Source organism: Kitasatospora sp. NPDC093102, from assembly GCF_040683915.1.
In the GTDB taxonomy this organism is placed as follows: domain Bacteria; phylum Actinomycetota; class Actinomycetes; order Streptomycetales; family Streptomycetaceae; genus Kitasatospora.
In genome coordinates, this window is sequence record NZ_JBFBFA010000026.1 from 1 (window position 1) to 57671 (window position 57671).

Annotated in this window: 28 protein-coding genes (1 of these 28 running past the window's edge); 20 read left to right on the forward strand and 8 right to left on the reverse strand. The window is 73.0% G+C overall.

Annotated features, from left to right (window positions below):
- Nucleotides 1-260 (reverse strand): hypothetical protein (locus AB0O11_RS26605; protein WP_363391828.1); only part of this gene is annotated, 260 nt, incomplete at its 3' end.
- A gap of 10 nt (nucleotides 261-270) precedes the next feature.
- Between AB0O11_RS26605 and AB0O11_RS26610 the strand changes: the two genes are divergently transcribed.
- Nucleotides 271-15081: a hypothetical protein gene (locus AB0O11_RS26610; protein ID WP_363391830.1), complete on the forward strand. Its 14811-nt coding sequence runs from the start codon at nucleotides 271-273 to the stop codon at nucleotides 15079-15081.
- 79 nt (nucleotides 15082-15160) lie between these two features.
- Here AB0O11_RS26610 and AB0O11_RS26615 read toward each other — a convergent pair whose 3' ends face one another.
- Nucleotides 15161-15439 (reverse strand): hypothetical protein, encoded by a 279-nt coding sequence (locus AB0O11_RS26615; RefSeq protein ID WP_363391832.1) that lies wholly within the window; start codon nucleotides 15437-15439, stop codon nucleotides 15161-15163.
- Nucleotides 15436-15840: an ATP-binding protein gene (locus AB0O11_RS26620; protein ID WP_363391834.1), complete on the reverse strand. Its 405-nt coding sequence runs from the start codon at nucleotides 15838-15840 to the stop codon at nucleotides 15436-15438. Before AB0O11_RS26620 ends, AB0O11_RS26615 begins: the two co-directional genes overlap by 4 nt.
- A 259-nt stretch (nucleotides 15841-16099) precedes the next feature.
- Here AB0O11_RS26620 and AB0O11_RS26625 point away from each other — a divergent pair, with 259 nt between their 5' ends.
- Complete coding sequence (locus AB0O11_RS26625; protein ID WP_363391835.1) at nucleotides 16100-16957, forward strand: helix-turn-helix transcriptional regulator; 858 nt, start codon at nucleotides 16100-16102, stop codon at nucleotides 16955-16957.
- Entirely contained in the window at nucleotides 16957-17175 is a 219-nt protein-coding gene (locus tag AB0O11_RS26630; protein ID WP_363391931.1) for a DUF397 domain-containing protein, read from the forward strand. Before AB0O11_RS26625 ends, AB0O11_RS26630 begins: the two co-directional genes overlap by 1 nt.
- Nucleotides 17176-17255: 80 nt before the next feature.
- Here AB0O11_RS26630 and AB0O11_RS26635 read toward each other — a convergent pair whose 3' ends face one another.
- Entirely contained in the window at nucleotides 17256-19133 is a 1878-nt protein-coding gene (locus AB0O11_RS26635) for a MinD/ParA family protein (RefSeq protein WP_363391837.1), read from the reverse strand.
- Between the two features lie 287 nt (nucleotides 19134-19420).
- On the opposite strand from AB0O11_RS26635, the gene AB0O11_RS26640 reads away from it, so the two are divergent.
- The 5 genes from AB0O11_RS26640 to AB0O11_RS26660 all read left to right on the forward strand — a co-directional run bounded on the left by AB0O11_RS26640 (nucleotide 19421) and on the right by AB0O11_RS26660 (nucleotide 37822).
- The gene (locus AB0O11_RS26640; RefSeq protein ID WP_363391839.1) at nucleotides 19421-19993 is read left to right on the forward strand and encodes a CAP domain-containing protein; all 573 of its coding nucleotides are present in this window, start codon (nucleotides 19421-19423) and stop codon (nucleotides 19991-19993) included.
- A gap of 151 nt (nucleotides 19994-20144) precedes the next feature.
- Nucleotides 20145-22097, forward strand: coding sequence for a hypothetical protein (locus AB0O11_RS26645; protein WP_363391841.1), 1953 nt, complete (start codon nucleotides 20145-20147; stop codon nucleotides 22095-22097).
- Between the two features lie 389 nt (nucleotides 22098-22486).
- A complete protein-coding gene (locus tag AB0O11_RS26650) occupies nucleotides 22487-23131 on the forward strand; it encodes an AbiV family abortive infection protein (RefSeq protein WP_363391843.1) in 645 nt (214 codons plus the stop codon).
- A gap of 463 nt (nucleotides 23132-23594) precedes the next feature.
- The gene (locus AB0O11_RS26655) at nucleotides 23595-37289 is read left to right on the forward strand and encodes a hypothetical protein (protein WP_363391845.1); all 13695 of its coding nucleotides are present in this window, start codon (nucleotides 23595-23597) and stop codon (nucleotides 37287-37289) included.
- Nucleotides 37286-37822, forward strand: a complete 537-nt coding sequence (locus AB0O11_RS26660; RefSeq protein ID WP_363391846.1) for a hypothetical protein — start codon at nucleotides 37286-37288, stop codon at nucleotides 37820-37822. The genes AB0O11_RS26655 and AB0O11_RS26660 overlap by 4 nt, the downstream gene beginning before the upstream one ends.
- 67 nt (nucleotides 37823-37889) lie before the next feature.
- On the opposite strand, the gene AB0O11_RS26665 is transcribed toward AB0O11_RS26660, so the two are convergent.
- On the reverse strand, nucleotides 37890-38099 hold the full coding sequence (locus AB0O11_RS26665; RefSeq protein WP_363391848.1) for a hypothetical protein: 210 nt from the start codon (nucleotides 38097-38099) through the stop codon (nucleotides 37890-37892).
- Entirely contained in the window at nucleotides 38096-39079 is a 984-nt protein-coding gene (locus AB0O11_RS26670; RefSeq protein ID WP_363391849.1) for a helix-turn-helix domain-containing protein, read from the reverse strand. Before AB0O11_RS26670 ends, AB0O11_RS26665 begins: the two co-directional genes overlap by 4 nt.
- A gap of 223 nt (nucleotides 39080-39302) precedes the next feature.
- Between AB0O11_RS26670 and AB0O11_RS26675 the strand changes: the two genes are divergently transcribed.
- From AB0O11_RS26675 to AB0O11_RS26730, 12 genes are all read left to right on the forward strand, one after another.
- Nucleotides 39303-39773, forward strand: a complete 471-nt coding sequence (locus AB0O11_RS26675; protein ID WP_363391851.1) for a hypothetical protein — start codon at nucleotides 39303-39305, stop codon at nucleotides 39771-39773.
- Nucleotides 39774-39913: 140 nt separating this feature from the next.
- Nucleotides 39914-41992 carry a hypothetical protein gene (locus AB0O11_RS26680; RefSeq protein ID WP_363391853.1) on the forward strand — a complete coding sequence of 693 codons (2079 nt, stop codon included), beginning with the start codon at nucleotides 39914-39916 and terminating at the stop codon, nucleotides 41990-41992.
- 150 nt (nucleotides 41993-42142) lie between these two features.
- Nucleotides 42143-43000, forward strand: coding sequence for a GDSL-type esterase/lipase family protein (locus tag AB0O11_RS26685; protein WP_363391855.1), 858 nt, complete (start codon nucleotides 42143-42145; stop codon nucleotides 42998-43000).
- A 137-nt stretch (nucleotides 43001-43137) separates the two neighbouring features.
- Nucleotides 43138-43707 carry a WhiB family transcriptional regulator gene (locus AB0O11_RS26690; protein ID WP_363391857.1) on the forward strand — a complete coding sequence of 190 codons (570 nt, stop codon included), beginning with the start codon at nucleotides 43138-43140 and terminating at the stop codon, nucleotides 43705-43707.
- A gap of 149 nt (nucleotides 43708-43856) precedes the next feature.
- A complete protein-coding gene (locus AB0O11_RS26695) occupies nucleotides 43857-47339 on the forward strand; it encodes a hypothetical protein (protein ID WP_363391859.1) in 3483 nt (1160 codons plus the stop codon).
- Between the two features lie 73 nt (nucleotides 47340-47412).
- The gene (locus AB0O11_RS26700; protein ID WP_363391861.1) at nucleotides 47413-47562 is read left to right on the forward strand and encodes a hypothetical protein; all 150 of its coding nucleotides are present in this window, start codon (nucleotides 47413-47415) and stop codon (nucleotides 47560-47562) included.
- A gap of 65 nt (nucleotides 47563-47627) precedes the next feature.
- Complete coding sequence (locus AB0O11_RS26705; protein ID WP_363391863.1) at nucleotides 47628-47816, forward strand: hypothetical protein; 189 nt, start codon at nucleotides 47628-47630, stop codon at nucleotides 47814-47816.
- Complete coding sequence (locus AB0O11_RS26710; RefSeq protein WP_363391865.1) at nucleotides 47816-48016, forward strand: hypothetical protein; 201 nt, start codon at nucleotides 47816-47818, stop codon at nucleotides 48014-48016. The genes AB0O11_RS26705 and AB0O11_RS26710 overlap by 1 nt, the downstream gene beginning before the upstream one ends.
- A 242-nt stretch (nucleotides 48017-48258) precedes the next feature.
- On the forward strand, nucleotides 48259-48798 hold the full coding sequence (locus AB0O11_RS26715) for a hypothetical protein (protein ID WP_363391867.1): 540 nt from the start codon (nucleotides 48259-48261) through the stop codon (nucleotides 48796-48798).
- The gene (locus AB0O11_RS26720; protein WP_363391869.1) at nucleotides 48795-50972 is read left to right on the forward strand and encodes an NHLP family bacteriocin export ABC transporter peptidase/permease/ATPase subunit; all 2178 of its coding nucleotides are present in this window, start codon (nucleotides 48795-48797) and stop codon (nucleotides 50970-50972) included. The genes AB0O11_RS26715 and AB0O11_RS26720 overlap by 4 nt, the downstream gene beginning before the upstream one ends.
- Complete coding sequence (locus tag AB0O11_RS26725) at nucleotides 50969-53968, forward strand: NHLP bacteriocin export ABC transporter permease/ATPase subunit (protein WP_363391871.1); 3000 nt, start codon at nucleotides 50969-50971, stop codon at nucleotides 53966-53968. The genes AB0O11_RS26720 and AB0O11_RS26725 overlap by 4 nt, the downstream gene beginning before the upstream one ends.
- A gap of 167 nt (nucleotides 53969-54135) precedes the next feature.
- Nucleotides 54136-55308 carry a nitric oxide synthase oxygenase gene (locus AB0O11_RS26730; RefSeq protein ID WP_363391872.1) on the forward strand — a complete coding sequence of 391 codons (1173 nt, stop codon included), beginning with the start codon at nucleotides 54136-54138 and terminating at the stop codon, nucleotides 55306-55308.
- A gap of 94 nt (nucleotides 55309-55402) precedes the next feature.
- On the opposite strand, the gene AB0O11_RS26735 is transcribed toward AB0O11_RS26730, so the two are convergent.
- Together AB0O11_RS26735 and AB0O11_RS26740 are read right to left on the reverse strand one after the other, a co-directional pair.
- On the reverse strand, nucleotides 55403-56611 hold the full coding sequence (locus AB0O11_RS26735; RefSeq protein WP_363391874.1) for a cytochrome P450: 1209 nt from the start codon (nucleotides 56609-56611) through the stop codon (nucleotides 55403-55405).
- Between the two features lie 54 nt (nucleotides 56612-56665).
- Nucleotides 56666-57671 carry the 3' portion of a hypothetical protein gene (locus AB0O11_RS26740; RefSeq protein ID WP_363391876.1) on the reverse strand. It continues 326 nt past the right edge of the window, so only the last 1006 of its 1332 coding nucleotides appear in the window; its start codon lies beyond the right edge, outside the window; it ends in the stop codon at nucleotides 56666-56668.

Below are 57671 nucleotides of genomic sequence, written 5' to 3' on the forward strand. Positions count from 1 at the left end.
GAACTGGACGAGGCGAGCCTCGTCGAGTCCGAGGGCGGGTCGGCCGGGACGGGCCCGAGGTTGCCCCGCTCCTGGCAGACCGCGACGGGTGAGGAGCTGGCCGACACCAAGGCCAGGGACCACGGACGGAAGTTCAGGAAGGCGGAGAAGAGCGCGGAGAAGGCGAGGACGGAGTCTACTGAGGCCCGGGCGGCCCTTATCACCGCGACGATGAAGTCCAGGCCGGACGATCCCAGGGGCGGGCTCCTGAACCGGCTCAACCAGCTCCTGGTGCAGGCCAATCGGGATTTCCCGGAGCTGGGCAAGCAGGACGTCGTGACGATCGGCAAGCAGAAGAGCGCCGCTCCGGTTCGTCCGGACAAGTCCGCCGTGCGCCTCGGCGGGACGTCCGAGGTCCCCGGCCGCGCCCATGGCGAGCGGCGGTTGGAGGAGTTCGCCGCCGTGGCCACGGCGCGGGAGTTCAACCCCGTGCGGAGCGACGGTGAGTCGGGAGCCGCCCGGACGCCCGAGGACTTCGTCCAGGCCGCGCAGCAGCTGGAGCCGGTCTTCCGCGAGGACCTCACCGCGGATCACGTGGAGGCCTACCTGGACCTGCTGGAGCTCACCGTGGCCGGTGACCTCGGGGAACTGCACGGCACCCTGGGTGATGGGCCTCAGACCGGCCCGAAGGAGTTGATCAGCCGTCAATTGATCAAACATCAACTGCTCGTCCGGGAGCTCGGTCCCGACCGCGCGCCCAGTCGCGAGGCCCTGCACGCGGTGGGCCTCATCGACACCTGGCTCCGCGACCTCGGCCCCCGCGACGAGGCGGGCCGTCCGCTCGGGCCGCGGATCACCGAGGCCGACGGCCGGCAGTGGTTCCGCGATCGCCGGCTGCGGCTCGACGTGCTGCTGCGCCGGGTGACCACGGCGCTCGCCCGGCCCGGCGACCACCGGGACCAGGCGCTGTCCGAACTGCGCCGCTGGGTCGAGGGCGTCGATGTCACGCACCAGCGGGTGGAACGCCTGGAGCGGGACGTCGCCGCACCGCCGGCGACGGCCGTCCGGCCGCAGGAGCCGGCCGGGCGGTGGGCCCACCTGTACGACGACGAGCCGGCCGTCACCTCGGACGCCGAGACGGAGCCCGAGGTGGTCACCCTGCCCCGGCAGACGACCGCGCCCGACACCCCGAAGGTCTTCGACCTCACCGAGGAACACGAGCCGCCGGCCGATGCCTGGCAGGACCTGCGCCGGCCCGTCCCGGCCCCGGAGACGGCGCCGATGCGGCTGGTGACCGAGTACGAGGTGACCACGTCGGACGGCCCGCGCGAGCCCGGGGACGCCCCGTTCTCGCGGTGGGGCGAGCCGGGGCAGCGGGAGGCCGAGGAGTTCCCCTACACCGTGCCCGACCTGTCGCTCGTCGAGGTGGAGAAGCCTCCGCTGGAGGTGGCCGGTGACGGCAGCCTCGCGATCGCCGAGGGCTGGGGCGCCCGGGAGTTCTACGCCACCGAAGAGGTGGTCCGCCAGGCCAACAAGCAGTTGACGCGCGGCGGTGCCGTCACGCTCCGACTGCACGAAGGGACCTTCGTCAAGTTCGTCCAGGACGACAAGGTCCGCACGCTGTACAAGGTCACGCCCGAGGTACGCGGCGGAGCCAAGACCCTGCCCTACAGCCAGCGTCACCTCATCCAGGAGTCGATCGGCACGAACCTCACCAGTCTCGTGCTGGCCGACGCGCGGCCGACGGAGGACGGGGGCACCCGGCAGGTGCGCCTGGTCGACTCGGTGTTCGAGGTCGCGGACGAGCTGTCCGGCCCCAGCGGGCTCGCGGGGTTCCTGCTCGATCTCCTGGGCGCTCCGGACACCGGGACGGCCTCCCTGGACCGGGCTGCCGAGGTGGCCCGGAGCCAGTTCACGATCAACGAGAAGGAATTCCCGGTGGTCGGAAAGGAGTTCGGCCTCGCGAGCAACCCCGGAAACGGCGAGCAGCACCGGCGGTTGGCCGGCCTCACCCAGCAGATCGGAGTCAACCGGTTCGCGCACGCGGTGACCGGTGAGGCGTACGTGGCCCAGTCCCTGGCCACCCACTTCGAGAACGGGGAGCGCGACTACACGCTCGACTACTCCCGGACGGCCGACCCGGAGCCGCGGACCGTCACGAGCCGAGCCCAGTTCGGCGCCGTCGTGGCGACGAGCCACGACGGCAACAACCAGATCGTGTTCACCAACCTGGTGACCGCGGCGGACGTCCAGAAGCGCAGCCTGCCGACCCTGCGGCGGCTGCTGGACTCCGAGCTGCCGGCGCGGATGACCGAGCGGGAGACCGAGACGCCGGCCCGCGCGTCCGTCCGCAAACTGCTCGACACCCTGCACGACCTCCAGGAGACCAGGAGGCGGTGGGGCCCCGCCGTGCAGGCCCAGGCCGAGACGGGCTTCCCGCTGCCCAAGGAGCTGACCTGGGAGGTGCTGGCGACCACCACCGACGACGTGACGCGCTCCCGTGCCTGGAGGGCCCTCGACGAGTCGATGGCAGGCCATCTGAAGCCGCACCAGCAGGCGGCGCCGGAGCTCCAGGCTCTCGACGCCGCGATCGTCAGGCTCCGCAAGACGGCCATCAACCAGCTGGGTCTCCTCGGCAGCTTCCCCAAGGGCGGGGAGACGTGGTCCCTGCGCCAGGTCGGCCGGGGCGAGGGGGAGACCTACCACGACCGCTACGGGCACGGACTCGGAATGGCCAACCCGCTGACGCTGGTCGCCGCCACCAACCGCCGGCCGGTGGCCTTCGAACTGACCCTGCCGGGCGGCAGACTCGACCAGCCGTCGGCCCTGCGGATCGGCCGGATGGGGATGGCGAAGCTGGAGAACCGGCTGGACATCCTCGCCCGCGCCGCGATCCGGGACGTGAACGACGGCCTTCCGCTGCCCACGCTCACGCTGACCGCCCGACTGCACCCGAAGGAGGACCTGCTCGGCTACCAGCACCGGATGGAACGGCTCGCCACGGAGATCACCGCCATCCTGGACAGGAAGCTGGCCGATCACGCGGACCTGCTCCGCATCGGCAAGCTCACCGCCGAGGACTTCACGATCGAGCACCGGGTGGAGTCACGCCCCTCCGAGCAGTACCAGGGCAACGCGGAGGAGAAGCTCGACGAGTTCGTGGCCGAGCAGGGCAGCGTCGACCGGGACGGCAGCCGCAAGCACAACGCCCAGCAGTGGGTGGACTCCGACTGGTACACCAAGCCCGCCGACCCGGACCACCCGGACTCCGTCATCGGCATCGCCGCCAAGCCGCAGGACGGCCAGGGCTCCGTCCCCGACATGGCGGAGCGGCTCGGCGCGGCCGAGGAGATCGTCCGGTTCGGGGGCGCGCCCGGCGAGCTCCCCTCCGGTGTGTCGGTCGGCGAGTTCCTCCGGGCGAGCCGGGCCATCGAGGTCGCCCACCAGCTCTACGGCGAGTTCGGCGAGAGCCTGCCGATCCGTGCGGCGCTCTACCGCGCGGACGAACTGCTCGGCCGGATCGACCAGGGAGCGGATGCGGCCGGGAACCGCAGCGGCCTGCGCCGCCCGAGCGGGGACGAACATCGCCGGGCGCGGATCATGGGCTCCAGCCGCAGGACCACGGCCGAGTCGGTGGACGCCGAGAACAGCCGTCTCCGGCGCCGGGAGGAGCCGTTGCGTTCGCCCGAGGACCTGGACCGGCTGATCCGGGAGGTACAGGGCCTGGGCAAGGAGGCCGAGGTCGGGCGCGAGGAGCGGCTGCGTCTGGTCGCACTCGTCGAGGACGCGAGGAACCTCTACCCGGAAGGTCAGCTGACGGTGGCCCGGCTCAAGCAGGTCGCCCGGCTCGACGCCGACCGGTCGCTGCCCGCCACCCGGGTGGCGCGCGAGCGCCGGTACGACACGCTGCCGGAAGGGGCCCTCAGGGGGCTCGGCCACCAGGCCGACGCCCTGCTGCACGGGTACCGGATACCGGAGGAGGCGCACGGGCTGTACCGCGACCAGGTGGCGCGGACGATCAACGCGGGCGGGCTCAGGGAGGCGGGCCGGTTCGTGGCCTCCGTGGAGGAGACCCGGCGGAAGGCACTGAGCCAGGTCCAGGTGCTGACGCACGGCACGGTGGCCGGGGAGACCTACGGCGGGCTGCAGACCGGGGCGGAATCACTCATCCGACTGTGGACGGACTACTCGGCCCCGATGGGATCCTCGTCCGCCACCGGGATCGCGGTCGTCGGACCGAAGCTCGGCGGGGAGGCGCTCGTCGTCGCCGGCCGGCTTCCCCGCATCCACGGCACCACCTTCCTGTTCGCCGAGGCCGAGCTGCACGATGGCCTGGTCACCCAGCCCGGGGAGGCGTCCACGAAGAAGTCCTTCACCCCCGCGATGGCCGACGAGCTCCTGGCGGAGGCCGGAATCTCCAAGAACGAGACGGTGTCCCTCGTGGTCACCGCGGGCGAGGCCAAGGACGACCACCTGCGGCAGTGGGCGAGTGAGTTGCACCGGGTGGGTGGCTGGAGGGTCCGTGTGGCGACGGCCGACGGCTCCGTCTTCGAGGCGGGGATCCCTCGGAACGAGCAGCACGGCTTCAGCGTCTGGACGCCGAACGGGGAACACGAAGGCAAGCCGGCGTTCCGGTACGGCGAGCACACGGTGGCCCCGGAGGTCGGGACCGGCCCCGACCAACGGCCCTTCGCGGTCTCGTTCACGGCGCGGGACCACGTGCAGGACGGGCCCGCTCCGGAGCAGATGGTGCGGTACTCCCTGGTCAGGGAGGACGGCACGGTGGTCCCGCACACCAGCGCGGCGCAGCCGCAGGCACCGTGGGGCGAGAACGTCCGGCCCGTCGTCGTGGAACTCGACGGCCGTGGCTCCGTGACGGTGCACAGCGAGCACGGCCGGACCACGGAGCTGACCCATCGGGAGGCGGCGGGCCTCGCCGTCGCCGTGCTCCAGCACCACGGGCACCCCGCCGGTGACCCCATCGTCGTCGTGTCCCGCCAGGGCGGATCCGGGGCGAAGGAGGCGGCGCGCTGGATCAGCGCCGCCCTCAAGCAGCGGCAGGTCTTCACCATCGAGGCGCCGGTCGAAGTGACCTGGCACAACGACGGCGTGTCCCTGGAGGTGCTGCGCCGGGAGAACACCCGCGAACCCCTGTGGCACGAGGTGCTCACCCCGGTCGGGGGAGTGTTCGAATCCTTCCAGCTCGGCAAGACGGGGGCACTCGGCGGAACGGTGGCCGTCCCGCTGAGCGGCGGGCGCGTGGCGTACTGGAACGTCGCCATGCCGGACAACGGTGTGAAGGCCGGGACGATCACCGGCTACCGGAGCAAGGACAGCTCCACGGTGGTCCCGGTCGGCCGGCACTCCTTCAGCGACGACTTCCAACGGACCTCCGGCGGGCTGACGGAGTTCCCGCTCTGGTTGAACGCGTACGCGATCGAGGAAGCCCGGGACGAGATGTACGGCGAACTGCGCGTGGACGGGGAGGTCGACGGCGAACCGGTGTACACGACCCGCCGGATCGGCTGGGAAAAGCCGCCCTACGTCTTCGCCGCGCACGGCCGCGGCGACACCCGCTCGGTGCACATGGAAACGGACTGGGGGACCATGTCCGCTCCGGGCTTCGGTGTGGGCAGCTATCTGAAGCGGACCCCGAGCGTGACCGGACTGCCGAGCAGTCGCGGGGTCTTCCTGCTGATGTGCGAGGCAGGGCTGAGCGACAGGGTCAGGGCTTCGATCGCGGAGGAGATCACCGATGTGATCCAGCGACGGACCCACGCGACGCCGGCGGTGATGCGCGCGTTCCGGAACCGGCTCCGCACCACGACGGCGCCCGACGTCAAGGTGCCGATGCTTTCGGTGCCGGCGGTCGACGGCTTCCGCACCGTCGAGGACGGCTGGCGGGGCTTCAGGTCGAACAACGCCACGAAGGTGAGGATCACCGAATCCGAGCAGCAGAGGACTCGGCCCGGGTCCGGCGAGGACGGCGAAACCGGCTCCGGAGAGGAGGGCAACCCAGGCGGCGGAGGCGTCCCGCCCAAGCGGCCCACCGGCCCGTCCTCCCCGGCGCCCGCGTCCGGCCCGGTCGAGCGGGCCGCAGGCAGCGGGGCGGTCAACCACGGCTCGGCCGCCGGCCGGCACCGGGGCGCCGGGCCGCAGCCCGACGGACCCGGGCCCGCCCGGCCGTCCGGCGGCCCGGTCGCGCTGACCCCGGAAACCCGGACCCCGGAAACCCCGGGGCAGCCGTTCGGCAGCCTCGTCCAGGTGGCCGGGCGCACCCACACGCCGGTGCTGCACGTGCCCTCCTTCGAGCGGCTCGCCACGGCGCCCGCCGACGGCCACTGGCTGTACCCGACTCGGGACGGCTGGGCGTCGGCTCCGCGCCGGGAGGCGCTGCGGCAGTGGCGCTTGCTGCTGGGCACCGACGGCCCCGCGCCGTACCCCGGCCTCCAGCTCCCGACCGCCCGGCCGTCCGACCCGGCGGGGCTCCGGGCCTGGGAGCGCACGGTGAAGGGGCTGCACCGGGAGACCGGGCTCAGTCTGGTCACCGCCCCCGCCGGCAGCCGGGTCGGCTTCGGCCACGACGGGGACCCGGTGCTCGACGGCGGACAGAAGTGGCACGTCGAGACCGAGCACCTGGCCCGGGCCGCGTGGGCGGGCGCCCTCATCGGCACACCGGGCACCGACTCGCGCGGCCGGCTCATGACGGCCGGCCAGCTCGACCTGGTGCACGGCCCGGCCGGTGCCGCGCCGACCGGCGGCGCCGGCTGGACCGAGGCCTGGCAGAGCCTGCCCGCGCTGCCCGGCGTCACCTCCCTGGTGGCGCGCGGCCACCAGGACGGCCTGCTCCAGCTGCCGTTCCGGACCGACACCCCGGTCAACGCCATGGTGGGCCTGGCCGAACCCGAGCGGGTCGACCGGTTCCTCACCGGGCTCGGCCGTCCCTCGGACGAGGCCGTCCGGCTGCTCTTCGCGGACGAGACGAACCTCCCCTCGCCCGAGGAGTACCAGGCCCTCGCCGAGGCCCACCGGAGGCCGGTCCTGGCGGCCGCCCCCGGCTCGGTGTGGGACGCCGACGCGGTCGCGAAGGGGCGGATCGCCGCCGTCTCGGTGGCCGACCGGAGCCGCCCGGGCCGGTGGGCCGTGTACTACCCGTCCGACCACCCGGACCACGGCAGGCCGCTGGAGGTGTCCACCGACGAGCACGGCCAGGTCCTCGGCTGGCCCCCGGTCCCGGCCGGGCAGGCCGTCCACCACGAACCCGTACCGGTCCCGTGGGAGCGGCTGACCGCCGACCGGGCGGGCCGGACGCTCGACCGACTGCGTCACGACTGGGCCGGCCGGGAACTGCCCGAGCTGGCCCGTACCCCCCTGTCCGCGGCCGATCGAGAGGCCGCCGTCCGTGAACTGCGCGGGCAGCTGGCCGAGTCCGTGCCCGCCCTGCTCGACCGGCCCGGAACGGACGAGGTCCTCCGCGGACTGGTCGACCTGCTGCACCGCCACGGCGGCAGCCCGGACGTCCTGGCCGAGTTCGAGCGGCGCCTGCGGGACCAACTCGCCGGCGAGTCGGGCGGGTTCGCCCGCCGCGCGGTGTACGGGTCGGCCGGGGTGGAGCTGTTCACCGCCCAGGTGCGCCGGGGCGCGACCCCGGGTACCGCCGTCATGGAGCTGGTCGCCGACGAACACGGCGCCAACCCCCGGGCGGCGTTCACCGCGATGCTGGACACCGGTGCCGGCGCCCGCTACGAGGTGGCGGCCGGCCCCGACGCGACCGGTACCGGCCAGGGCGGACCCCTGCCCTTCGCGGGCAAGCCGGTCTACCTGGTCAACGGCCACGGCCTGCCCGGCATGGCCCTGCCCGGAGTGCGCGACACCCGGCACGGCACCACCGGCGACCACCGCCAGGCCGCCGTCACCGGCGCGCACCTGGCCGACCTGGTGTGGGAGGACCCGGTGTTCCAGGAACTGCTCACCACGCACGGAGAGAACCTCCAGGTCGGGCTGCTCAACTGCTTCGGCGCCGAGGCACTCGCGTACGAGGCCACCTCCGGCAAGCCCCAGGAGCTGGTCCTGGCCCGGGAGTTCGCCGACCGGCTCGCGTACCACCGCGCGCCGCTGAAGGTGCACGCCAGCCGTCACCCGGTGATCCAGGACGTCGACGGTCTCAAGGTCCACCTGTCCAGCGGGAAGCGGCACCTGGGAACCCCCCAGGACCACTGGGCCGTCCACCAGGGCACCGCACCCCTGGCCGACCGGCGACGCTTCGGCGAGGTCTGGACCCTCCCCGGCCGAGAGGAGCAGCCCATCCTCCAGGTCCCGCCGCTCACCCGGGCCGACGGACTCACCCCCGCCGCGCCCCGACGGCCCGAGGCCCCGCCGGAGGCATGGCGGGTCACCGAGGAAAGGGGCGAACGCCTCAACCCCCAACTGCACGCCATCAAGGCGGAGCTGAAGGCCGCCTACCAGGCCGGCCGGCTGAAGCTGCCCCGCCACGGCTGGCAGCCGTCGATCACCTGGCGCCTGCTCGGCAGGCAGCCGTCCGCCTCCGCCGGTGAGATCCGGCTGCCGGAGAGCTGGCGCCACGGCGACGGCTGGAAGGTCCCGGAGGGCTGGGAGCTGCCCAAGGCGGGGCAGTACCTGAACCCCCGCACCTGGGACGTGATCGAGCAACACGGCTGGTGGGACCAGCCCGCCGCCTGGAGCAAGCAGGGCCCCGGTGACCTGCCGGGCAAGCCCCGCGTGGAGGCGACCCACCTGGCGCCGTACGAACACGGCTGGGTCGCCACCGACGAGGCCGGCGCACTCCAGCGCTGGCGTACCGTCCTCGGCCCGCACTGGGAGGCCGGGCACCGGGAACTGCGTCTGCCGATCGCGGAGCCCGCGCCCGGCAGTGCGCTCGGCGAGCCGCTGCGCCGCACGCTCGCGCTGCTGAAGCGGGAGGGAGGATTCGACACGGTCCTCGGCGAGTCGGACCGCCCGGGTGGCAACGGGGAGCCTGCGTCTCCGAACCGCCCTGCGGCGGTGAAGGGCGGGGGCGTCAGCGTGCGCCACGGCGCGGAGGGCGCGCACGCGCAGCCCGTCGCGGCCGCCGGCAGCGGCGCTGCCAACATGCCTCCGGCCCGGGGCGACGGTGCCCAGGGGTGGCTCGGTGTCAAGGTGCCGTCGGGTCTGGCGCTGGCGGGTCCGGCGGATCCGTTCGGAGCCGTCGACACGGCCGCCCAACTCCCCCGGATCCCCCGGGCGCACTTCCTGTTCGTGGAGTACGCCGCGGACGGCCCGGTCGCGCTGCGCGAGGACCGGACTCCGGGCCGGTTCACGCCCGAGGACGCCGAGACGCTGCTGGCCCGGCACCAGGTCCCGCTCGACGTCCCGGTCTCCGTGGTGGGGACCAGCGGCGCCGCCGACGACCACGCCCTGCGCGACTGGGCCGACCGGTGGCACGAGTCGAGCGGGCGGACCGTCAGGGTCGTCCTCTCGGACCGGACGCTCCACGAGGCGGGGCCGGGCGAGGTGCAGCACCGGCCGGTGGAGTGGACCCGCACCGTGGAGCCGGACGGCGCCCTGGTGTACTCGTTCGGCGAGCACCGGGTGCAGCCGCGCGTGCGGCGCGACGCCATGGGCCGGCCGGTGGGCCTGACCCTGGACCCGACCCGCCGCACGACGGGCCGGGGCCCGGCACCCGATCTCGGCACGGTGGAGCACTCCGTGGTCGCGGAAGACGGCACCCACGTCGGTGTCCGGAACGACGTGGCGCCGTGGGGTGCCGACCGGACGCCGTTCGTCGTGGAGCTGGCCGGGGACGGAGTCGTCAACGTGCAGCGCACGAACGGCACGATCGCCGAGCTGAGCCACCGCGAGGCGGCCGGGCTGGTCAACGCGGTGCTGAAGGACCACGAACTGGACCACACCACCCCGATCGCGGTGGTCTCCCGGGATGGTGATCCGGAGGTCGTGGAGGCCGCCCGCTGGATCGCGGTCGAGAACCGGTGGAACCGGGTCTTCACCGTCCAGGCCGAGGTCGACGTGGCGTGGCACCGGCGCGGCCCCGCGCTCACCACGCACCACCGGCAGCCCGTCGCGGAACGGCAGTGGCACGAGATCCGGACCCGCAACGGAGGCGTCTTCCATGCCGACCACCTGGGGCGCGACGGAGCGGTCGTCGGCTTGCTCTTCACGGGCCCGGACACCGAACGGCAGCGGTGGTACGTTCCTCTGCCACAGCACGGTGTGCGCAGCGAGACCATCACGGGATACGGGCGGAAGTGGTCGAGGAAGGCGGCTCCGATGGGAAGTTCGTCCTACATCGACGGGGATTATCTGCGCTCCAGGGAGGGCCTGACGGAATTCCCGGCGTGGTGGGACCGGCTGAGCCTGGGGACGGGCTACGACCGGCACGGCGGGATGCTGTGGGAGACCCACCGGCGCTCCGGCGATTTCGTGACCGCCCCGGCCGGCTGGAAGGCGACCGACAACCCCTACGTCTTCTCCGCCCATGGGCTGGGCGAACAGCGCAGCGTGATGCTGAAGACGTGGTGGGGCAGGATGTACTTTCCCGGCGACCAGGTCGGGAGGTGGATGGGCAGACGGGCCAGTCTGGTGGCCGAGGACGGGAGGACGCCCATTCTGATGGTGGTCTGCCACGCGGCGATGGGCGATGCCGCGCGGGCCGCGATCGCCCAGCGGGTGGCGGATGAGACCGGGCGGACGGTCCATGCTGCGGTTGACCAGGTCTTCGTGTTCGGCCGCACCCAACTCGACCAGCACCCCGACGTCGACATGCCGACGCTCGGACTTCCTCTGGCGCAGGACGGCAGCCCCCAACGCTTCCTGACCTTCCATCCGCGAACCGACGGGCAGGCTCCCGGCGCACCGGCCGTGGAGGCCGCGCTGAGGCGGGCCGGAGGGAGCGCCGCCGCCAACAACCTGCTGGGACAGGGCATGCCGGATCACGAGCCGCACTGGTCTGCCGAATCGGAGGCCGAGGCCGATGGGGTCGTCGCGATGGACGTCGACGAGTCGACTTCCATGGATTACGTGATGGAGCTGGCTGCGCTCGGATACGTGCCGCTTGAGGCGCCGGCGGGGCTCATCATGGCCGGCCCGACCGAGGACCCGGCCCTGACGTACGCACTGTCCAACCTGCCGAGGGTGCCCGGCAGCCGGTTCCTCTTCGTGGAGGGTGACGGTCAGGGACTCGTGATCAAGGACGTCTACGGGTACGTCGATCGGTTCACGCCGCAGACGGCGGAAAGCCTGCTGGACTTGTACGGGGTGCCTCGGGAGGAGCCCCTGTCGGTCGTGGTGGTCTCCGGATCGGTACCGGATGACGTCCTGGCGCAGTGGGCGGAGGATCTGCACGGCCTCGGAGGACGAACCGTCCGGGTGGTGCTCGACGATTCGACCGTCCACCAAGTCGGGTACGCGGTCGACCAGTTGCCACCGGTCGAGTGGGGGCGGGAAACCGCCGCCGACGGCACCACGGTCTACACCTCGGGCCGGTACCGCGTCCGTCCGTCCGTGGTGGAGGACTCCTCGGGGCATGTGCACGGGCTGGCCCTCGGAGCGACGCATCTGACCGGTCCTGGGCCGGAGCCTGGGCCGCACGCCACGACGACGGTCCGGCACGTCCGTACGGACGGGAGTGGAACCCCGGTGAAATCCGAGACGGAGACGCCGTGGGCCACCGGCCCGCAGCCGTTCCTCGTGGAACTCTCGGGCGAGGACCTGGTCTCCGTGGGTTTGGAGAACGGAGACGTTGCGGAGATGACCCATCGGGAGGCGGCAGGCCTGGTGAAGGCCTACCTGGAGGATCACCCACTCGGCGAAGGCAGGCCCATCGCGGTCTTCTCGAACCACGGCGGCGGTGAGGTGGAGGAGGCCGCGCGCTGGATATCCGCGGGACATCCAAGCCATCCGGTCCATTCCACCGAGGCCAGGACCCAGGCGCACTGGGGCGCGAACGGCCCGGTCCTCCAGACGTCCTACGGGACGGAGGAGTTCCGGCCTCGTTGGCACCAGGTGCTGACGCTGAGTGGCGGGGTGTTCCGCGCCGAGCACCTCGGGGCGCAGGGAGCTGTGGCGACGACGGTCGGGTTGAAGGTCCTTCGGGCCGGGACCGATATCGTCCCGCTGCGCGTGGCCATGCCGCAGAACGGTTTCGTCACCGGGACGGTCACCGGTTACCGGAATCGTCAGTCGACGTCGCTGGTCCCCGTCGGCCGCCACTCGTACGTCCCGGAAGAGCTGGCGCTGGCTGGGAGGAACGAGCTGGTGACCCGGTTCCCGGTCTGGTGGAACCGGCATGCGGTGTACAACCCGATCAGTGGGACCCGAAGCGCCCACCTCTACGGGGACGGAAGCATGCGGACGGACAGTCATCCGCTCAGCTGGTCGGACCCGGACCGTGTGTACGTCTTCACCAGCCATGGGCTGGCCGGCAGGATGATCCTGGAGACCCGCTGGGGGACGGGGTGGTTGACCGGGACGCAGACGGGCGGGTATCTGAAACGGCGGCCCAGTGTCATGGCGGCCGAGTCGAACACCGAACTCGCCATGCTGGTATGCGAGGCGGCGGCACCGGCGAGCGACGGAACCGCCGGTGCACAGAAGGTCGCGGACGAGGCCGGGCTGACGACCCACGCACTGCCGACACCGGTCTACTCGATGGAGCCGTCTACGTTCGACCAGGTGCTGGACATGGAGATTCCGAGCGTGGCCACTTCCGTTGACAGGACGACGGGACAGCTGGACACGTTCCGAGCCTTCCACCCGCAAACGAACGGGCAGGCTCCCGGCGTACCGGCCGTGGACGGCGGGCCGAGGCGGGCCGGAGGGAGCGCCGCCGTCAACAGCCCTCAGGAGGACGACCTGTTCTTCCATCTGCCAACCGGTCTGCTCGATGACGGCTGGCACGGGTTCGCCCCGGTCGAGGGCGAATCGGGTCTGGTCATGCCCGGCCCGACGCAGAGCCCGGAGCTGACCCGGGTGCTGGCCGATCTGCCGCGCATCCGTGGCACCCGGTTCCTGTTCGTGGAGGGCGACGGTTCGAGTCTGGTGGCCGCGGACTCGAACGGAGTGAGCAAGAGCTTCACGCCGCAGGCGGCGGAGAAGTCCTTGCTCGCGATGGGCGTGCCGAAGGACGAGCCGGTGTCGCTGGTGCTGTCGTCGGGCTCGGCTCCCGACGATGCGCTGAAGGCTTGGGCCGACGACCTGCACGCGGAGAGCGGACGCCGCGTCCGCGTGGTGCTCTCGGACATGACCGTCCATCAGTCAGGCATGGAGGCGGAGCAGCTGCCGCCGGCCGAGTGGGGGCGTTCAACGGCCGATGACGGCGGCACGACCTACACCTACGGACGTCATCGGGTACGCCTCAGCGCGCTGAGGGACCTGTCCGGGCAGGATCGGGGGCTGGCACTCGGGCCGGACGTGGCGCGGGTCGAAGGCGTGATGTCGGACAGCAGGTCGAAGGTCCACCACCTCAGGACCCAGGAAGCCGCCGTGAGGGCCGCCGAGTCGACGGAGACGCCGTGGTCGGCTGACGGCGAGCCGTTCTTCGTGGAGCTCTCGGGCGAGGAGACGGTCTCCGTGTCGACGGAGGACGGCAACGTCGAGGAGCTGAGCCATCGGGAAGCGGCCGGTCTGGTGACCGCCTTCCTGCAGGACCACCCGCTGGCCGCAGGCCGTCCGATCGCGGTCTACTCGTCCGGCGGGGGGACCGGAGTCGAGGAGGCCGCACGGTGGATCTCCGCGGCGTTCCCCGGTCATCCGGTCTACGCCACCGAGGCCAGGACCGAGGGACGCTGGCTGGTGAGCGGGCCGTACCTGGAGACCTCCCACGGCTTGAACGAGTTCCGGCCTCGGTGGCATCGGGTGCAGACCCTGGACGGCGGCGTCTTCCGCGCCGAGCACCTCGGTGGACAAGCCGTCGTGGCGAGCAGGGTCGAGATCGGCAGAATCGGGGGTGTCACGACCGAGGTGAAGGTGCCCATGCCTCAGAACGGCTTCGTCACAGGGACGATGACCGGCTTCCGGAGCAAGGGGGCCTCGACGCCGGTCGCGGTGGGCCGCTACTCGCACACTCCCGGGGAGCTCGATCAGCGAGCAACAGCGATGACCGACTTTCCGACCTGGTGGGACCGGCATTTTGTCAAGGAATTGCTGCCGGGATCGGCACCCCGCCACTTCACCGACGAACACGGCCGGGGTCCGGCGACGAGTGTTCCGGCCAGCTGGACCGCGAACGACCGGGTACACCTGTTCGCGGCGCACGGCAAGCCCGGCGAGATCCACCTCAGGACGCGGTGGGGGCGAGCAGCCCTGACCGGGAGGCAGGCCGGCATGTACCTGAAGCGCAGGCCCAGCATCATGGCCGGAGGTCCGGAGACCCAGCTGGGAATGCTGGTCTGTTGCGCGGCGGCGCCCGGGATCAGCGGCTCTTCACTGGCTCAAGACGTTTCTGACGAGTCCCGGCTGACATCCCACGCGTCATCCAAGACCATCTATGTCGGGCCTGAAGCATTTTCGTACAACCAGATCGAGGGCACGGAGATCCCCGGCGTGGGAGTGATGCTCGACGAGACCGGGAAGCCCGCATCGTTCGGCGCCTTCCACCCGACGCCCCGGCCGGAGCAGGTCACGGATCCGCTCCTGCCGACCACCACCGGCCAGGAGGGGACAGGACCGGCACAGGACTCCGCGCCCGCGCCGACAGTGTCGGCGGGCGGGGCCGGGGCCGGGCCTATCGAAGCGGCGCTGACGGAGGGTGTCCTCCCCGGCACGGCAGGTCGGAGTGTGTGGGAGGCACTCGCGCAGTTCGACGTCTTCCGCGGCGTCGGCCCGGACCAACTCTCCGCGGCCGCACCCGGACAGCAGGGGACGCTGGGATCCGGGGATGCGATGGATCGGTTGGACGCACTGGCCAGGAACTGGGGTGTCCGCATCCAGGTTCTGAACCGGATGACGGCCGGAGGCGGGGACCTGTGGATTCCGCGCCGCACCGACGGCGAGCTGGCCGTGTACGGCGAGTCCGGGCCCTTGGTGGTCGTAGCCGCGAGTCGATCGAAGGGTGAGACCAGCTACCTGCCGCTGACGCTCACGAGCTGAGTGAGCCGTAGGTAGAACGAGAGGCGCCCCCTGCCGGACCGGTCCGGCAGGGGGCGCCGTCCGAAGTGAACCTTGTGGGTCACCCGGAGTCCGCGCGACGCACGTAGATCGGGTGGGGGTCGAGCCCGACGAACGCGACCGCCCCCACCGCGCCGAACTCGTACAGCCGGTGGGCGATCTGCCCGGCGGCCCGGGGCCCGAACTGCTCGGCGAGACAGGCGGCCTGGTCGGGGTCGAGCGGGAGCAGGGCGAGGCCGGCGCGGAGGACATCGAGGCCGTCGAAGAGGCTGTCGAAGGTGGTGGGCTTGGTGAAGCCCACGATCTCGACGGTGACGGAGAAGGGGAGCCCGTCGCTCACTGCGCGCCCCCGATCTGCGCCCAGACGATCTTGCCAATGCCACCCTCGCGCGGGCAGCAGCCCCAGCGGGCGGCGAGCTGGGAGACGAGGAAGAGCCCGCGCCCGGTCTCGTCGCACTCGGTGGGCGAGTTGAGCGTCGGCCGCGTGGCGTCGGCGTCGTGCACCTCGATGCGGAGGGAGGAGGAGAGCTCGAAGTGCACGAAGATCAGGCGGTCCAGCGGGACGCTCGCGTGGAGGACGGCGTTGGTGACCAGCTCGCTGAGCACCAACTCGCCGGTGTCGAGGAAGGGTTCGGCATCGGGTCGGCCGGCGAAGCAGTCACGCAGCTGCTGCCGGGCGACGGGGACGGACTTGCGGTGCCGGGGCAGCCAGCACGAGTACTTCTCCAACGGTCCGGGCATGGCAGGGCCTCCTCCGGGTGTGGTGGGAAAGATCGCGATCCGAAGGGCGACAAGCGGCATGGGAATGCCCGGCCCATCAGCGCCAGGATCACGCTGCGTGGTGCAGTGGACTACGGGATGTAGCATGCCCTGTGTCGGCTGCTTGATGCAATGAGACATGAGAACGTACATATGGCTTTTCAGATTCGATGTGACGAACCCACTACCGTCACGTCAGACTGTGGTCCGACGACAGAGCGCGACGAGGGGAGGTCGGAGCGTGGCCGCAACGCCGACGGTCCGCCGACGGATGCTGGGTGCGGAGCTGCGAAAGATCCGGGAGGGGCTCAACCTCAAGGTCGATGACGTGGCAGCTCGGCTCGGCTGGCACCAATCCAAGGTCAGCCGACTTGAGAACGGCCGCCACGGGGTGCGGGCGAACGAGGTCGGGATACTGCTCGATGTCTACGAAGTCGCTGACCCGGAGACGCGGGAGGCACTTGAGATGTTGGCGCGCGAGGGTAGACGTCGGGTGTGGTGGCAGCCCTACTCGGATGTGATCTCCCAGCGTTACGCCTCGTTCATCAGCTTTGAGGCGGAGGCGGTGTCGATCCGGAACTTCGAGTCGTCGCTCATTCCCGGCCTGCTTCAGACGCCCGACTACGCACGTGCCGTCATTCGCGGGCTCAGGCCAGAGGCCGCGCAAGAAGTGATCAACGCCCTCGTCGATGTGCGCCTGGCTCGGCAGAACGCCGCCCTTCGCCGGGAGGAACCGCTGAAGCTCTGGGCGATCGTTGACGAGGCGGCGCTTCGGCGAGTGGTCGGAAGCAAGGCAGTCATGATCAAACAGCTACAGCAGCTTGTCGTCGCGTCCAAGGACCCTCATGTCACCTTGCAGATCGTGCCATTTGAGGCCGGCGTCCATGCCGGAGTGCTGGGCTCCTTCGTCATTTTGGAGTTCCCGGTCCGGGGTGATCTCGACGTGGTGTACACGGAGGCCATGACGAGTAGCCTCTACCTCGAACGGGATGACGACGTTGCAGCCCACGATCTGGCGTTTGACCGGCTGCGGGCGGCGGCGCTTGACGTTGGGCCGTCGCGGCGACTTGTAGCGCAAATCGCAAAGGAACTTGAGTGATGGAGACCGGTCGGGGCGTGGACCTGAGCAACGCTGCGTGGCGCAAGAGCAAGTTCAGTGGCGACCAAGGGAACTGCATCGAAGTCGCCGATGGTTTCGCCGGAGTCGTCCCTGTTCGGGACTCCAAGGACCCCGACGGCCCGGCGCTCGTCTTCCCGGCCGACGCCTGGGCGGCGTTCGTTGCCGCCGTCAAGAGCAGCGAACTCCCGAGCACCTGACCGGGGTTGCGCGAGAAGTCGGGCCAGCCGACTTCTCGCGCAACCGTGTCCCGCCCTCGTTCACGTCGGGCCGTCGTCTGCTACCGGGTGCGGGTGAAGTCCTCGGCGACCATGGCGGCGAGGTCGAAGTAGGCGGCGCGGGTCTTGGGGCGCATCTGGTCGAGGTCGAGTTCGCCGCCGATGGCGAGGTGCTCGTCGAACGGCACGACGACCACGCCGCGGCAGCGGGTCTCGAAGTGGGCGACGATCTGGTCGACCTTCAGCACCTTGCCGACCTGGCGGATGCCGGAGACCACGGTGACGCTGCGCTGGACCAGGTCGCCGAAGCCGTGGGCGATCAGCCAGTCCAGGGTCATGCTCGCGCTGTTGGCGCCGTCGACGCTGGGGGTGGTGACGACGATCAGCTGGTCGGCGAGGTCGAGCACGCCGCGCATGGCGCTGTACAGCAGGCCGGTGCCGGAGTCGGTGAGCACGATCGGGTACTGGCGGCTGAGCAGGTCGATCACCGCGCGATAGTCCTGGTCGTCGAACGAGGTGGAGATCTCCGGGTCGACGTCGTTGGCGAGGATCTCCAGACCGCTGGGCGCCTGGTTGGTGAAGCGCCGGATGTCCATGTAGCTGTCGATGGTCGGCATCGCGGTGACCAGGTCGCGGATGGTCGCGCCGGTGTCGCGCCGCACCCGGCGGCCGAGGGTGCCGGCGTCCGGGTTGGCGTCGATGGCGATCACCTTGTCCTGGCGCTCGGTGGCCAGGGTCGCGCCGAGCGCGGCCGTGGTGGTGGTCTTGCCGACGCCGCCCTTGAGGCTGATCACCGCGATCCGGTAGCAGCTCAGCACCGGGGTGCGGATGACCTTCAGCTTCTCCTGCCGTTCCTGCTCGGCGGCGCGGCCGCCGAAGAGGAGCTGGATGCCGGAGCGGCCGGACTTGCCGCGCGACTTGGACTTGCCCTGCTTGTTGAGCAGACGCTCGGGGGAGAGCTCCAGGGTCGCGGCGTAGCCCAGCGGGGTGGCGCCCGGGGCAGGGCTCCGGGCCGGGGTCGGGGCCGGGGTCGGGGTCGGCGCGGGGCGCGGGGCCTGGGTGGCCGGCGGTTCCTGGATTTGCTCTGCCTGCTGGGGTGCGGCGGCGGGCGCCTCCGGCGCGGGCTCGGCGACCGGTGTCGGCGTCGGTGTCGGCGTTGGTGCCGGCGTCGGCGCCGGGGCCGGTGCCGGTGCCGGGGCGGCGACCGGCTGGGCGCCGGTGGCCGCGGGCCGGGGCGCCGGGGTCTGCCGCGGCTCCGCGGGCGGGGCCGCGGGGACGGGCTGCGCGGGCGACCGGGGTGGGGTCGTGGTGACCTGGGCGGTTCGGGCCGGCGGCACGGCGGCCGCCGGTCGCGGGCGTGCGGCGGCCGGTGCCTGCGGCGCCTCGGCCGTCTCCTCCGGCTGCACGAACGGCCGGATCGGCGAGGCCACCGGGCCCGGCGCGGCCGACGGGCCCGGCGAGGCGGGGGAGAGCGGCGGGAGGGGAGGGAGCCCCGACCCCGGTCCGGCCGGCTTCGCCGCCGGAGGGATCGGCCGGACCGGGGAGACCACCGGGACGGGAGGGGCAGGCGGGGTCTGGGCGCCCATGGGCGGCACGAGCTGCGTCGGCGCCGTCGGGACGGTCGCCACCGGCGCCGGCACTGGCACCGGAGGCGGTGTGGCGCTCGTCGGAACCGCCGCCTCCGCGGACTCGCCCGCCGCCCGCCCGTTCGCCTCGCGAACGTTCGCCGACACCACCTCGCCGGTCCGGTCCGGGCCCGTCGGCAGCCGTTCGGCCGTCCACGCGCCCGCCGGGGCCGGCCCGGCCGGGGACGCCGACGGGGCCGCGGCCCCCGGACCGGCCAGCCACTCGGGCGGCGTGTAGTCCGGGGCGTCGTCCCATTCGCTGTCCGCGTCCAGCTTCTCGATGGTCGCGTAGCCGTTGCCGTGGTCGCCTGTCACCGAATCTTCCTTCCATTGCCCCCAACGGTCCGCGCGTCCGGCGACGACGGGTGTCGTGGTGCCGTCGCCGTTCGCGCGGCGGTGGATCCGGCCCACGGCGGTGCGGCGGGCCGGGTCCACGCACCGGGAGAACGGCCCGTCGGGCGTGAAGCGTTCAGCGGGCCGCGAAGATCGGCGGCCGGATTGAACCGGACCGGGCCCGCGGGCCGTTCAGCCGCGCGGACCGTCCGCCGACCGGCTCGGCGAATCCGTCCATCCGCTCGTCCGTTCAACGACCTGGGGGCCGCATGGCGAAGAAGAAGCAGCGCGGAAACCGCAAACCCGCCCTGCGGACACCGCAGCAGCGCCGGCAGACGACCAGGCGGCCGGACCCGGTGGTGGACCGGGCCGGGGCCGTCGAACCGGAGGAGGAGCCCGCCGTCGTCCACCCGGTGGCGACCCGGGTGATGCCCTCGGTCCGGACGGTGGGCAGCGACGGCTGGCGCACCCGCACGGAGGACGACGTGCTCGCCCTGGTCAACGAGCACCGCCGCCGCGCCGGACTGGGCCCGCTGCGCACCGACGACCGGCTGCGCGCCTCCGCCCGGGCGCACAGCGCGGACATGGCCCGGCGCGGCTACTTCGACCACACCGACCCGGACGGCGGCAACCCGCCGGACCGGATGCGGGCCGCCGGCTACCCGGATCCGGCGGCCGAGAACCTCGCCCGGGGGCAGCGGAGCCCGCACGAGGTGGTCCAGGCGTGGATGAACAGCCCCGGCCACCGCAAGAACATCATGAAGCCCGAGGTCACCACCCTCGGCGTGGGCATCCACCTCGGCGACGGCGGTCCCTGGTGGACCCAGCACTTCGGTTACTGATCTGACCGATCATCACGGCACCTGCACCGAGGGCGAAGTGGCCCACTGAACCGTCATTCGTTAAGCTCCGTTATTTTTTGGGGCGGGACCGCCGTCCCGGCCACCCCGCGCCCCCGCGCGGGGGACACCAGACGTGAACGGAGCTCTCTGGATGGACAGTCACGGAATCGGGCGGGGGCGCCGAACGGCGCTCGCCGTCCTGGGGCGAACCGTCGGCGGAAGCATGGTCGCGGGCGGCGTCGTGCTCGCCTGCCTCGGGCCGGCCGGGCACTCCGCCGCGCACTCCGCCGCTCCGGCCGCGTGGCGCGCTCAGGCGGACCTGCGCCCGGCGGCCGCCAACGGGCCCACGGTGAACGGCGATCCGGCCGACTGGCTGCGCTTCACCGACGGCACCCTGGTGTACGGCCACGACCAGCAGGGCAACACCATTCCCGACTTCTCGTACGCCGGCTACGCCAACGGCGACCGGCCGCTGCCCACGGTCAAGGCCGCGACCACCCTCGGCCCGAACCCGAGCGGGGACGACACCGACCGCATCCAGCAGGCCCTGGACCAGGTCGCGGCCCGCCCGCTCGGCCCCGACGGCTTCCGCGGGGCCGTCGAACTCAAGGCCGGCACGTACCGGATCGGCAAGCCGCTCACCCTCAACGCCTCCGGTGTGGTGCTGCGCGGAGCGGGCAGCGGGGCCGACGGCACCAGGCTGATCGCCGACGGGACGCCGCGCGCCCTCATCACCCTGGGCGGAACCGGAACGCCGAAGCGGACGGGCGGCGCCCACGCCGTCACCGACGACTACGTCCCGGTCGGTGCCACCACCGTCACCCTCGACTCCACCGCCGGGCTGAAGGTCGGCCAGGACATCATCGTCCAGCGCCCACAGGAGCAGAGCTGGATCGCGGCCATCGGCATGGACCACCTGCCCCCGCACCAGGACGGCAGCCCCACCCCGCCGTGGACCCCCAACCAGGGCCTGCTGTTCCAGCGCACCGTCACCGCCATCGACGGCAACCGGGTCAGCTTCGCGATCCCGCTGACCAACGCCCTGGAGAAGCAGTACACCCACGCCACCGTCTGGGCGTACGAGTTCCCGGACCGGATCTCCGACGTCGGCGTGGAAGGGCTGAGCGCCGACGGTACGGCCTTCACCCAGGCCGCCGGGTACGACAAGGGCGGCTTCCTGCAAGCCGGTTTCGCCCGCATCGACGCCGTCCGGGACGGCTGGCTGCGCGACATCACGGCCTCGCGCTTCGGCTGGGGCATGCTCTCGGTGGGCGCGAACGCCTCGCGGATCACCGTGACCCACACCCAGGCGCTGGCGATGGAACAGGCCATCCCGCAGGCGCCGCACATCGCCCAGCCCGGCGCGTACAGCATCGACGGGCAGCAGGTCCTGGTGACGGACTGCAAGGTCGTCGGCAGCAACCTGCACGCCTGGCTGACCGGCGGCCAGGTGCCCGGCCCCAACGTGTTCAGCCGGTGCACCTCCGTCAAGGCCGGTGACCGCCGGCTGGACGCCGGGCCGCACCAGCGCTGGGCCACCGGCACGCTCTACGACGCCCTCACGATGGAGGGCGCCGCCGGTCCCGAGGACGACCTCGCGCTGGTCAACCGCGGCAACACCGCGAGCGGCCAGGGCTGGGCCGGGGCCAACCAGGTCGCCTGGAACGCGAAGGTCGGCTACTACGGGATCGAGAACCCGCCCACCGCCCACAACTGGTCCTTCGGCATGCGCGGCACGGTGGTGGCCGGCGAGGACGGCGGCGAACAGGTGAGCACGGGCCGCGCCGTCACACCGGAGAGCCTCTACGCGGAGCAGCTCGCCGAGCGCGCCCACACGCCCGTCGGGCAACCGCCGAGCCCGACGGGCACGCCCACGCCCCCGGCGACCACGGACACGGCCCCGACGCCGGGATCCACCGCCGCGCCGGGCGCGAGCCCCTCCGGCGCCCCCGCGTCCGGTGCCCCCGTGTCCGCCGCCCCGGACCCGCTGGCCGAGACCGGCGGCAGGACCCTCGGCCCGGCCGCGGCGGCGGGCGCCGGCCTGGTGGCGAGTGGTGCGGCGCTGGTGTACGTCAGCCGGAGCAGGCGCCGGCGGCGCTCCTGACGGGAAATCCGATGCGACATCGGGGCGAGGAATGAACCAACTCCGGTACGGGCCACGTACTCAGGGGTGACGGCACCCCGGACAGAGCAGTCCGGGGCCGGGCGACGGAATGCACGGCCTCGCCCCGCCGTCGGGCTGCCCGAGTCCGCCCCCCAGCTCGGGCAGCACACTCTTCCGTCCACCGGCCCGCCGACTCCCCTCAACGGCGGTGGTGGACGGACCGGGCGCGATCGTCTTCCCGGTCCATCGCGCCCAACCCGGCCCCGGCCGTCCCCACCCTGTCATGGGACGGCCGGGGCCACCGACCTGGTGGTGATCACACACACACCGAACCCGCGGCCCCGAGGCGCAGCAGCGGCAGGGGCCGGAGAGAGCGAGGCGGCGAGCCGATGCAGTCCGACAATTCCGGTTTTGACGCCCAAGCAGTCCGGCGCGCCGCGACCGCGGCGGAGCCGGAGGGCCGGTGCGCGTGGTTCCAGGACCAGGAGAAGCTGACCGTGCTCGCGAAGGCCGGCTACCTCAACGCCTGCGCCCTGCTGGCCGACGCCGACGTCATGCTGTCCTACGGGCGGTGGCCGCGCGGGCACTTCCTCTCGGCCATCGCCCTGGAGGAACTGGCCCGGGCGCAGATGCTCCTGGTCTTCGACCCGGACGACGTGGACCTGGGGCCGGAACCGTTCCAGCCGGAGGCCGTCGGCGAGCCCGGCTCGACGGCGGCGCCCGAGGGCGAGGCGGAGCCGCTCGGCTTCACCGTGCCCTTCGTGGAGGCGCTGATCCGCTGCGCCCCGGCCGAGGTGTCGCTCTCCTCGCTGGACGCGCTGCTGGAGGTCGTCCAGCAGTCCGAAGCCGCCCTGCTCCAGGGCCTGTCGGTGGGCCATGCCGAGGGGGAGCCCGTGCTGCCGGAGGCGATCGGCCGGTTCGAGGCGGTGCGTCTCTTCGACCTGGTGACCGTGGCCTTCGAGGCCACCTCCTGGGTCTGGCGGCGGGACGAGAAGATCTGGGCGCGCGTGCACGGCGAGATCCCGGCGCGCTGAGGGAGTTCTCGCCGCTGCGCGTTCTTCCGGTTACCCGGTTCGAAGCGCCGTAGCCCTGTCGGTCCCCGACAGGGCTACGGCGCTTTCCCGAGTGCGGGAACTGAACCGCGTGATCGGGCGGTTCCGTTTGTCCGTTACCGGAATCGGTTCCTCGCTCCATTCCCATGGCGCGGCCCCTTGTTCTTCCTTGTCCCGTTGGGTGGTTGTGGTCATGCCGGACTTCCTCAGGTCGCTTGCGCGTTTTCTGAATTTCGGTGGTTCGGGCAAGGAGGTTCCGTCGGGGTCGTCGTTCGCCGTGGTGGGGTTGTCGGGGAACGACTGGCCGGCGGTGGCGCCCGGGGATCTGGTGGAGGCGGCTGCGGGTTTGCGGGCGTTGTCGGCGTCGGTGGGTGAGGCGGGGCAGTCGATCGCACGGGATGGGGTGGGGGTCACCGCGCTGGTCGGGGGGGAGACGGCGCGGGTGATGAAGGATTCCGTGGCGGATGCGGGGGCGCGGGTGCGGGATACCCAGGCGACGTTGGAGGAGGGTGCGGGGCAGTTGGAGGCTTCCGCGTTGCAGGCGGATTACGCGCAGTGGTCGGTGCGGTTCGCGGTGGCGATGGCGGCGTGGATGGTCTATCAGCTGATGACGGCGGTGGCGGCTGCGGGTGGGATCGCGGCGCTGCTGATTCCGGAGGTGCTGGCGGGGGCGCGGCAGTCGGTGCGGGAGATCGTGTGGGCGCTGGTGGGGGAGTTGCGTGCGGGGGTGATCCAGGGGGTGGGGCAGGACGCGGCGACGCAGTTGATCCAGTTCGCGGAGTATCGCAAGGGGTGGGACTGGGCGTCGGCCGAGGCGGCGGCGGTGGGTGCGGCGGCCGGTGCCGCGGGTGGTGGGGTGCGGATCGGGTGGGGTCATCTGCCGGTGGGGGATGCGGGGCGGTTGTTGGCGCATCCGGTGGCGGGGGTCGCGGGTGGTGTGGCGTCGGTGGGGGCGCTGGCGGGGTTCGAGGGCGGGTCGGTCGATCCGAAGGTGTTGGCGGAGGCGATCGCTTCGGGTGGGTTGTTGGGTGTGGTGGGTGGGGGTGTGGATCTGGCGCACCGCGCGGTGATGCACAAGTCGGGGTTTCCGGGCGGCGCGGGGCCGTGGGAGTCGGGCCTTCACGGCGAGGACCTCGGCCCGCACGTGGGCGACGAGAAGCCCGTGTTGCCGGCCGTCGAGTACCAGCCCGCCCCGGCTGCGGAGCTGACCCAGGTCGTTGCCGACCACCCGGAGGCGGGGGTCGTGGCGGCAGCCGAGCACGATCCCGCCCCGACACAGACGCAGACGGCGACCTCCGTCCCCGAAACGCGGATGGAAGTCGAAGGGCCGACCGCCGCGGCCCCTGATCCGGTGCACGTGGTGGCGGCCGCGGAGACCGCGGACCCGCTCTCCGGCACGCGCGAGGCAACCACGACCGACGGGACGGCGGAGGTGCCGACCGAGCCCCGGGTGGTGGTCGGATTCCCGGGCCCGGAGACCGGCACGGTGACGCCGTCGGCCGTGCAGCACGCCGGCACCCAGTCATCCGCGCAGGTCTCCGCCACGGCCGTCAGCCACGCCCGTGCGGAGGTCGTGGAGCTCGGGCGCCCACCGGGTTCGACCCCTGCCGCCGAAACGGCGGCGGCGCCGCAGGCCCGTGTCCACGAGGTGCCGGTGACGGCCGAGGTGCACGAGGCCGGCGCGACACCGCCCGAAGCCGCCGAAACGGCGGCGGCGCCGCAGGCCCGTGTCCACGAGGTGCCGGTGACGGCCGAGGCCGAGGTTCACGAGGCCGGTGCGACACCGCCCGAAGCCGCGCCGTCGGTCGCCGTGCCGGTGGCGCGGGTGGATTCCTGGTCGCACGGTCACGTGGAGGGGTGGTTCGAGCAGCTGTCCGATGAGCGGCAGCAGGAGCTGGCGGGCCTGGTCTCCGGGGTGAGCCGGCTGTCGTTGACGGACACGGCCGGTGACCGGTTGTTCGTGCAGCAGGTGGCGCTGGCGGGGGAGTCGGCGCTGGCGGAGCACCGGGGCGAGCCGGGCCCGGTGCCGGGGGGCAAGGGCAAGGCGAAGCTGGTGGCCGAGGGGCCGAGGGTTCTGTCCGACGAGGAGCGCGTGGCGTGGCGGGACGGGGCGCGGAAGTTCGCCGAGTCCAAGGGCCGGGCCCTGGAGGACGCCCTCCCGGCCGCCGGCCCTCGTCGGCCGAGCACGCACTCCGAGGGCACGGAGGCCGGGCCGTCGCGACCTGTTCCGCGCCAGGAGCCTGCCGTCGCCCCCGATCACCGGTCCGCCCAGGCGGTGGCGACGGCTGAGGCCGCCACCGGTGTGCAGGAGGCCACGAGGGCACTCGCGGCGAACCCCGCCGAACACCACACCCCCGCCGGACGCCACACCCTGCCGCCGATCCCAGAGCTCACCGAGGTCCCCGAAGCCGTCACCCCGGCCGCCAGGGCGGCCCGAGTCCCCGTCGTCTACGGCATGTTCAGCCATGCCTCCGGAGCGGCCGAGATCACCGGCCGGATCCGCGAACTGCTGCCGAAGGGTTCGGCCAAGGGCCTGGACGCGATCGAGGACGCAGTCGCGCTGGACTTCGCCGGCCTGGTCGGCGGGCGGCGCTTCGCGGTCCGCGCCCGGGGCCGCTGGTTCGAGGCGACCATCACGGCGGAGCCGGACCTGCGGCACGCCCGCCCGTACGAACCGGGGAAGGACGAGCTGCGGAAGACCGTCACCACCCTGCAGAGCCGCACCAGGGTCGGTCAGACGGCCACCACCTCCAAGCCGACCGAGCTCGCCGTCGGCGGCACGGTCTCCGGCACGCCCGTCGGCCCGATCGGTTCGGCCTCGATGCGGACCTTCAGCGCGAGGCCGTCGGTGACCACCTCGCAGGCGCGTACCGAGCTGACGACCACCGCCGTGAAGGGCAAGGGCGGGGACGAGCGCTCCCGCGTCCCGGTCCGGTACACCGTCAGGGTCGCGGACGACCAGGGCCGCCCGGTCGGCGGGCCGGAGCCGATCGTCGTGCGGGGCGAGGTGCACCTGGCCCTTCCCGGGGAGCTTGCCGGGCTCGAACCGTTCGCGCACCCGGCGGGGCCGGTCGGGCTGAGCCTGGACCGGATCGCCCTGCCGGAGCTGCTGCTCGCCCGGAAGGTGACGCTGCTGCGCGATCCGTTCGCCGATCTCGCGAACCGCCTCGGGGAGAGCGCCGCGCTGGGCTCGCCGGGCCGCGCGGAACTGCAGGAGTTCCTCAGCCCTCGCTCCCTGGAGGCACGGTTCCGCGACCTGCTCCACGGCGAGGCGCTGTCCGGTGACCTGCTGAGCGCGGACGGCCGGTCGCTCAGCGTGGCCCGGATGAAGCTGGAGATGGAGCAGGCCGAGGTGGTCGGGGTCTACACCGACAACCTAATGGAACACACGGTCTCCCACCGCAGCGTGGCGGACTTCACCGTCACCACCACGACCGAGTCGGGCGCCGAGGTGTCCGTGGGGGCCGGCGGTGGCGGCTCGCTCGCGGGCGTGGCCCGCGTCGCCGGTGCCGTGACCACGACCGTCGGCAGCAAGGTCGCGCACAGCGCGACCTCGGGGGACTCCCTGGGCTGGAGCAGCGCGGTCACGCACAACAAGGACATGGCGCTCGTGAGGATCCGCGGCACGGTGCGGGCCGGGGTCCTCGGAGAGGACAGCACGGTCGGGGCGCCGGTGGAGGCGTACGTGCTGACGTCCACCCGGCACGCGGCCGAGCTGGGGCTTCCCCTGCCCGAGGGCCGGTCGACGCCCCTGATCGACAACCCGGAGCCGGGCGTGCCCAGGACGCCGTCCGGCTACGACACCGGTGGCCTCCTGGGCCCGCACCACGTGATGAACTTCGACGGAGGGGAGGAGGTCCACCGCCAGATCACCATGGTCCTGCGGGCGGAACGCGCCCTCGGCAAGGTGCTGACCTCCTTCAGCGACCCGGCCCTCGCCCGGTACAGCGCCGACGAACGGGCCGCCGTGGTGGCGAACCTCCGCGAGCTGGCGAAGTTCTCGCCGGACCAGCTCTCCAGAAGGCTGCCCGAGCTGTTCGGCGACGGCGTGCGCGGGACCTTCCGCGTCAACGACTGGCGGTTCACCCGGTACTTCGAGGTCAAGGTCACCGCCCGTCGGGTCGGGGCGGCGGAGCACCTCGGACGACTGCCCAACCACTACGTCGGCTCGGGCCTCGACTCCTCCACGCAGCTGGGAGGGTCGCGGACCAGGACGACCGCGGTCAACGCGAGCGCGGACGTCCGGGTGCAGGAGGGCCAGGTGATCAGCCCGATCGCCCAGGTCACCCTGGTGACCGGCGGTGTCCGGGGCGGGCGCCAGACGACCGCGAGCGTCTCCGCGGGGCCGTCCGCCCAGCGGTCGATGTCCCTGGACGGGAGCCCGCACGCGCACCTCTTCGACCTGCCGGTGGAGTTCGACATCTCCATCACCCGCTACAAGCTGCCGCGGCAGTGGACCAGGGCCTTCCCCGGGCTCCCCGGCAAGCACGTGCCGGAGGTCCGCTCGCTGGCGGAGGCCCGCTCGCCGGAGGCGGTCCGCCCGCCGGAGGCGGACCCGGCCGGGCCGGCGGTGCGGGGCCTGTTCGACCGTGCCGCGACGAAGCGGAGGACGGAGCCCATCGAACTCGACCCGGTGCGCGGCACCGTGCGGGTCGCCGTTGCCGAGGACCTCACCACGACCGCCGAGACGATCGTCGTCCCCGGGGCGCCCCGCATCGAGAAGCCGGCCGGGCCCGCGCCCGCCATCGTCGACCTGCCCGGTGTCCTGGCGCGTGAGCGGCGGCCGGACTTCCTCGCCGTGGTCGCCGTCGCCCCGCAGACGTCCGCCGCGCTGCACGAGGCCGCGACGCAGGCCATGCACGACGCCGCCGAGGGCGACGCCGTCCTGCTGCTTCCCGGAGGGGCGAACGCCAGGCGTCTGGAGGTCCTCAACCCCCGGACGCTCGGCGCCGACATCGACAAGCTGCTGGCCGGTACGTTCACGATCAGCGGGCTCAACGGCCACTCGCGTCGGATCGAGGAGCGGGTCGGTGGTGTGGGCCTCGCACTGGACCTGTCCAACCCCCAGCGGGTCGGCTGGCTGGATTCGACCTATGTCCGGAACGACAGCGGTGGGTACAAGGTCGGAGCGACGACCGGGACCAGCACCGGGCTCGCCGTCTCGGCGGGCGTCAACGAGAACCTCCGCCCGGCGGAGCAGCCCTTCGCCTCGGGCAACATCGGTCTCAGCGGACAGGTCAAGGCCTGGACCCGGACGAGTACCCGGACGGAGAGGCTCGACACGACGATCGAGCACACGGTCGACAAGGACCGCCCGGTCCTGGACGTGCTGGTCCAGTACGACGCGAAGTTCCACGTGGTCGCGGCCAGCCGCGAACAGAGCGCCGGGCGCGGCAGCCTCTTCCCGCACGAGTCGACCGAGCTGGCCTGGCGGACCGTCACGGTCGAGCACGGCGTGCTGGTCCGGATGACCCCCGACCAGGCCCGGGAACAGGGCCTGCTGCCGGGCGAGCCGGGGGACCCGGCCCGCACCGGCCGCCCGGTCGGGGACGGCGAGGGCCGAACGCTGCACGCTCCCCCGGGCGGCGCGGGCCAGCTCGCCAACCACGGCATCCTGACGATCGACCAGGCCCCGGACACCAGCGGCCTGCTCTCCGACCTGCGCGAGAGCCTGCCCGCCGACCTGGTGGACAAGCTGCTGCCGGAGAACGTCCTCGACGACCGGATGGGCAACCGGAGCCGCGCCGGCGGCCTGCTGTCCGGACAGACCGTCACCGGCATGGTGCACAGCCTGTTCGAGGACGGTGTGCCCGTGGTCCTCCACCGGGTGGGCCTGATCGATTCCAAGCAGTACCTGCTCGTCCTCACCGCCCGGCAGACCGGGGCGCCCCGGCTGCTCGGCGTGCAGGCCTGGGACGGCCGCTACCACATCAAGATCACCCATGGGGCCGACCGGGCGGAGAACCGCGCCCTGACCACCTCCAGCAACGCCCGCTCCTCCCCGGTGGAGGCGGTCACCCCGTCCAAGGCCGGGCAGGGCGTGCTGGCCACCGCCGGCGGTGGCGGCGGCACCAGCGTGCAGACGCAGCAGGGGAGGTCCTCGGGCCGCGGCTCCTCCAACAGCCGGACGTCGACGCTCCAGGTGCAAGGCCCGCTCGCCCGGTTCGACGCCGAGGTGACGCTGAAGCTGGCCCTGTACCGGGACGGCCAGGAGATCGCCTCCGTGCAGCGCCCGGGTCGGATCGCCTACCGGCTGGCGGCGGAGGACCTGTCCACCCACCCGGAGCCCGTGCTGCCCGAACCGGGCCACAGCCACGGGGTGGTGACGGCAGACCGGATGCCCGAGCTGCTGGACCGGTGGCGGGCCGAGGGGATCACGGGCCCGATCGAGGGCCTGATCACCGCCGAGCGGTCCGGCCTGGTCCGCCGCGCCGTCCTGGACGCGGCCCGCCGGATCGACGCCGACATCCGGGTCCTCCTCGCCGGAGGCCAGGCCGACGCCCTGTTCCGCTCGGTCACCAGCCCCGAGTTCGTCCACGCCAACCTCTCCACCATGCTGACCCGCGGGGTCGACCTCGCCGTCCTGGAGCCCTTCGGTCTGAAGGCCGTCGTGTACGCCAGGCTGAGCCGCCGGGCCGACCTGGTGTCCTTCACGGAGGGCGCCGAGACCACCGAGGTGACGAAGGGCGGCGCGAACTCCGACAGTGGCAGGGTCGACGGCTCCGGCGCGTCGGGCGCCCTGACGGTCGGGCCGGTCACCCTGCAGAACACCGAGAAGACCCTCCAGGGCGGCCTCACCGGCGCCGAACTGCGGCGCACCGGCGGGCAGAGCTCGACCATGACCGGGAGCGCCGGCACGTCGGCGTCGACCCAGACCGCCTCCAACGGACGCATCGCCAGGCTGCGGCACGGCATCGACTTCCTGGTGGCGGTGGAGCAGGTCCGGCCGCTGCGCGACGCGGTGCGCGGCGTCGCGGACGCGCTGCTCGGGAACCCGCCGAACGCGACGGTCGGTCTCGCCGAACTGTCCCTGCCGAACGCCGCGAGCCGCCGCCTCCACTCGGCCCGGCTCGACGGCGCCGTGGGCGAGCTGCCGGACCGGCTCCTCGCGGCGCAGAAGACCGCCGGCGACGCGGCGAAGACGTGGAAGACCGCCGAGCAGAGCGTGCAGGCGAAGCGCCGCGAGGTCGACCTGGCGGAGGACCGCATCGCCGGCGAGCCCGACCGGTCGGGCACGGAGGGCCTCGACCGGGCCCGCGAGGAACTGCGAGCGCTGGACGAGCAGGCGCGGCGGGCCGCGGACGCCTGGTTCGAGGCCAAGCGGGAACTCGACCTGGAGACCGCGCGGTTCAACGACGCGCGGCACCGGGTGGACGAACTCATCGAGGCCCTGACACCCGCGCACGGCGACCAGGAGGTGCACTGGCTCGCCGACCCGGGCGGGCCCGTGGACGCGGACCGCGAGATCGCCGTGTCACGCTTCCGGCGCGACGACCGGTACTTCACCATCGCGATGGAGAGCCCGCTCGGCGACGGCCGTCCGACCTGGCGGGGCCGGCCGGTCGAACCGGAGCAACTGGCCCGCGCCGTGGTCGGGTTGCGCGAGCGCGGGGTGTGGTCGGGCGAGCGGCCGCTGCAGCTGGCGGTGTGCGGAGCGGGCCGGGGCGACGCGTCCTCGTACGCGGCCCGGGTGCTGAAGGAGGTCGCCCGACTGCGGTCGGACCTGCCGCTGAAGCTGGTGGCGCCGGAGGAAGGCCTCTGGTACCTCCCTGACCGTACGGACGCCCGCGCGCCCGGCGAGCTGCTCGCGGCCGGCTCGGTCGGCTACGACGCCCAGGGCGTGCCCGGCTACACCCCCGGCAACTGGGTGCGCCTCACGCTCTCGGAGGACGGTTCGGAGGTCACCGCGGAGCGGCTGGGCCCCTACCTGCCACCGGAGACGGGCACGGACGCCGGCCGAACCGCGCCGAAGGGCTTCCGCGAGGTGGGGCCGGAGGAGGCCGACGGGCTGCGCGGGATCCCGGGAGCGGTCAAGTTCGGGCCCGGGGCCGGGAATCCGGCCCCGCCGGTCGACCCGGCGGTGCTGAACCGCCTCCAGCAGCAGTACGAGGTGCTGCGGGGGCCGGCGGCCGATGAGGTCCGCAGCGGTGCCCGCACGCTCGACGACTACCGAACGGAGGCGCAGGCCTGGCTGAAGGAAGCGGCCCGGCTCCGGATGCCCGCGGAATTCCTGGAGCGGGTCCAGCGCAGGCTGGAGGCGCTGGCGGACAGCAGCCCGGACGACCCGGACCGGCTGCGAGCCCAGACCGCCGCGCTCACCGGGGCGCGGGTGAGCAGCGGGCGGATCGCCGAACTCCTCCTGGCGGCCGACCGGTTCCGCCCCGATCGGGAGTCGGTCAAGCCGGCGCAGTGGCGCTTCGATCAGTGGGTGAGTGCCCTGACGGACCTCGGCGAGGTGGCGCGCACGGCCGAGGACGGGGTGCCGCTCTGGCTCGCCGAACACCACGGCGAGCTGGTCGAGGCCGCGCAGGTCTTCGCGGCGCGGCGCGGCCTCGACCCGGTCACCGTTGCCCGGCTGGAGTCGACCGACCGCGGGATCCGAGCCGTGGCCGAGCAGTTCCACGACGCGGCGACGACGTTCGGGCTGCCGGTGGCGCTCGGCGGAGGCGGTTCGCTCTACTTCCAGGGTGGCCGGCGGATGATCGCCGACCTCGATTTCCGGGTGTCCGACAAGGCCGTGGGGTTCGCGCACTTCGGAGAGCCGAAGGGCGAGGACTTCCTGAGGTACCTCAACGACCACCTCGTCCGGCTCACCGAGGCGAGCGGGCTGCCGTTCGAACCGGTGGAGAACCTCGGGGGCGGAAAGATGACGGTGGGCACCGGAAGCTTCCTCGGGTACGAACTGAGCCTGTCCCTCTACGCCCAGCCCGTCGAGCCGCACTGGCTGCCCGGTCTGGCACCGGATGCCCCGCGGATCGACTCGATCGACGTCCGCACGGTGGCCTCCGACAAGTTCCTGACCGCCATCACCAGGCGGAAGCGGGACGACGAGAGCCTGAGGAAGGTCGCCCAGGACCTGGCGGACATGCTGGACGCCATCGCGATGCTCGACCACGCCGAAGGGATCACCCGACCCGGAGGCAGCGTCGCGCGGTTGGAGGAGCGACTGCGCGAGTACGCCCTCGACGGCCTCACCGAATACCAGATGGCCAACTTCGACGGCGGCAACCTGCACCACCTCGGTGTCGAGAAGACCGTCGAGCTGATGCGGGCCCGCCTGGTCCTGACGGCCGGTGCGCATCTCCGGGGGGAACGGCAGAAGTCGTTCGAGAAGGTCCTGCTACGGCGGGAAGCCGCCGTGGAGGCCGAACAGGAGCACCGGGCGGAGCTGTGGGAGCGGCTGCTGGCCGAGCTGGACGCCACCCCGGCCCGCGACACCCCCCGTCGGATCGAGCTCATCGAGCAGACCCACCGCATCCGGGAACGCATGGACCAACTGGCCGAGGAGAAGGACCGGCTGGAGGAGCAGCGGCTTGACCTGACCGCGCGTCTGGGCACCCTGGCGGCTCTGCCGGTCTCCAGGGAACTGCGGGAGGAGCTCCGCGAGTGGATGTCCCGCTGGGACGGGCGCACCGCGGGCGGCACCCGGCACGGCAGGTTCGGACCGCCTCCGGGTTCGCAGGGCTTCGGCAGGCCGGCGGGTGCCCACGAACTCGTCCCCGGGGCCCGGCCCGACAGCATCGAGGAGATCTACCGCGACGACTTCCTGCCCGAGGAGACGCCCTACCAGGCCCCCGTCGCCGAGCTGCTCGCCATCCACGCGGACGACGTCGTGGCGCGGCTGAGCGAGCACCTGGGCGGCGGCCCGCTCGACCCCCGGGTGGAACAGGCGGCCCGGGTGCTCGCCTTCTCCGACGGGTGGCGCAGCCTGCCCGACCCGGCCCGGGACGCCGACACCCTTGCCGCCACCGGGCTCCTGCGGGCCGACTTCGAGGCCGCCCACCGGACGCTCGGCGAGGCCGGTCTGGTGGTGCTCGACGAGGACGGCCTCCACCTCACCGGGCTCGGCCACGAGGTGCTCGACCCGCCGCTCTTCGCCCGCGGCGGCGAACCGGCGCAACCGGCGCAGCCGATGGAAGAGGCACCGGCGGCGGAGGCCGAGCCCGCCGCGCTCCCGGCGCGGCCGCGGGCACGCATGGACGACTACCGGGCCGGCCGCGACCCGGAGGAGGTGGAACCGGACGCTCCGGAGTTCGACGGCATCGAGGCCGTCCACTCGGACGATGAGTTCTCCTCAGGGGTGGAGCGGCCGACAGGCTCCGGGGAGGAGAACCACGGTCGGCCGGAGGCCGAAGCCCCGGGCAACGGCGTCGGGACGCCGCACGAGGAGACGGCCCAGGAGGATCCCGCAGTCGCCGCGCTCTTCGAACCGGCGGAACCGAGGCCGGGAGACACCGAATCCGAAGGCGAACCGGGGGCCGAGGGGGAAGAGTTCGAGTTCGAGTTCCTCGAAGCGAAGCATTCGGACAGCGAGGCCGAATCCGACTGGCACGTTGACGCGCCCCGGTTCGAACGGCCGCCGGAGCTGACGGCGGTGAGCGGGCCGGTCCCGTCGGATGCCCATGGCAGCACCGCGGCGGCACTGGTTCCCGGCGACCTGGAGATCCTGGGGGAGACCTACGCGTACCGCCAGGACCGGAGTCTGCTGTACGTCTGGCGCCAAGCGAATGTGTCCCACGCGTTCAGGAAGGGCCTGAGGCCCGACGTGACGCCCAGCCATGCGGATCCGCTCCGAGGGTATCGGCCGCTCTCCGAGGTCCTGGCGTTCGGTGCGGACGAGAACACCATGTGGATCGTGGCGACCCGTGACCGTGACTACCGGCCGCCCTTTAGCCACCGAGAGTGGGTGCGGTTCCTGATCGATGCTCCTGGCGGGGTCGGGCTCACTCCCGACTCGCAGGAGATCGGATTCCTCGGCGGTATTCGGCGGGAGCACATCTGGGGTGCCGAGAAGCTCAGCCCCGTCAGCTCCCGGCAGCTCGTCGATCTCGAAGTGAACGGCCACTACCGCCCGGATTCCGACCTGCACGGCGATACCGAGGGTCTCACCGCGCCGATATTCGAGCGGATCACCGACGGCCTGCCCCAGGGCGGCGGCCTGGGAGAGAAGGCCGTCTACGAGCAGCTGGTCGGTGAACTCGTCGGCGTCGCGGGTGCCGGACAGCATCCCATTCCCTACCGGTTCGGGAAGGGCGGGCAGAGGATTCCCCGGTTCGGCCTGGAGATCGAGTTCGGCATCCCCACGGCGATGTTGGAGCGCATAGCGATCCTGGAGCGCATGGCGATCCTGGAGCGCATCGCAGAGCGTCTTCACCAGGAGGGCGTGAGCCTGCCGGGCATCCACGGCTACCACAGCAGCCAGCGGGACGGCTACAGCAACGACGTGTCCCAGGGCCGGGTCGAACTGGACAGCACCGTCTTCGGCGAGTACGTCACGGCCATCTGGGATGACGACGAACCGTCCACGTGGGCGAACCTGGTGACCGTCATGAAGGTCATCCGGGAGGAAGGCGGGCAGACCGACTACGACGCCGGTGCCCACATCCACTTCTCGCTGGACTACCACGAGCAGCCGGAGCTGGCGATCGGCCGGGTGACGACCCTGGTCAACCTGGTCAAGGCGTACGAGGACGTCCTGTACCAGCTCGGCCAGGACCCTCATGGACCGAGCCTCCGGGGAACCGACTACGCGGCGCCCCTGGACGTCACGCCCTCCGCCGGGTACAGCCGCCGGGCCAAGGGTCTGCCCGACGTGCCCGTGCCGCCGATGAGCCATGATCTGAAGGCGCTGCTCCGCGACCTCGGGTCGAGTCGCAAGGTCGGGGTCAACTTCAGGTCCGTGCACGGGAAGGACGGCGACCACATCGAGGTGCGGATCGCGGACGGCAACCTGGACCCGCGTGTGACGCAGACGTTGGTGGAACTCTGGGGTTCGATCGTCGTCTACGCCCACGACCATCCCGGGGTCTCCTTCTGGCCGGCGGTGGAACCACTGGGTGCCGCGGTGCTCCGGGACGGGGTGAATCCCGGCGGGCCGAAGCCTCCGCTGGGGCTCGCCGAGGGGATGAAGCTGACCGAGCACCCGTACGACCGGAGCCGGCACTTCACCCACCTCGTCGACCTCGTCCTGACCGACCCCGAGGCGAAGAAACGCGCGCTCGCCCTCTGGCTGCTCACCCAGCCGCAGACCGGCGACCGCCCGTTCGGCCTGAAGCCGGCGGTGGCCTGGAACGAGGACTGGCTGCCGGTCGAGCCGAGCCCCGCCGCCACACTGCCGATGATCACCCTGCCCGACGAGCCGTTCGGCGAGCATCCGTTGTCTGCGGAGCACGACACGGCGGTGGTGCCGGGTGATCCCGGCATCTTCGGCGAAACGTATCTCCACCGGCAGGACGGCAGCCGGCTCTACGTATGGGTGCCGGTGACTCGTGGCCGGTTCGACGATCTCCTGGAGAGCGGATTGCGTCCGGAGGTGACTCCGACCTACGAGGATCCGACCCGGGGATACCTGCCACTGGCCGACGCGCTCAGGAATCCCGAGCGGACCGAATCGATGTGGGTGGTGGCCACCCGGGACCGCGGCTACCGGCCCAGCCGAAAGGGTGGTTGGTACCGGTTCTGGGTCGACCCGCGCGGCGGTGTGAGCCTGCCCGAAGAGACCTCGTCCGTGGGCTTCTTCGGAGGGATCAAACGGGAGTACATCTACGGCGTCGACCGGGTGCTGGGCAGAGTCGACTTGGATCGGGACGAGCCGTCGATCCTGAATCCCGATCACCGGCCCCAGCACGAGCGGAACCATGACGAGCCGGCACCGTTTCGGCTTCCGGTGGTGGAGCGGCTTCACTCCGGGTCAGACGGTGGCTCCCACGGTCCGGAAAGCCTGGACAACCCGGTGGTGTACCAGCACATGGTGGAGGAGATCACCACGGCGGCGCTCCGCGGCGAGCACCCCCTGGGGGAGTACCGGCTGGACGGCCGGCCGGACAACCCGGAGTTCGGGTTCGAGCTGGAGTTCAACCACCCGGACGAGGAGCTGGTGCCCCGGTTCACGAGCGTTCCCCCGGTCGCGGAGGAGCTGGCCAGGCGTCTCAACAAGGCCGGCGTGAGCGTACCGGGCGTCCACCCGGCACACACCAGCGACCAGGAGGGGTACAGCAGGGATCCCGGTCACGGCAGGGTGGAACTGGACAGGTCGGTCTGCGCGGAGTACGTGAGTGCGATCCGCGTGGACGATCCCCGGACCTGGTCGGACCTGGCGGTCGTCACTTCCACTCTGCGGGATCTCGGGGCACAGGCCGGATTCGAGGCGGGAGGCCACATCCACATCTCCGTGAAGGACTTCCACCAGCCGCCGGAACTCGCGCTGGGCCGGTGGACCACCTTCGTACGCCTGGTCAAGGCGTTCGAGGACCCGCTCTACCAACTGTCCCAGGATCCGCACGCCGCACGGCATCGGGGCATCCACAACGCCGAGCCGCTGTCCGTGGCGCCGAGCACCGGCTACACCCGGCGGGCCATGGGCCTGCCCGAGAAGGCCGAACAGCCGACGCACCGTGATGTCGACGAGCTCCTGAACGAGCTCCGGTACGACCGGACCCGGATCACCAACTTCGGTTCCGTCTGGGGGAAGGAGAACGACCACCTGGAGATCCGTGTACCGGACGCCAGCCTCGACGAGCGCGACATCAAGATCACCTACCGACTGTGGGCCGCGATCCTCGACTACGCCCGCGACAACCCCGACGTGTCCTTCCACCCCGGTGCGCAGCCCCTGGGCAGCCGGGCGGCGGACCCCGACTTCGGCAGCCCGGAGGCGATTTCGCTGCGCGAGGGCCTCCGCCTGACGCCGTACAGTTACGAGCAGAGCCGACCCCTGATCCAGCTGCTCGACCTGGTGGTCAAGGACCCGGAGCTGAAGCGGCAGGTGCTGGCGAAGTGGCTGCTCACACAACCGCAGACCGGCGAGACGGCGGACGGCGAGAAGCCGCCCGTCGACTGGGTGGCCGAGTGGCACCCCGTGCAGTCGTCCCGGTCCGTCGAGCACGACCCCGAACCCACCCCTGTCCTGGAGCAGTTGTGAACCCTTCCGCCCCGGCCCCCGCCGTCCGCCTGCGTGTCCGCGCGGACGGGACGCCGCCCCGGCCACCGGTGCGGCCCGACGGCGAGCCCTACCGCTACGAGTTGGTGTACGAGGGCGGCCGACGGCGTGCCTATGCCGACGAGCTGTCGGCGCTCACCGCCGAGCTCGTTCCCGGCTATCTCGGCCTCCAAGGCGCCGCCGCCCGGCGCGAGGCGCGGATCGGCCATGCGCGCCGGACCAGAACCGTCCTCCAGGCGCAGCTCAACGCGCGCCTGGGGACGGCCGGTTGCACCCCCGAACAGGTCGATGCGCTCAACAGCGACCGGCCCACCGGCGTTGCGGTCTGGGCGGCGCCCGTGCCGCTCGTGCTGCTCACCAGTGACCACCAGCCCGTCACCACCGAGCCCCGCCCCCGGCCGGAAGGCCCGGGCGCGGTGCTCTGGCTGGACCCGGAGAGCGAGGAGGGCTACCTCGACTCGCTCGACACCCTGCGGATCGTGGTCCTCGCCGAGCGCGACGGCGGAACTCCGTAGCGCTCGCACGACGATGCCCCGGAACGGCGGACCGTTCCGGGGCATCGTGGCTCAGCGGCGTCGCCGCTCAGTGATCGCGGGCCGGCAGTTCCCAGAGGGCCTCGCAGAGCAGCAGGTCGGTGACCGACTGGGGCAGCGTCTCGTCGATCTCCAACTCCTCCCAGGTGGTGACCAGGAGGTACGCCGGGCGGCAGGCCAACGCGTCCAGGGCACGGATCGAGATGACGGTGACGGCGCCCGCGACGGCGGCGAACACCAGGGACCAGCCGGCGCTCATGAGGTCCACCCCAGCGCCTGGACGCCGCCGGTGATGGCGGTGACCAGGTCCCGGGTCGCGCTGCGCAGGCCCAGTCGAACCGCCCCGGTCACCGGAGCCAGCTCGCCGAGCCCCGAGCGCACCACCGGTGGGGGGTCCGCCAGCCGCTCGCGCAGCTCCAGCCGCAGCGACTCCAGCAGGGCCCGGTCGTCGGGTCCGGCATCGCAGCCCAGCACGATCAGCTCGATGTCCGTGCTCAGCGTGATCGGCGTCAGGCAGTCGGCCAGCCGGCCGGCCACCTCCTCGGTGGAGTACCGCGTGGTGGTCAGCAGCGCGGGCCGCGCCCCCCGGTGGAGCCGGCCGTTCAGCACCAGCCCGACCCCGCCCGGCTCCGAGGCGCGGACGTACGCGAGGTGGTCCACCCGGCGCCCGGCCGCGCCGTGCTCGTACTGCTCGTACTCGCCGAGGGCGCCGAGCTGACTGCCGCGCAGGACGACGGTGGGGACGCCGAGCCGGTCCTCCAACGGCTCGCCGAGCTGCGCGGCGCAGGAGAGGCCGACCACCGTCAGGTAGAGCCGGGAGCGGTCCAGGCCCGCCCTCGCCAGCAGCCGGTCCAGCAGCAGTTCGCACTCGGCGGCCGGGTCGGCGGGCCGGGCGGGGTCGGCCGGGAGGGTCTCGGTCAGTCGCACCGAGCCGTCGAAGCCGGCGAGCACCGCCCGGGAGCCGGCCGGCCCGATCTCCACGCCGGCCAGGTGCACCGCCTCCGGGCTGAGCGTGAAGTAGACGGCGGGATGGCCCACGCCGCGGCCGCGCGCGCTCCCCCGGACGAGGCCGTGCTGGAGCAGCTCCTCCAGCAGTCGCGAGGCGGTGGGCTTGGACATCCCGGTCTCCCGGGCGATCTCGGCGCGGGAGACCGGGCCGCGGGTGCGGATCAGCTCCAGGGCCAGATGGAGGTTGTGCGCCCTGGTCAGGGTGTGGGTGGCGCCGGCCAGGACCTTCATGGGAACACCTCTCATCGGGGGGCCGTCCACCCGTGTCACGAGCTCGGTGAGACCTGCGGTTCACCGGACGTCCACATCCGCCCCGCCGAGCGGGGCCGAGCGGGGCTGAACGCGCCGGGTGCCGGGCGCCGTCACTCACCATGGACGCCGACCCACGCGGCGCCCGACCAAGCGAGGGCGTCGTCCGCGGCGCCCTCCGGAGCAGTGAGGCGGGAACACGGGGATGACCACACTGAACGACCAACCGACGGGCCTGGGGCCCGAGTTCGCGGTGGCGAGGGTCTTCGACCACGTCGACCCGGTGGCCGGACCGGGATTCGCACCGGACCACCCGAGGATCGAGGACCTGGACGTCCTCGGCACCGTCGCCGACTACCTGAAGTCGGGCACCGAGGTGCTGATCACGCCGATGCTGATGGAGGACGTGGTCGATCCGGGGCGCGGCGGAGTCGTCCCGATGAACTTCCGCACCGACGGCCGGTGGATCTGGACCGACACCGTGACCTACTACCTGGAGCACCACGGCCTCGCCCCCGACCCGGGGCTCCTGAGCCACGTACTGGACGGCGACGGCGAGCGCCCGTCGCCGGACGAGTCGACGCTGGAGCGGGCCGCGAACTTCATCCTCAGGCCCGCCGAGACCCCGGAGCAGGAGCCGGTCTGGGCGCCGGGCGACGGCCGGCTCGGGCACTGATCCGCCGGCCTCGCCGGTACCGTGCCGATCCGCCGGCGGACCGCTCGTTGGCGGGGACTTGGTTTCGCATTGGCGCCGTTCGTCATGATGTCCGGTCATGGCGGAGGACCGCCGTGGAACCGAGCGCGGGAGTGGATGAGATGCGGACCAACGGCGCCGACGAGGGGCGGGCGGCGCGGCCGAAGGTGCTGCTGTGCGGGCCGCCGCCCCGGCTGGACGCGCTCGCCCGCCGACTGGAAGCCCGGGGAACGGACGTCGCCCGCGGCGAACTCCCGGGCCCGGTGCCCGACCTGGCCGGAGTCGCCCTCGCCGTGCTCGCGGTGTTCCCCGACGAGGACCCGGTGGCCGAGGCCACCGTCGAGCGGTTCTGGGCCGACTGCCAGGCCTCGGACGTACCGGTGCTGCCCTGGCACGTGCGCGGGCCGGTGAGCGTGACCGGCCCGCTGATGGACCGCGACGCCGCGCTCTGCCCGCCGTGCCTGGGCGCCGCGCTGGACCTGGCCGGCCCGGCCCCGGACGCCGCCGAGGACACCGCGGCAGCCCTCGCCGGTCAGCAGGAGCAGCTGTACGGCGAAGTCCTGGCCATGCTGGAGGGCCGCGCCGCGCCCCGCGTCCGCGCGGTCCGCCTGGACACCCGGACCGGCGCGGCGAGCGAGGGGCTGCCGATGGCCCGCCCGGACTGCACGGTCTGCCGCCCGCACTCGGCCCGCCCCGCCGGATCGGTGCCGAGCGCGGCCGAGGCGGAACTGGAGGAGCTGCTCGCCCTCGTCGTCGGGTACGAACTCTCCTGCACGGGGCCCGGAACGCCCGCCGCGCCGGATGCGGCGCAACCTTCGGCCCGCACCCTCGACCGGGCGCAGGACCGCCCGGCGGCGCGGCTGCCGCTGCCCGAACGGTTCCGCTACTCCCGGGCCCTCGCCGAGCCTTCCGGCCCCCGGCAGCTGCCGCGCCGGGGCTCGGTCGGCGCCGACCACCTGGCGCTGCTGCTCGCCCGTACCGTCGGCCTGCGGGAGGAGTTCGCCGAGCCGGCCCCGTTCACCGTGCACGTCGCCGTCCGGGGCATGCCCGGGATCGAGGACGGCTGCTACGACTACTCGGCGGACGCCCACGCCCTGCTGCGCGCCGGCGCCGGCAACACCACCACGGACGAGCTGATCGGGGGCTCCTCCGGGGCGCTGCTGGTCTGCACGGCGGCCCCGGCCCGGCTGGCCGCCCGCTACGGCGCGGGACTGACCCGCTCGGTGATGACCGAGACCGGCGCGGGACTGGCCCGGCTGGTCGGCTCGGCAGCGGCCCTGGGCCGGCGGATCGAGCTGCTCGACAGGCTCGACACCGAGGACCTGACGGGCCTGCGCGTGGGGCTGGGGCTCGATCCCGACCGGGTCCGCGAGCCGATCGTCGCGGTGGTGCGGATGTCCGCGACGCCGGGCCGGCCCGATCCGCTCCCCGCCCCGCCCCCGGCCGTCCCCGCCGGGCGTCCGGGCCGCGTACCGGGCGCCGTCCTGCCGCTGCCGCCGGACCGGGACCGCCTGGTCGCCGGCCTGGTGACCGGCGCCGCGACGGTCGGCGTCCCGCAGCCGGTGCCGGAGCGCTACCGCGTCGGCCACGGGCTGCCGGTGCCGTCCGAGGCCATGCCGCCGGACACCCCGCCCCGGCTTCCCGCCGCGCTCACGCTGACCATGCGCCGCCAGGTCCAGGCCTTCGCGGACGTCCCGCTGCCCCAGCGGGTACTCGTCGGGGGACTGCCGAAGGCCCTGTGGAGCGACGCCACCCTGCACCCGGGCGAGGCCGCCGCCGGAAACGGCCTGGAACTGCTGGTGCTGGCGCGCAGCGTGACCGGCGTCCGCCCCGGTGTGTACCGGGTGGCCGGGGAGGGGCCCGGGTGGCGGTGGCTCGGGGAGTTCTCCCAGGAGTGCTGGCAGGACGCCACAGGAACCCCCGGGCACGCCCGGGCCGGGGCGCTGCTGGTGGCGGTCGGCAGCATCGCGGCCGCGACCGCGCGGCACGGTGTGCGCGGCTACGGGATGCTGCTGCGGCGGGCCGGGCTGGTGGTGGAGACCGCCTGGCTGTCCGCCATCGCCCGGGACGCGGTCGGCGCGCCCCTTCCGGTCGCGGCCCTGGGCGGTGCGGTCGCCGGGCTGAGCAGCCTGGACCCGTTCACCCGGCGGCCGCTGACCGGCGTGATCCTCGGCCGGGAGGAGGGCGCGGTGGTGGACTGAGCGCCCGGGGCGGGGGGCTACGAGAGGGTTCGCGAACAGGTCCGTACGGAAGTCCGAAGACCGCTGAACCGGAGGTGGGAGCACCGCCGTTAGCTCGGTCACACGGGGCCCGACGACCCCGTGATCCCCCGAGAAACGGAAGTTCGCGACATGCGCCTGTTCCGCTCGCTGGCGGTGGCCGCTGCCACCGCCCTCGCGCTCGCCCTCCCCGGTGCCACGACCGCCTCCGCGGCCACCGCGGGCTCCCCGGCCCAGCCGACGTACTACGTGTCCTTCGGCGACTCGCTCTCCCAGGGCTACCAGCCCGGTCTCGGCGACACCTCGCAGGGCTACGTGGACGACGTCTACGCCGCGCTCAAGCTGACCCACCCCAAGCTGCAGCTGGTCAAGCTCGGGTGCAGCGGCGAGACCACGGTCACGATGATCAACGGCGGCAAGTGCTCCTACGGCTCCTTCGCGAGCCAGCTCGCCGCCGGCGAGGACTTCCTGAGCCGCCACCAGGGCCAGGTGGCCTACCTGACCCTGAACATCGGCGGCAACGACGTCAACGCCTGCGCGGCCGGCGGCACCGTCGACATGGCCTGCGTGCCGGCCGCCCTCCAGACCGTCGGCACCAACCTGACCGGCATCCTCCAGCGCCTGCGTGCCGCCGCGGGCACCAGCACGCCGGTGTCGGCGGGCATGGGCACCCACGACCCGCTGCTCGCCGCCTGGCTCTCCGGCCCCTCCGGCCAGACCCTGGCCCGGCAGTCGGTCCAGCTGGTCGGCACCTTCAACTCCCTTGAGCAGCAGGTCTACCAGGCCGCCGGATTCCGCTGGGCCGACGCCAACGCGGTCTGGAACACCGACGACTTCGACCACAGCCTGCCGGTGCCCGGCTACGGGACGCTGCCGCTGAACGTCGCCGAGATCTGCCTCTTCACCACCATGTGCACCGCCAACGACCTGCACCCGAACCCGGTCGGGTACGGGCTGATCGCCGCCGCCTTCCTGAAGGTCATGGGCTGACCGCGCCGGGCCGGGGGCGGGCGGCCGCCGAGTCGCCCGGCCCCACCCCGGCCGCGCTGATCCGGCGGTGCTGATCCGACCGGGCCCTCCACCCCGTCGTCACCCGTGAGAACCCCGACCGATCCGAAAGGCCGACCATGCCGACCGCCGTACGTCGGACCGCCCGCAGCCGACAGTTCCCCAGCGCGCACCAGCCCGGGCGGATCCTGCCCGAGCACGAGTGGCTGCCGTCCGCGTCCTGCCGGGTGGTCGATCCCGAACTGTTCTTCCCGTCGGGGCGGGAGACCGCCAGCCGCGCCGACGAGGAGGCCGCGAAGCGGATCTGCCGGGGGTGCCCGGTCCGCGAGCCCTGCCTGGCGGTGGCGATCCGGGGCCAGGAGCAGATCGGCGTGTGGGGCGGGATGACCACCGCCGAGCGGCGCCGGCTGGCCGTCGAGGCGCGCCGCCTGCAGACCCTCGGACAGGAGGAGGCCGGGCGGCTGCTGGCCGGGGAGGCCGTGCCGGTCGCGGCCACCAGCCGCCCGGCGGTGGTGTTCCATCTGGTCTCCGCCGGCTGGCAGGAGGCGGCCATCGCGGACGCGATGGGCCTGAGCCCCGACTCCGTCCGCACCCTGCGGAACACCGCCGAGAACGCCGCCGCGTTCCGCCACCTCGTCCCGGCCGTCGACGAGGAGGACGAGGCCGAATCGTTCGGCGCCGCCGCCTGAGTTCCCCGCCGGACGGCCCGTGATCGAACCCGTTGTCCGGATCGCCCCGTATCTTCTGAGGCGGCCAGGTGCCGCCGTACGTCACATCTCGATCGACAAGAGGTCTGACATGAAAGCGATACAGGCGTTAACGAGGCGGTTTTCAGGCAATGGCGACGAACTGGACGGATGCACTCGGCCGGCTGATGAACTTCGGCAAGTCGAACAAGGACGTCGGGGGCTGGTACGAGTGGTTCATGGGGGCGGCGTCGGGCACGCCGTTCCCGAAGGTCGATCCGCGACGGCTGGCGGATGCCGCCGTGAGGGTGCGGGCCGCCGGGGTCGGGCTGAACCAGGCCGGGGCGGTGTTCCGGAAGGGGGCCGTCTCGCTCACCCGGGACCTGGCCGGGAGCGGGGCCGGCACGGCCGCGGGTGCGATGGTCGCCGGGGTCGGTGAAGACGTCCAGGGGTGCGGCTCCTCCCTGGCCGAGGGCGCGGACCTCCTGGAGGAGCAGGCCGCCCAGATCGACTACGCGCAGTGGATGATCCGCTGCCAGGTGGTGACGGCCCTGTGGGCGATCGCCCAGCTGGCCTGGGCGTGCGCGACCTCCGCCGGGGCCTCCGCGCTGCTCATCCCCGAGGTGGTCGCCGGCACCCGGCGTTCGCTGGGCGAGACCGTGGAGGGGCTGCTGGTCTCGCTGCGCGGCGCCGCACTGTTCGGCGCGGTCCAGGACGCGGGGATCCAGGCGGTCGAACTGGTCGACGGGACCCGGCGCCGGTTCGACGCCACCTCGTTCGCGATGTCGGTGCTCGGCGGCATGGCGGGATCGCTCGGCGATGTCGCGGGCCGCGGGCTGGCCGGGGAAGTGGTCGCGCCCGGGCTGCTGCGGAAGGCCGCAGGCGGCGTCCTGGGCGGCGTGGCCGGAGGCGAACTCGGCGCCGTGCTGACCACCGGCGTGCAGGGCGGGCCCTGGACCGCGGAGACCTTCACCACGGCGGCCGGCCTCGGCGGCGGCCTGGGCCTGGTGGGCGGTCTGCGCGAGCACTTCACGGTGGTGCCGCACGCCTTCCTGCCCCGAACCGCGCCGCACGGTGGGGAGCCGGTGGTCGGGACGGTGCACGAGGCCCTGACCTACCACCCCGCGCCGCCCCCGCACGGTGGGGCGCCCGAGCCCACGGCGGTACGGGACCACGCGATGCTGCCGGCCTCCGAGCACGAGGCCCAGCCCGGGCACGTGCCCGTCCCCGAACCCGGGCACGTGCCCGGTCCGCCGGAGCACGTCGCATCGTCCGGGCACGCGGAGGAGGCCGCCGCAGCCGCCCCCGGACCGACCCACGGCGAAGGGGCGCTCCAGCACCCGGGCACGGACGAGGACCGGTTCACCCGGCTGTCGACCACCCCCGCAGTGGACCCGAGCCTGCCCTACCGGGGCGCAGATGCCCGCGTGGGCAACCCGCACTGGCCGCTCGCGGTGGCGAAGGCCAGGGAGAACCCGCTGGTCGCGGAGGCCGACGCCGTGTCGGGGGCCGAGGCGCACCGGTGGTGGAAGGCGCTGCCCAAGGGCCGCCAGGAGGCACTGACGACCATGGCCAGCGGCGTCGCCGACCTGAGGGCCGGCGGCCTCGCGACGCAGCACGAGGTCGACACCTTCAAGTACCGCCTGATGCTGGCGGGGGAGCATGCCGCGCACGCCACGGGGCACCCCACGGAGGGTTCGCCGACACTCGCCGAGGTCATGGCCCGCGACCTCAAGGGCAAGGCCGTCGACGGGCCGGGGGCGACGTACTCCCCGGAACGGAAGGAGGCCTGGACGGCGGCCGCGGAGGTCTTCGCCACCGCGTACGACCGGCCGCACTGGGGAGCAGCCGGGGCGGACGACGGCCCCGATCCGTCGGCGCCCGCCGACCACGCGGCCGACGGTCAGCCCGAATCCTCCAGGGCGGGCGGGAGTTCGGAGCACGGCCTGGTCCTCGACGCGGTTGCCCTTCCCGCCCCGGAGCCCGACCTCACGCCGGACCGGGTGCTGAGCGACGGGCGCCGGGTGGACGTGAGCGGGCGCGGGGGGACCGGCAAGCGGCTCCCGTTGACGATCCACGCCGACGACGTCGGCCATCAGAACCTGAAGGAGGTCCTTGACAGCGGCGTCCGGATGATGGTGCCGGACGGCCTGGAGATCGAGATGCTGAAGCGACGGCTCGACCCGGGGGATCCGGAGTACCGCCCGGAATGGGCCGGGCTGACCGAGAACCAGGCCTGGGCTCTGCTCGGCGCCGAGCTCCGGGGAGCCGAGCACCACGGCCGCGACCGCCAGGCCGCCATCCACCGGATCGGTCAACTGAACTCGGAGTTCGGGACCAGTTACCCCGTGGACGACCCGGTTCAGCTGGAACGCATCGCCGACGCCGCGCACGAGCGTGTCTCGGTCGTGTGGCCGCTGGTCACCAACCTGTCCCTGACCGGGGAGGCGAAGCGCTCGTACTGGACGGACCTCCAGGAGGGCACGAAGACCGTCGGGACGGCCATGACCACAGGAAAGGCCTCCTTCCCCAACACCTGGGAGCTCGGCTCGGGCCATCAGGACCGCGCGCTGAAGGAGAGCCTGTTCGGCTACGGCTCGGTCTTCGAGCTCAAACCGGGCAACGAGCTGGCGGGCTTCGTCGGAGGCTCGACCGAGCCCTTCCTCGCTCCCAAGGACACCGCCGAACCGCCGCGGTACGCGGCGCCGGTGGCGAACTTCCAGTGGGCCGGGAGCCACCAGGAATGGGGCAACGTGGTGATCCAGTGGAAGCCGTCCGTCACCGCCCGCGCCACGTACACCCCCATGAACAGCAGCTCCGCGCTGACGACCGACGGCGCCCTCTCGTACACCGACCGGCAGCACCTCTTCCCGCTGCTGGCCTACGGACCCAGCTTCAACGTCCGCATCGCCCTCGCCGACGCGACGAACTTCGCCCACGACCCCGAGCTGAAGCAACTCGTGAAGGACGACCGGCTCTACGACCCGCCGGCACACATCGTGAACCGCTGGAACTACCAGCCCAACTACTTCGAGAGCCAGATCCACGGCCCGCTCGACTGGAACGACGTCGAGCACGTGGTGGTGAACTGGGGGACGAACCGTCACCAGGCCCTGACGGAGGAGGACGCGCAGACGATGGCGGGCGACCTCAGGGAGTTCGCGCGGACCGTCGGCACCGACGGCAAGCCGGCCTTCCCGGTGGTCATGGGAAAGGAGTTCGGCTATCCCGGCGACGCCAAGCGGCGGGTCGCCCACCACATCCACAAGGTCTACGACCTGCCGTTTTTCCGGGGGGAGCCGTCGGCCCGGGACTTCGCCGTGGCCAGGGAACTGGACCGGCTGGCCTACGGCGGACCGTTCGCACGGCGCGCTCTCCCGCGCGAGCTGTACCAGCTGGCGGTACGGGCCGAGATCATCCCGGGTCGCGCGTTCGCGGGCCTGCGCTCCCTGCAGGCCGAGGTCGACCCGTCCGTCCTGACCCCGCTGTGGAAGCGCGCCCACCGGGCCAAGGAGGTCTTCGGCGACGTCCCCCTGACCCTCCAGAGCCTCGCCGACGCCGGGCTGGTCGGGACGGCGGTCAACCTCGGCGGGCGTGCCTCCCGCAGGCCGGACGCCGGCGTCGGCCAGGGGTGAACCCGATGCCGGGCGGGCCCCGTTCCCTCTGCCGGAGCGACGCCGGTCGCCACGACACAGAAGGAGTGCAGTGATGAGTGAGCTCACCAACCACACCGAGGTCCTCGAACTGGCCGACGAGGACCTGGACGCCGTCGCCGGCGGCGACGGCACCTCGCTGGAGCAGAACCTGGCCGCGCTGTTCCGCAACATCGGCGACCAGATGAACTGCCGCCAGGGCTGACGTCCCCCTCCCGCACCCACCGCTCCGGCCCGGGCCCCGGTCCGGGCCGGAAGAGAGGACCGAAGATGAACGAGACCGTCACCGCCGGTGCGGTCCGGCTCGACGACGCGGAGCTGGAGCAGGTGGCCGGCGGCGCCGCCGCCGTGGCGCCGGTCGTCATCAGCACCGGGCCGATCCCCGAGAAGGAGCGCCACCACCGCCACCACGGGCACCACGGGTGGGCCATCGGGCTCTCGGCCCCGAACGGGTCGTGATGGGCGAGCGCATGGGCGACCCGGGCGCCGTCGAGCTCGGTGACGCCGAACTCGACGCGGTCGCCGCGGGAGGCCGGGGCTCCGGCCCGGAGCCCGCCAACGTCGCGGTCAAGCAGTACGGGACCCTCTTCTCCCAGGCGCACCTGTGGCACGTGCTCCACCACCAGGAGAAGCTGGCCCGCCACTACCACCACAGCTGACGGGCACCCCGAGGCACCACCGTCGGCGAACCCGAGGCGGCGCGGCCCGGCCGGCGCCGCAGGGGCCCGCGGGCCCACCCGAGAGGGCCGAAGCCGTCACCGGCTCCGGCCCTCGCGGTCGTTCCCGGTCGTTCCGAGGCGGCCCGCACGGGCGCCCGTCGGCCCCGCCTGTTTCCGCGTCGACGTCCGTCGTCGACGCCTCCTGTCAAAACCTACGCATTCACCTGGGGAGGGCGGCACGGATGGAATACCGCCGCAATGCGATGGCCCGCCTTGAGCAGGCCGAAGAACTGGACCTGCCGATCCGCCTGGCCGCCACCGGCGGCCGGGCGGCCGGCGTACTGCTGGCCGTGCTGGTGACCGCCGGGACGCTCTGGGCCTTCACCGGCAGCCTGCCGCGCACCATGACCGCCACCGGAGTGATCGCTCCGCCTCCGGCGTCCCGGGCGGCCGGGGAACCGGTGGTCGTGCTGTACGTGGCCAGGCAGGACGCCGACCGGGTGACGGCGGGCAGCGCCGTCTCGCTCGCCGTGCCGGGCGTACCGCCGACCGCACCCGCCGGGCACCTGCGCGGCACCGTCTCGTACACCGCCACCACCGCCGCCGTGCGGGCCGCGGTGACGGCCCAGCTGCCCAAGGACGCGTCGAGGGTTCCCCCCGGCGCGGCCCTGGTCGTGGTGCGGATCCCGGCCGGGCAGGTCTCGCTGTCGAAGGCCCTGCCGCTGAGCGCCTCCGTCCACCTCGCCCCGGTGCGTCCGGTCGACCTGGTGAGCGGATCATGACGGCGACGAAGGAGAAGCCGCGGGCCCGGCGCCCGGTGCGCACCCGCCCCGTCCTCCAGATGGAGGAGGTCGAGTGCGGCGCCGCCGCGCTGACGATGGTGCTGGCCCACCACGGCCGGTACGTCCCGCTGGAGGAGATGCGGCTGGCCTGCGGCGTCTCCCGGGACGGCTCACGCGCCTCGGACCTGGTCAAGGCCGCGCGCGAGTACGGGCTGGAGGCCAAGGGCTTCCGTGCCGAGCCGGAGACGCTCGGCACGCTCCCCACGCCGGCCATCCTGTTCTGGGAGTTCAACCACTTCGTCGTGTACGAGGGCACCGGCACCCGGTTCGGCCGTCCGGCGGTCTTCCTCAACGACCCGGCCACCGGCCGGCGCACCGTCACCCCCGAGGAGTTCGACGCCGCCTTCACCGGCGTGGTGCTGACCTTCACCCCCGGCGAGGGCTTCACCGCCGGTGGCCGGCGCGCGACCGCGCTGACCGGCCTGCGCGACCGGCTGGGCGGCACCCGGACCTCCCTGGTCCTCGCCGTGCTCACCAGCCTGCTGCTGATCCTCGGCGGCGTGGCGATGGCCTCCTTCACCCGGTCCTTCGTCGACTCCGTCCTGGCCGGGACGCACACCGACTCCGCGGCGCCGCTGTTCGTCGCGATGATCGCCGCGATCCTGGCGGTCGGGGCACTGACGGCCGTCCAGCAGGGGAGCCTGGCCAGGATCTACCTGGTCGCCGCCACGTTCAGCCAGGCCCGGTTCCTGTACCACCTGCTGCGACTGCCGATCAGGTTCTTCGCCCAGCGCAGCCCGGCCGAGCTCACCCGGCGGCTGGAGACCAACAACGCCATCGCGCAGATCCTCGCCCGGGACGTGGTCGCCACCGCCGTCAACGCCGTCGTCGTGGTCGTCTACGCGGCCCTGATGTGGTTCTACGACCCGGAGCTGACCCTGATCGGAGTCGGCGCGGCGCTGCTCAACATCGCCGTGCTCCGGGTCGCGATGCGGCTGCGGGAGAGCAGCGTGGCCAAACTCCGCGCCGACCGCGCCAAGTTCTGGGCGGTCTCCTTCGACGGCCTGCAACAGATCGAGACGCTCAAGGCCACCGGCGGCGAGAGCTCGCACTTCGCCCGCTGGGCGGGCCACCACGCCGCGCTGATGGACACCGAACAGCGGGTCGGCGTCTCCGGCGCGCTGCTCGCCACCGTCGCGCCGCTGCTGTCCGTGGTCAACAGCGCCCTGCTGCTGCTGGTGGGCGGCCTGCGGGCGCTGGACGGCCATGTCTCGATCGGCCTGATCGTGGCGTTCCAGTCCCTGTCGGCCGGATTCGTCAAGCCGGTGGGGGAGCTGAGCTCGGTGGCCGGCCGGGTGCAGGACTTCGGGCAGGACGTCGCCCGGCTGCGCGACGTGGAGGACTTCCAGCCGGACCCGAGCTTCGACATCCCCGAGCCCGAGGTCATCCGCCAGCTGGCCGGCCACCTGGAGGTGGACGCGGTGACCTTCGGCTTCAGCACCCGCGGGGCCGCGCTGCTCTCCGACTTCTCCTTCACCGTGCGCCCCGGCCAGCAGGTCGCCCTGGTCGGCGGCTCGGGCAGTGGCAAGTCGACGGTGTCCCGCCTCGTCGCGGGCCTCTACCAGCCCTGGTCCGGGGCGATCCGCTTCGACGGCCGGCCGCGCGAGGAGATCCCGCGCAGCGTGCTCGCCGCCTCGGTCGCCCTCGTCGACCAGGACGTCTTCCTGTTCGAGGGGACGGTCCGGGACAACGTCACCCTGTGGGACCCGTCGATCCCGGACGAGGCGGTGATCGCCGCGCTGCGGGACGCGGAGCTGTACGACTCCGTCTCCCGCCGCCCCGGCGGCATCCACGCCCGCGTGGAGGAGGGCGGCCGGAACTTCTCCGGCGGCCAGCGCCAACGGCTGGAACTCGCCAGGGCACTGGTCAGGGACCCGAGCGTGCTGATCCTGGACGAGGCGACCAGCGCGCTGGACGCGGAGACCGAACTGCGGATCGCCGACCACCTGCGACGGCGCGGCTGCGCCTGCGTGGTGATCGCCCACCGGCTCAGCACGGTGCGCGACAGCAACGAGATCATCGTCCTGGACCGGGGGCGAGTAGTGGAACGCGGCACCCACACGCATCTGATCGCGGCCGGTGGCGCCTACGCGGAACTGGTGCGCAACCGATGACGGACAGCCAGGAGACGACGGACGCGGCCGTGCTGGCGGCCTTCGGCGAGACCGTCGCCCAACCGGAAGTGGCCCTGCTCGGCCGGGACCGGCTGTGGCTGGCGTCGGGAGGCCCGGCCGACCTGTTCGCGGTCGCGGACGGCGGCTGGGGGCGCTGGCGCTTCCTCGGCCGACTGGACCCCGGCGCCGCGCTGCCGAGCTGCCGGCCCGGACCGGGCCACATCCTGGTGCTGCGGATGGAACCGGGCGTCACCCTGCACTGCCTGGACCGGCGCCGGCTGGAGGCCGCCACGGCCCCCGAACGGGCCGCGCTGGTACGGGCGGTGGAGCTCGGGGTGCGGCAGCTGCTGGACGTCGTGCGCGGCAGGGTCGGCGGCGGCCCGGCGGCCGTGGGGCAGCCGGTGGCCATCGGCGCCGGATGCAGCGCCCTGAGCGCCGGGCAGGAGGCCGTCGCGGAGCGGGATCTGCTCTGGATCGCCCTGGGCGGCGGACCGGTGACCACCGGCCAGGGCCGGTTCGACGCCGGGGAGGTCTTCGCCCTGCCCGCGGGGGACGTGCTGCGGACGGACGCGGACGCGGTCCTCGCCGCGTGCAGCACCGACGAACTGCTGGCGGACGGCTCGCTCTGGCCGCATCTGCAAGCCGCCGAACAGCGGGCCCGCTACCTGCTCGACCAGGTCGCCGCCGCCCGGGGCGAGCAGGCCCAGGAGCGGCTGCTCGCGGGCCGGGCGGCCGGTGACGCCGCGCTCGCCGAGGCCCGGGAGCGGCTGCGGCCCCAGCTGGGCCGGGGCGCCGACGGAGCCACGGCCGGTGACGCCCCGGCCGAGCGGCCCGAGGGGCCCGAGGGGCCGGAGGGCGGCGATCCGACGGCCGACGGCGCGGCCTGGCCGGAGGACGCCTCCGAACCCGCCGCGGCGGGCACCTGGGACGAGGCCGTGGCCAAGGTGGCCGGGCTGGTCGCGGAGGCGGCGGGCATCAGCCTGGTCCAGGCCCCGAGCGGCACCGACCGGACGCTCGACCCGGTCGAGCGGATGGCCCTGGCCTCCCGGGTCCGCACCCGCCGGATCCGGCTGGCCGGCCCGTGGTGGCGCACCGACGTCGGCCCGCTGATCGGCCACCTCTCCACGGACGGCCGCCCGGTGGCCCTGCTGTGGCAGCGGGGCGGCTACCGGCTGGTCGACCCCGTGTCGGGGCGCGAGGAACGGGTGACCAAGACGGTCGCGGCCGGATTCGTGCCGGCGGCGACCATGTTCTACCGTCCGATCGGCGACGGCGTCACCAGCACCCTGGGCCTGGTCAGGTTCGGCCTGCGGGGCAGCGGCGCGGACCTGCGCCGGATGCTGGTCGGCGGCGCGACCGGGGCGCTGCTCGGTCTCGTCGTCCCGGTGATGACCGGGCAGATCCTGGGCTCGTTCATCCCGGCCGACGAACCCGGCATGGTGGGCCTGGCCTGTCTGGGCGTCGTCCTGGCCGGTCTGACGGCGGCGGTCTTCGGCGTGGTGGAGAACCTCGCCGTGCTGCGCGCCGAGGGCCGGTTCGAGGCCGGGGTCCAGGCCGGGGTCTGGGACCGGCTGCTGCGGGCCCCGGCGGCCTTCTTCTCCCGGTACACCACCGGTGAACTGGCCGCCAGCGCGCTCGGGGTGAGCCGCATCCGGGACGTGGTGTCCGGGGTCGGGGTCACCGTCAGCCACTCGCTGCTGCTCGGCGCCGCCAACCTCGCCCTGGAGTGCTTCTACAGCCTGCCGCTCACCCTGTTCTCACTGGTCACGGCGGTCGGCGGGGCCGGGGTGATCGGCGTGCTCACCGCCCGCCAGCTGCGCTGGCAGCGCCAGCAGGTCGAACTCGGCAACAAACTGACCGACCGGGTGTTCCAGACCCTGCGCGGACTTCCCAAGCTCCGGGTGGCGGCGGCCGAGAACTTCGCCTACCGGGCCTGGGCCGACGAGTTCGCCCGGAACCGGGAGCTGACCCGCAAGGTCCAGCGCAACCAGAACGCCATGACCGTCTTCGGCGCGCTCTACGTGCCGCTGGCCACCGTGCTGCTGTACGCCCTGGTGGCCGCGGGGATCGGCGGCAGGCTCTCGGTCGCGGACTTCCTCGGCTTCTCGGTCGCGTTCTCGCTCCAGCTCTCGGCCACCGCCCAACTGGCGGGCGCGCTGGCCTCCCTGGGAGCCGTGGTGCCGCTGTTCGAGCGCCTCGCCCCGATCCTCGCCGAGCCCGCGGAGGTCCCCGCGGACCGGGCGGCGGTCAAGGCCCCGGGCACGCTCTCGGGGCGGATCGAGCTGCGCAACGTCTTCTTCAGCTACGGCAAGGACGGTCCGCCGATCCTCAAGGACATCAGCCTCGGCATCGAGCCCGGGCAGTTCGTGGCCGTCGTCGGCCCGTCCGGCTGCGGGAAGTCGTCCCTGCTGCGGCTGCTGATCGGCTTCGAGCGGCCCACGGCGGGCTCGGTGCACTACGACGGCGAGGACCTGAGCGGCCTGGACTCCGCGGCGGTGCGCCGGCAGTGCGGGGTCGTCCTCCAGGAGACCAGGCCGCTGCGGGGCTCGATCCTGGAGAACATCCGCGGCGCGCGCCAACTTCCGCTGTCCGAGGTGCGGGAGGCGGTGGAAATGGCGGGCCTGAGCCAGGACATCGCCGCCATGCCGATGGGCCTGCACACCGTGGTCTCGGACGGCGGCAGCTCCCTCTCCGGCGGCCAGCGCCAGCGTCTGATGATCGCCAAGGCGCTGGTCGGGCAGCCCCGGATCCTGCTCTTCGACGAGGCCACCAGCGCGCTGGACAACGAGACCCAGCGGATCGTCACCGAGAGCACCCGCAAGCTGCGGGCCACCCGGATCGTGGTCGCCCACCGGCTGTCCACCATCCTGCTCGCCGACCGGGTGATCGTGCTCGACCAGGGCCGGATCGTCCAGGACGGCGCCCCCGCGGTGCTGCTCGCCGACCGGGACGGCCTCTTCCACCAGCTCGCGCGCCGGCAGCTGGACATGGACTGAGCTACGGAACTCCGTAGCGATCAGCCCGCTCGCCCGCCGGAGCGTGAACTCCGCACTCCGGCGGGTCCGTACTCCCGGTCGACGGGGGGCCCACCGGGGCCACCCCCCGAACCCGCGGGCGACCGTCGATCGACGGACGCCCGCCAGCACCGGACCGTGGAGGAACCATGACCGTCAGCGTCGAAGCGACTGTGACCGCCCTGAGCCAGCCGCCGACCAAGGCCGTCGGCCCCGCCACGGAGACGGACCGGGACGAACTGGCCCTGGCGGACCAGGCGTTCGACTTCGTGCGGCAGTTCCACACCGAGCAGCCCGGCGCCGGGGACCCGGCCCAGCGGATCCGGGAGGTCCTGGCCGAGATCCGGGAGACCGGCACCTACCGCCACACGGCGGAGGAACTGGCCTACGGGGCCAAGCTGGCCTGGCGCAACGCCGCGCGCTGCATCGGGCGGCTCTACTGGAACAGCCTGGTGGTCCGGGACTTCCGGCACGTCACCGACCCCGCCGGGATGGCCGAGCAGTGTGTCGAGCACCTGCGCATCGCCACCAACGGCGGGAAGATCCGCCCGGTGATCACGGTGTTCGCCCCGGACGCGCCCGGGCGGCCGGCGCCCAGACTGCTCAACCAACAGCTGGTGCGCTACGCGGGCTACCCCCGGGAGGACGGGGGCTGCACCGGCGACCCGGCCGGCCTCGAACTCGCCGCCCGGGCCCGCGCCGCCGGATGGACCGGCGGCCAGGGCCGCTTCGACGTCCTTCCGCTGATGATCCAGCAGAGCCCGGCCGACGCGCCCCACTGGTACCAGGTGCCCGAGGACGTGGTCATGGAGGTGCCGCTCGTCCACCCCGACCACGCCTGGTTCGCCGACCTCGGGCTGCGCTGGTACGCGGTGCCCGCGATCAGCGACATGATGCTGGAGATCGGCGGGATCAGCTACCCGGCCGCGCCGTTCAACGGCTGGTACATGGGCACCGAGATCGGCGCCCGCAACCTCGTCGACGCCGAGCGGTACGACATGCTGGGCGAGGTCGCCGCCCGTCTCGGGCTCGACACCTCCTCGCCGCGCACGATGTGGCGGGACCGGGCGATGATCGAGATCAACATCGCCGTGCTGCACTCCTTCGACGCGGCGGGCGTCACCATGGCCGACCACCACACCGAGTCCGACCGCTTCCTGCGGCACATCGCCAAGGAGATGCGCCAGGGCCGCGAGACCCCGGCCGACTGGAGCTGGATCGTCCCGCCGGTGTCCGGCAGCCTGACGCCCGTCTACCACCGTTACTACGACCAGGTCGATCCGAACACCCGCCCGGCCTTCCTCCTGCGCGAGCCCTGGTGAGGCCCACGTCCCCAGGACGCCGAACACGACGAAGAGCCTCCCCCACCGCTTCCCGAGTTCCAGCGGTGGGGGAGGCTCTTCGTCGTGACGGCCGCTACGCGACCTTGACCGGGAGGCTGACGACCCCGCGGACGGCGTAGCCCGGCATCCACTCGACCTCGTCGAAGGCGGGCTCGATCGTCGGGAAGCGCTCCAGCAGCCCGTTCAGGCAGACCCGGGCCTCCAGCCGGGCCAACGCGGCGCCGAGGCACATGTGCAGACCGTGACCGAAGGAGAAGTGCCTGCTCGCGGGCCGGGTGATGTCGAAGCGGTCCGGCTCGGCGAAGACGGCCCCGTCCCGGTTGGCCGACCCGACGACGCCGTACGCCACGCTGCCCGCCGGGAGCGTCGTGCCGCTGAAGGTCATCTCGGTGAGGAGCGCCCGGGCCACGTAGCCGGACGGGTTGTCGTAGCGCAGGCACTCCTCGACGGCCTGGCCGGCCAGCTCCGGCTGCGCCCGCAGCAGCTCCAGCTGGTCGGGGTGGCGCAGCAGCGCGAGCAGTCCGTTGCCGATCACGTGGGTGGTGGTCTCGTGTCCCGCCGTCAGGATCAGGGCGCAGGTGGAGACCAGCTGCTCATCGGTGAGCGATTCCCCGTCCTCCTCGGCGTGGACCAGGAGGCTGAGCAGGTCGTCGGTGGGGTTGGCGCGGCGCTCGGCGATGAGGCCCGTGAACAGCGCCCGCACGTTGTGCAGGGCGGCGGTCGCGTTGAGCAGACGCTCGCGCGGCTCACCCATCATGGCGGGCAGGGCCATCAGGTCCGTGGACCACTTCTTGAAGGCGGGCAGGTCCTCCTCGCGGACACCGAGGATGTGCCCGATGACCCGCAGCGGCAGCGGTGTGCCGAGATCGGCGATGACGTCGAACTCGCCCTTCGCGGCGCACTCGTCGAGCAGCCGCTCGGTGGCCTCGCTGACGAAGCCCTCCAGGCCCGCGATGTTCCGGGCCGAGAAGGTGCGGCCGACGAGCGAGCGCAGCCGGGTGTGGTACGGCGGGTCGGCGAAGGCCATCATGTCCCGGAAGAAGGCGAGCAGCGCCGCGACCTCCTCCGACAGGTCCTCCGGCATGCCCAGGAAGAGCTCCGCCACCCGGTCGGAGGAGGTCTCACGGGCCTTCAGCAGCGCGCTGACGTCCTCCGCCCTGGTCAGCAGCCAGCCGCCGAAGGGATCGAAGCGGTACACCGGGTCCTCGGCCCGCATGCGTGCGTAGGTCGGGTACGGGTCGGTGAAGAACGCCTTCGACATCAGGTCGTACGGTTCGGTCATGTCCCCTCCATGGTGGAACGGTTCGGGCGGTGGCGATCACCGCCGTCGGCTCTGTCACGGCCGCGGGGCCCCGTAGGCCCGGGCCACAAGGTGCTCGGTGTCCAGTTCCTCGCCGTCGGGCAGCAGGAAGCCGTGGCCGGGATCGAGGAAGTAGGACGAGCCGTGCCGTCCGCCCACGGTGAGCAGACGGCTCAGCGCGAAGAATCCGCCCAGCCGGTCCGCGGGCCGGTGGCCGGCGGCGGTGGCGTGGTCGAGGATCCGGCGGGACCGGACGAGGAGCCCGGACTCCTTCGGGTCGTCCACCAGGACGACCGGCCCGGGGCCGTCGAGGACCTCGCGCACGATCCCGGTCAGGTAGCTCATCCGAACGACGTCCAGGAGGCTCCGGGGCGGCGAGACCCGGGTGGCGAGATCCCACCCCGGGTCGTGGCGGCCGAGGAGTCCGGTCAGCTCCGCGACGGTCGCCGGACGCGTCCCCGGAGCGGGGTGCTCCGTCGCGGGCATGACGGCGCCCAGCTCGTCCGCCCGGGCCAGGCCCCCTACCAGCTCCTGCCGGTCCGGGGGGAGGAAGGCCCGCAGACGACACAGGACGTGGTCATGGAGCAGGTCCGTCCGCTCGTCCACGACCAGGGACAGCGCCCGGAACGTGCGGTCCGTCAGCGCCCCCGCCTCGTGCCACTCCCACAGTTTGAGCAGGTACTGGGTCCTGGGCAGGTCCAGCACCAGGCGGATGCGTCGGCCGTGGCCCAGGGCGCGGACGACCTGGGCCACGGCGCTGCTCAGCCTCGCCACCGTGTCCTGCTCGTAGAGGCTCAGGCGGCCGTCCCACTCGACCCGCCCCACGGGCGCCCCGGCGGGCGCGTCGCCGTGCAGGAAGGGCAGCACCGGACCGGACGGGCTCGACAGGCGCAGCGACCGCCCGCTGAACAGGCAGCTGCCGAAGACGACGACGGTCTCGGCCGGCGGCTCGGCGAGGATGTCCCGCAGCCCGGGGGTGCTCACCCAGAGCCGGTGTTCGGAATCCCCGAGCGATGCGAAGGTCATGTCGAGCCGCCCCGCC

Coding starts and splice junctions, on each gene's coding strand:
- AB0O11_RS26700 (WP_363391861.1), top strand. CDS start 47,413: ATGAGTGAGCTCACCAACCACACCGAGGTCCTCGAACTGGCCGACGAG.
- AB0O11_RS26620 (WP_363391834.1), bottom strand. CDS start 15,840: ATGCCCGGACCGTTGGAGAAGTACTCGTGCTGGCTGCCCCGGCACCGC.
- AB0O11_RS26665 (WP_363391848.1), bottom strand. CDS start 38,099: ATGAGCGCCGGCTGGTCCCTGGTGTTCGCCGCCGTCGCGGGCGCCGTC.
- AB0O11_RS26695 (WP_363391859.1), top strand. CDS start 43,857: ATGGCGACGAACTGGACGGATGCACTCGGCCGGCTGATGAACTTCGGC.
- AB0O11_RS26705 (WP_363391863.1), top strand. CDS start 47,628: ATGAACGAGACCGTCACCGCCGGTGCGGTCCGGCTCGACGACGCGGAG.
- AB0O11_RS26735 (WP_363391874.1), bottom strand. CDS start 56,611: ATGACCGAACCGTACGACCTGATGTCGAAGGCGTTCTTCACCGACCCG.
- AB0O11_RS26675 (WP_363391851.1), top strand. CDS start 39,303: ATGACCACACTGAACGACCAACCGACGGGCCTGGGGCCCGAGTTCGCG.
- AB0O11_RS26670 (WP_363391849.1), bottom strand. CDS start 39,079: ATGAAGGTCCTGGCCGGCGCCACCCACACCCTGACCAGGGCGCACAAC.
- AB0O11_RS26655 (WP_363391845.1), top strand. CDS start 23,595: ATGAAGGATTCCGTGGCGGATGCGGGGGCGCGGGTGCGGGATACCCAG.
- AB0O11_RS26725 (WP_363391871.1), top strand. CDS start 50,969: ATGACGGACAGCCAGGAGACGACGGACGCGGCCGTGCTGGCGGCCTTC.
- AB0O11_RS26645 (WP_363391841.1), top strand. CDS start 20,145: ATGGACAGTCACGGAATCGGGCGGGGGCGCCGAACGGCGCTCGCCGTC.
- AB0O11_RS26685 (WP_363391855.1), top strand. CDS start 42,143: ATGCGCCTGTTCCGCTCGCTGGCGGTGGCCGCTGCCACCGCCCTCGCG.
- AB0O11_RS26730 (WP_363391872.1), top strand. CDS start 54,136: ATGACCGTCAGCGTCGAAGCGACTGTGACCGCCCTGAGCCAGCCGCCG.
- AB0O11_RS26650 (WP_363391843.1), top strand. CDS start 22,487: ATGCAGTCCGACAATTCCGGTTTTGACGCCCAAGCAGTCCGGCGCGCC.
- AB0O11_RS26640 (WP_363391839.1), top strand. CDS start 19,421: ATGGCGAAGAAGAAGCAGCGCGGAAACCGCAAACCCGCCCTGCGGACA.
- AB0O11_RS26710 (WP_363391865.1), top strand. CDS start 47,816: ATGGGCGAGCGCATGGGCGACCCGGGCGCCGTCGAGCTCGGTGACGCC.
- AB0O11_RS26680 (WP_363391853.1), top strand. CDS start 39,914: ATGCGGACCAACGGCGCCGACGAGGGGCGGGCGGCGCGGCCGAAGGTG.
- AB0O11_RS26720 (WP_363391869.1), top strand. CDS start 48,795: ATGACGGCGACGAAGGAGAAGCCGCGGGCCCGGCGCCCGGTGCGCACC.
- AB0O11_RS26715 (WP_363391867.1), top strand. CDS start 48,259: ATGGAATACCGCCGCAATGCGATGGCCCGCCTTGAGCAGGCCGAAGAA.
- AB0O11_RS26630 (WP_363391931.1), top strand. CDS start 16,957: ATGGAGACCGGTCGGGGCGTGGACCTGAGCAACGCTGCGTGGCGCAAG.
- AB0O11_RS26690 (WP_363391857.1), top strand. CDS start 43,138: ATGCCGACCGCCGTACGTCGGACCGCCCGCAGCCGACAGTTCCCCAGC.